General features: G+C 67.0%; 54 protein-coding genes (2 of these 54 running past the window's edge). 18 read left to right on the top strand and 36 right to left on the bottom strand.

The annotated features are described in order from the left end of the window. The 4 genes in view from E4634_RS09360 to E4634_RS09345 are tightly spaced (at most 50 nt apart) and all read left to right on the top strand, a layout consistent with a single transcriptional unit that may run on beyond the window. Positions 1–426 carry the 3' portion of a YaiI/YqxD family protein gene (locus E4634_RS09360; protein ID WP_135443141.1) on the top strand. The gene continues 21 nt to the left of window position 1, outside the view, so 426 of the gene's 447 nt are visible here — the last part of the coding sequence; the start codon falls outside the window, past its left edge; its stop codon occupies positions 424–426. A 50-nt stretch (positions 427–476) separates the two neighbouring features. Continuing rightward, entirely contained in the window at positions 477–1,115 is a 639-nt protein-coding gene (gene tmpT, locus E4634_RS09355; RefSeq protein WP_135443139.1) for a thiopurine S-methyltransferase, read from the top strand. Next, a complete protein-coding gene (locus E4634_RS09350; RefSeq protein WP_135443137.1) occupies positions 1,108–1,695 on the top strand; it encodes a DUF6940 family protein in 588 nt (195 codons plus the stop codon). The genes tmpT and E4634_RS09350 overlap by 8 nt, the downstream gene beginning before the upstream one ends. 36 nt (positions 1,696–1,731) lie before the next feature. Continuing rightward, entirely contained in the window at positions 1,732–2,061 is a 330-nt protein-coding gene (locus E4634_RS09345; protein ID WP_135443135.1) for a hypothetical protein, read from the top strand. A gap of 19 nt (positions 2,062–2,080) precedes the next feature. On the opposite strand, the gene E4634_RS09340 is transcribed toward E4634_RS09345, so the two are convergent. Together E4634_RS09340 and E4634_RS09335 are read right to left on the bottom strand one after the other, a co-directional pair. After that, positions 2,081–2,836 (bottom strand): SDR family NAD(P)-dependent oxidoreductase, encoded by a 756-nt coding sequence (locus E4634_RS09340; RefSeq protein ID WP_135443133.1) that lies wholly within the window; start codon positions 2,834–2,836, stop codon positions 2,081–2,083. A gap of 112 nt (positions 2,837–2,948) precedes the next feature. Beyond that, positions 2,949–5,252, bottom strand: a complete 2,304-nt coding sequence (locus E4634_RS09335) for a TonB-dependent receptor (protein ID WP_135443131.1) — start codon at positions 5,250–5,252, stop codon at positions 2,949–2,951. A 294-nt stretch (positions 5,253–5,546) separates the two neighbouring features. Here E4634_RS09335 and E4634_RS09330 point away from each other — a divergent pair, with 294 nt between their 5' ends. The 4 genes from E4634_RS09330 to E4634_RS09315 all read left to right on the top strand — a co-directional run bounded on the left by E4634_RS09330 (position 5,547) and on the right by E4634_RS09315 (position 9,610). Then, the gene (locus E4634_RS09330) at positions 5,547–6,614 is read left to right on the top strand and encodes an AraC family transcriptional regulator (RefSeq protein WP_135443129.1); all 1,068 of its coding nucleotides are present in this window, start codon (positions 5,547–5,549) and stop codon (positions 6,612–6,614) included. Positions 6,615–6,724: 110 nt separating this feature from the next. Then, complete coding sequence (locus E4634_RS09325; RefSeq protein WP_135443127.1) at positions 6,725–7,885, top strand: iron-containing alcohol dehydrogenase; 1,161 nt, start codon at positions 6,725–6,727, stop codon at positions 7,883–7,885. A gap of 49 nt (positions 7,886–7,934) precedes the next feature. Further along, a complete protein-coding gene (locus E4634_RS09320; RefSeq protein ID WP_135443125.1) occupies positions 7,935–8,384 on the top strand; it encodes an acyl-CoA thioesterase in 450 nt (149 codons plus the stop codon). Positions 8,385–8,434: 50 nt separating this feature from the next. After that, positions 8,435–9,610: a hydroxymethylglutaryl-CoA reductase gene (locus E4634_RS09315; RefSeq protein ID WP_135443123.1), complete on the top strand. Its 1,176-nt coding sequence runs from the start codon at positions 8,435–8,437 to the stop codon at positions 9,608–9,610. Between the two features lie 29 nt (positions 9,611–9,639). Here E4634_RS09315 and E4634_RS09310 read toward each other — a convergent pair whose 3' ends face one another. The 9 genes from E4634_RS09310 to imuA all read right to left on the bottom strand — a co-directional run bounded on the left by E4634_RS09310 (position 9,640) and on the right by imuA (position 19,746). Beyond that, the gene (locus tag E4634_RS09310) at positions 9,640–11,424 is read right to left on the bottom strand and encodes an acyl-CoA dehydrogenase C-terminal domain-containing protein (RefSeq protein WP_135443121.1); all 1,785 of its coding nucleotides are present in this window, start codon (positions 11,422–11,424) and stop codon (positions 9,640–9,642) included. A gap of 15 nt (positions 11,425–11,439) precedes the next feature. After that, positions 11,440–13,563, bottom strand: a complete 2,124-nt coding sequence (locus E4634_RS09305; RefSeq protein WP_135443119.1) for a 3-hydroxyacyl-CoA dehydrogenase NAD-binding domain-containing protein — start codon at positions 13,561–13,563, stop codon at positions 11,440–11,442. Between the two features lie 173 nt (positions 13,564–13,736). Beyond that, positions 13,737–15,032: a protein kinase family protein gene (locus tag E4634_RS09300; protein ID WP_135443117.1), complete on the bottom strand. Its 1,296-nt coding sequence runs from the start codon at positions 15,030–15,032 to the stop codon at positions 13,737–13,739. A gap of 86 nt (positions 15,033–15,118) precedes the next feature. Beyond that, positions 15,119–15,928: a universal stress protein gene (locus E4634_RS09295; RefSeq protein WP_135443115.1), complete on the bottom strand. Its 810-nt coding sequence runs from the start codon at positions 15,926–15,928 to the stop codon at positions 15,119–15,121. 105 nt (positions 15,929–16,033) lie between these two features. Beyond that, a complete protein-coding gene (locus E4634_RS09290) occupies positions 16,034–17,464 on the bottom strand; it encodes a Y-family DNA polymerase (protein ID WP_135443113.1) in 1,431 nt (476 codons plus the stop codon). Positions 17,465–17,747: 283 nt separating this feature from the next. Then, the gene (locus E4634_RS09285) at positions 17,748–18,263 is read right to left on the bottom strand and encodes an O-acetyl-ADP-ribose deacetylase (RefSeq protein WP_135443112.1); all 516 of its coding nucleotides are present in this window, start codon (positions 18,261–18,263) and stop codon (positions 17,748–17,750) included. After that, entirely contained in the window at positions 18,260–18,472 is a 213-nt protein-coding gene (locus tag E4634_RS09280) for a DUF2788 domain-containing protein (protein ID WP_135443110.1), read from the bottom strand. The genes E4634_RS09285 and E4634_RS09280 overlap by 4 nt, the downstream gene beginning before the upstream one ends. Positions 18,473–18,494: 22 nt before the next feature. Further along, positions 18,495–18,932 (bottom strand): OsmC family protein, encoded by a 438-nt coding sequence (locus tag E4634_RS09275; RefSeq protein ID WP_135443108.1) that lies wholly within the window; start codon positions 18,930–18,932, stop codon positions 18,495–18,497. A gap of 91 nt (positions 18,933–19,023) precedes the next feature. Next, positions 19,024–19,746: a translesion DNA synthesis-associated protein ImuA gene (gene imuA, locus E4634_RS09270; RefSeq protein WP_135443106.1), complete on the bottom strand. Its 723-nt coding sequence runs from the start codon at positions 19,744–19,746 to the stop codon at positions 19,024–19,026. 237 nt (positions 19,747–19,983) lie between these two features. Here imuA and E4634_RS09265 point away from each other — a divergent pair, with 237 nt between their 5' ends. Further along, positions 19,984–20,766: a class I SAM-dependent methyltransferase gene (locus E4634_RS09265; protein ID WP_135443104.1), complete on the top strand. Its 783-nt coding sequence runs from the start codon at positions 19,984–19,986 to the stop codon at positions 20,764–20,766. Positions 20,767–20,784: 18 nt separating this feature from the next. Here E4634_RS09265 and holA read toward each other — a convergent pair whose 3' ends face one another. From holA to miaB, 8 genes are all read right to left on the bottom strand, one after another. Next, on the bottom strand, positions 20,785–21,798 hold the full coding sequence (gene holA, locus E4634_RS09260; protein ID WP_135443102.1) for a DNA polymerase III subunit delta: 1,014 nt from the start codon (positions 21,796–21,798) through the stop codon (positions 20,785–20,787). Continuing rightward, positions 21,798–22,316 (bottom strand): LPS-assembly lipoprotein LptE, encoded by a 519-nt coding sequence (locus tag E4634_RS09255; RefSeq protein WP_135443100.1) that lies wholly within the window; start codon positions 22,314–22,316, stop codon positions 21,798–21,800. The genes holA and E4634_RS09255 overlap by 1 nt, the downstream gene beginning before the upstream one ends. 29 nt (positions 22,317–22,345) lie before the next feature. Next, positions 22,346–24,805 (bottom strand): leucine--tRNA ligase, encoded by a 2,460-nt coding sequence (gene leuS, locus E4634_RS09250; protein ID WP_135443098.1) that lies wholly within the window; start codon positions 24,803–24,805, stop codon positions 22,346–22,348. 455 nt (positions 24,806–25,260) lie between these two features. Beyond that, on the bottom strand, positions 25,261–26,769 hold the full coding sequence (lnt, locus tag E4634_RS09245) for an apolipoprotein N-acyltransferase (protein WP_135443095.1): 1,509 nt from the start codon (positions 26,767–26,769) through the stop codon (positions 25,261–25,263). 12 nt (positions 26,770–26,781) lie between these two features. Then, complete coding sequence (locus tag E4634_RS09240) at positions 26,782–27,627, bottom strand: CorC family transporter (protein WP_135443092.1); 846 nt, start codon at positions 27,625–27,627, stop codon at positions 26,782–26,784. Beyond that, positions 27,624–28,103: an rRNA maturation RNase YbeY gene (ybeY, locus tag E4634_RS09235; RefSeq protein ID WP_135443088.1), complete on the bottom strand. Its 480-nt coding sequence runs from the start codon at positions 28,101–28,103 to the stop codon at positions 27,624–27,626. Before ybeY ends, E4634_RS09240 begins: the two co-directional genes overlap by 4 nt. Next, a complete protein-coding gene (locus E4634_RS09230) occupies positions 28,100–29,164 on the bottom strand; it encodes a PhoH family protein (RefSeq protein ID WP_434783502.1) in 1,065 nt (354 codons plus the stop codon). Before E4634_RS09230 ends, ybeY begins: the two co-directional genes overlap by 4 nt. A gap of 54 nt (positions 29,165–29,218) precedes the next feature. Further along, positions 29,219–30,550 (bottom strand): tRNA (N6-isopentenyl adenosine(37)-C2)-methylthiotransferase MiaB, encoded by a 1,332-nt coding sequence (gene miaB / locus E4634_RS09225; protein ID WP_135443086.1) that lies wholly within the window; start codon positions 30,548–30,550, stop codon positions 29,219–29,221. Between the two features lie 190 nt (positions 30,551–30,740). Between miaB and E4634_RS09220 the strand changes: the two genes are divergently transcribed. Continuing rightward, positions 30,741–31,088 carry a DUF1820 family protein gene (locus E4634_RS09220; protein WP_135443084.1) on the top strand — a complete coding sequence of 116 codons (348 nt, stop codon included), beginning with the start codon at positions 30,741–30,743 and terminating at the stop codon, positions 31,086–31,088. Between the two features lie 68 nt (positions 31,089–31,156). Here the strand turns inward: E4634_RS09220 and E4634_RS09215 are convergent, their stop codons facing one another. After that, positions 31,157–32,437 carry an aspartate aminotransferase type Ic gene (locus tag E4634_RS09215; RefSeq protein ID WP_434783500.1) on the bottom strand — a complete coding sequence of 427 codons (1,281 nt, stop codon included), beginning with the start codon at positions 32,435–32,437 and terminating at the stop codon, positions 31,157–31,159. A 154-nt stretch (positions 32,438–32,591) separates the two neighbouring features. Here E4634_RS09215 and lon point away from each other — a divergent pair, with 154 nt between their 5' ends. Further along, positions 32,592–35,015 carry an endopeptidase La gene (gene lon, locus E4634_RS09210; protein WP_135443268.1) on the top strand — a complete coding sequence of 808 codons (2,424 nt, stop codon included), beginning with the start codon at positions 32,592–32,594 and terminating at the stop codon, positions 35,013–35,015. Between the two features lie 181 nt (positions 35,016–35,196). Then, entirely contained in the window at positions 35,197–36,393 is a 1,197-nt protein-coding gene (locus tag E4634_RS09205; protein WP_135443081.1) for a PilT/PilU family type 4a pilus ATPase, read from the top strand. A gap of 1 nt (position 36,394) precedes the next feature. Here E4634_RS09205 and E4634_RS09200 read toward each other — a convergent pair whose 3' ends face one another. From E4634_RS09200 to moaA, 5 genes are all read right to left on the bottom strand, one after another. Beyond that, complete coding sequence (locus E4634_RS09200; RefSeq protein WP_276606621.1) at positions 36,395–36,754, bottom strand: PilZ domain-containing protein; 360 nt, start codon at positions 36,752–36,754, stop codon at positions 36,395–36,397. 58 nt (positions 36,755–36,812) lie between these two features. Further along, on the bottom strand, positions 36,813–38,663 hold the full coding sequence (locus E4634_RS21680; RefSeq protein ID WP_135443075.1) for a DUF1631 family protein: 1,851 nt from the start codon (positions 38,661–38,663) through the stop codon (positions 36,813–36,815). Between the two features lie 214 nt (positions 38,664–38,877). Then, entirely contained in the window at positions 38,878–40,290 is a 1,413-nt protein-coding gene (locus tag E4634_RS09190; RefSeq protein WP_135443073.1) for a VWA domain-containing protein, read from the bottom strand. Between the two features lie 3 nt (positions 40,291–40,293). After that, positions 40,294–41,235, bottom strand: a complete 942-nt coding sequence (locus E4634_RS09185; protein WP_135443071.1) for an AAA family ATPase — start codon at positions 41,233–41,235, stop codon at positions 40,294–40,296. Positions 41,236–41,279: 44 nt separating this feature from the next. Then, a complete protein-coding gene (gene moaA / locus E4634_RS09180) occupies positions 41,280–42,278 on the bottom strand; it encodes a GTP 3',8-cyclase MoaA (RefSeq protein ID WP_135443069.1) in 999 nt (332 codons plus the stop codon). 162 nt (positions 42,279–42,440) lie between these two features. On the opposite strand from moaA, the gene E4634_RS09175 reads away from it, so the two are divergent. Then, the gene (locus tag E4634_RS09175) at positions 42,441–43,811 is read left to right on the top strand and encodes an SLC13 family permease (protein ID WP_135443067.1); all 1,371 of its coding nucleotides are present in this window, start codon (positions 42,441–42,443) and stop codon (positions 43,809–43,811) included. 19 nt (positions 43,812–43,830) lie between these two features. Here the strand turns inward: E4634_RS09175 and E4634_RS09170 are convergent, their stop codons facing one another. Then, positions 43,831–44,310, bottom strand: coding sequence for a peroxiredoxin (locus E4634_RS09170; RefSeq protein ID WP_135443066.1), 480 nt, complete (start codon positions 44,308–44,310; stop codon positions 43,831–43,833). A 50-nt stretch (positions 44,311–44,360) separates the two neighbouring features. Here E4634_RS09170 and E4634_RS09165 point away from each other — a divergent pair, with 50 nt between their 5' ends. Next, positions 44,361–45,005 carry a class I SAM-dependent methyltransferase gene (locus E4634_RS09165; protein ID WP_135443064.1) on the top strand — a complete coding sequence of 215 codons (645 nt, stop codon included), beginning with the start codon at positions 44,361–44,363 and terminating at the stop codon, positions 45,003–45,005. Here E4634_RS09165 and E4634_RS09160 read toward each other — a convergent pair whose 3' ends face one another. From E4634_RS09160 to hslO, 5 genes are all read right to left on the bottom strand, one after another. Next, positions 45,006–45,662 carry a TetR/AcrR family transcriptional regulator gene (locus E4634_RS09160; protein ID WP_135443062.1) on the bottom strand — a complete coding sequence of 219 codons (657 nt, stop codon included), beginning with the start codon at positions 45,660–45,662 and terminating at the stop codon, positions 45,006–45,008. Between the two features lie 10 nt (positions 45,663–45,672). Next, on the bottom strand, positions 45,673–46,146 hold the full coding sequence (locus E4634_RS09155; RefSeq protein WP_135443060.1) for a phasin family protein: 474 nt from the start codon (positions 46,144–46,146) through the stop codon (positions 45,673–45,675). A gap of 118 nt (positions 46,147–46,264) precedes the next feature. Further along, complete coding sequence (locus E4634_RS09150; protein WP_135443058.1) at positions 46,265–46,777, bottom strand: hypothetical protein; 513 nt, start codon at positions 46,775–46,777, stop codon at positions 46,265–46,267. Positions 46,778–46,958: 181 nt separating this feature from the next. After that, a complete protein-coding gene (locus E4634_RS09145) occupies positions 46,959–48,518 on the bottom strand; it encodes a phosphoenolpyruvate carboxykinase (protein WP_135443056.1) in 1,560 nt (519 codons plus the stop codon). 140 nt (positions 48,519–48,658) lie between these two features. Continuing rightward, positions 48,659–49,552, bottom strand: a complete 894-nt coding sequence (hslO, locus tag E4634_RS09140; RefSeq protein ID WP_135443054.1) for an Hsp33 family molecular chaperone HslO — start codon at positions 49,550–49,552, stop codon at positions 48,659–48,661. A gap of 135 nt (positions 49,553–49,687) precedes the next feature. Here hslO and E4634_RS09135 point away from each other — a divergent pair, with 135 nt between their 5' ends. Beyond that, positions 49,688–49,963: a polyhydroxyalkanoic acid system family protein gene (locus tag E4634_RS09135; protein ID WP_135443052.1), complete on the top strand. Its 276-nt coding sequence runs from the start codon at positions 49,688–49,690 to the stop codon at positions 49,961–49,963. 81 nt (positions 49,964–50,044) lie between these two features. Here E4634_RS09135 and rpsT read toward each other — a convergent pair whose 3' ends face one another. Continuing rightward, positions 50,045–50,311: a 30S ribosomal protein S20 gene (rpsT, locus tag E4634_RS09130; RefSeq protein ID WP_135443050.1), complete on the bottom strand. Its 267-nt coding sequence runs from the start codon at positions 50,309–50,311 to the stop codon at positions 50,045–50,047. Between the two features lie 82 nt (positions 50,312–50,393). Beyond that, positions 50,394–50,813: a diacylglycerol kinase gene (locus tag E4634_RS09125; RefSeq protein ID WP_240725129.1), complete on the bottom strand. Its 420-nt coding sequence runs from the start codon at positions 50,811–50,813 to the stop codon at positions 50,394–50,396. A gap of 176 nt (positions 50,814–50,989) precedes the next feature. On the opposite strand from E4634_RS09125, the gene E4634_RS09120 reads away from it, so the two are divergent. Continuing rightward, positions 50,990–51,994, top strand: a complete 1,005-nt coding sequence (locus E4634_RS09120; protein ID WP_135443048.1) for a tyrosine-protein phosphatase — start codon at positions 50,990–50,992, stop codon at positions 51,992–51,994. Between the two features lie 87 nt (positions 51,995–52,081). Here the strand turns inward: E4634_RS09120 and E4634_RS09115 are convergent, their stop codons facing one another. The 3 genes from E4634_RS09115 to E4634_RS09105 form a co-directional block, all read right to left on the bottom strand. After that, on the bottom strand, positions 52,082–52,354 hold the full coding sequence (locus tag E4634_RS09115; protein ID WP_135443046.1) for a hypothetical protein: 273 nt from the start codon (positions 52,352–52,354) through the stop codon (positions 52,082–52,084). A 253-nt stretch (positions 52,355–52,607) separates the two neighbouring features. Beyond that, on the bottom strand, positions 52,608–52,874 hold the full coding sequence (locus E4634_RS09110) for a hypothetical protein (protein ID WP_135443044.1): 267 nt from the start codon (positions 52,872–52,874) through the stop codon (positions 52,608–52,610). Positions 52,875–53,125: 251 nt separating this feature from the next. After that, the gene (locus tag E4634_RS09105; protein ID WP_135443042.1) at positions 53,126–53,350 is read right to left on the bottom strand and encodes a hypothetical protein; all 225 of its coding nucleotides are present in this window, start codon (positions 53,348–53,350) and stop codon (positions 53,126–53,128) included. Between the two features lie 154 nt (positions 53,351–53,504). On the opposite strand from E4634_RS09105, the gene E4634_RS09100 reads away from it, so the two are divergent. Together E4634_RS09100 and dinG are read left to right on the top strand one after the other, a co-directional pair. Continuing rightward, positions 53,505–54,662, top strand: coding sequence for a 1-acyl-sn-glycerol-3-phosphate acyltransferase (locus E4634_RS09100; protein ID WP_135443040.1), 1,158 nt, complete (start codon positions 53,505–53,507; stop codon positions 54,660–54,662). Next, positions 54,656–55,910 carry the 5' portion of an ATP-dependent DNA helicase DinG gene (gene dinG / locus E4634_RS09095; protein ID WP_135443038.1) on the top strand. It continues 875 nt past the right edge of the window, so 1,255 of the gene's 2,130 nt are visible here — the first part of the coding sequence; its start codon is at positions 54,656–54,658; the stop codon falls past the right edge of the window. The genes E4634_RS09100 and dinG overlap by 7 nt, the downstream gene beginning before the upstream one ends.

The following is a 55,910-nucleotide window of genomic DNA, read 5'->3' as shown; positions in this document are numbered from 1 at the left end:
GATGCCTGCCCGGTAGTCATCAAGGAAATACTCTTTCGCGCGGCACAGCGCACGCAGGTGCCGGTAACCCTGGTGGCCAACCACACCCTGCGCGTGCCGCCCACGCCGCTGGTGCGCTTTGTACAGGTGGCGGCGGGCTTCGACAGCGCCGATGACGAGATCGTGGCGCGGGTCGCCGCCGGCGACCTGGTGATTACCGCGGACATCCCCCTGGCCTCCGATGTCATCGCCAAGGGGGCCATGGCGCTCAGCCCGCGCGGCGAGCGCTTTACCGCGGACAACATCCGCGGCCGGCTCAACATGCGCGATTTTCTCGATACCATGCGCGCCAGCGGTATCGAGTCCGGTGGGCCGCCGGCGCTGGGCCCCGCGGACCGGCAGAACTTCGCCAATCACCTCGACCGTATTCTGGCGCAGCGCAAGTGACACGCGGCCGCGCAACTTCACACACAGGCAGACACTGACGGGAACTCGATATGCAGGCGGAATTCTGGAAGACCAAGTGGCACACTGGCGAGATCGGCTTTCACCTGGATGACGTCAACCCGATGCTGGCGCGTCATATCGACGCGCTCGGCCTGGCCGCCGGCGCGCGCCTTCTGCTGCCGCTGTGCGGCAAGACCCGCGACATCGCCTGGCTGTTGTCGCGCGGCTTCAGCGTGATCGGCGTGGAACTGGTGGAGGACGCGGTGCGCCAGTTGTTCGCGGAACTGGGTGTCGAGCCGCAGGTTAGCGAGGAGGGCGGTCTGAAACGCTACAGTGTCGAGGGTCTCGATATCCTGGTTGGCGATTTCTTTGCCACCAGCGCCAGCGCCGTGGGTCCGGTGGATGCGGTGTACGACCGCGCCGCCCTGGTAGCGCTGCCGGCGCCGATGCGCGAGCGCTATACCGCGCACCTGCGCGCGGTCAGCGGCGGGGTGCGGCAGTTGCTCATCGCCTACGTGTACGACCAGTCGCTGGCGGACGGCCCGCCGTTCTCGGTCACCGATGCCGAGGTGGAGCGCCACTACGCCGCGCACTACCGCCTCACCCGCCTGGTGGCCGAGCCGGTGCCCGGCGGACTCAAGGGCAAGTACCCGGCACAGGAGCACGTCTGGCTGCTGGCTGATGTATGACATCACCCGCGAAACCCTCGATGCGCGCTGCCACCGCTACCGGGTCACCCGGGACGGTGCGCCGCTGGGTTTCGCCGCGGCCCTGGCCGCCTGGCAGGAGGATGAGTCCTTTCGCGGCGCGTTCATCGACAGCCTGGAGGCATCGCCCTTTGCCGCCTTTCGCTGGGAGACACCGGCGCTGAGCCGCTCGCTGGCCGCGCGCGAGTTCGAGTACGTGTTGCTCGACTCACCGTGGCTGGACGTCGCCCCGGACCGGGCGACCTTTGCCGCTTACTTCGAGGCCGGGGAGGACACCCCGGGCATCGTGCAGTTCGCCAACCTCGGCGGCGATGCGCAACTCGTGGTGCCCAGCCCGCGCGGCCCGGCGCATTGCTACCCCCACCTCGCCGCCTTCGTGCGCGGCGCGCCGGCCCGCCAGGTGCACGCCCTGTGGGCGGCGGTGGGGCGCGTCGTGGCCGCCGAACTGGACGCGCGGCCGCGCTGGCTGAGCACCGCCGGCGGCGGCGTGGCCTGGGTGCACGTGCGCCTCGACGACACGCCCAAGTACTATGGTCACGCCGCCTACCGCAGCGCGCACTGAGTCCTGCGCGGGCGTCACCGATCTTCGGAGGTTTGCATGTTGCGTCGCTACCTGGTTGTTCTCGCCCTCTGGGCACCCCTGGCCCAGGCCGCCGACTGGTCCGGCCGGGTCACTGCGATCGAGGCCATGACCGTGTCGCGGGCGGTGCTGTTCTCGCTTTCCGGCGAATTGAAGGGCGCGAGCCGCTGTAACGAATACGGCATGTACGCCATCGATCTCTCCGCCCCCGGCGGCGAGGCGCTGTTCGACCTGCTCATGCACGCCTATATCCACGACCTCGAGGTGGAGGCCGAGAGCCTCAACACCTGCGCGGTGTACTGGAAGGCGGAGGGCCTCAAGCGCCTGAGGCTGCGCAAAACGCCCTAGACCGCGGCCGGCGCGACGTTCAGGCCGAGGCGCCACCATCCACGGCGATGGCCTGGCCGGTGAGGTAGCTGTTCTCCGGTGCGATCAGCATGAGCATGGCCTGCACCATCTCCTCCGGTTCCCCCAGGCGTTTCATCGGTGAGCGTTTCGCCAGCTGTGCGAGCAGGGCCTCGTCGGTGCCCGTGGTGAGCAGCGGCGTGGGGCTGAAGTAGGGGCAGATCGCATTGACGCGGATATTGTGCCTGGCGTATTCCAGCGCCGCGGTGCGGGTGAGCCCGACCACCGCATGCTTGGCCGCGCAATAGGCGGCGAGGTTGGGGGCGCCGCCGATGCCCGCCTTCGAGGCGACGTTGAGAATAGTGCCCCCTTCCTGCGTCAGCATCTGGCGAATCTGGTACTTCATGCCAAAGAACACGCCCTTGGCATTCACCGCGTAATTCCTGTCGAGGTCCGCTTCGGTGGTTTCGATGAAGGGCTTCATCGGCGCCGACATGCCGGCGTTGTTCACCGCGATGTCCAGTGCGCCAAACGCTTCCACCGCCGCGCTGACCAGCTCCGCCATGGACTGCTCGCTGCACACGTCGGCGGGCACCGCCACTACCTGCGCGCCGCGCTGGCGCAGGTCCTGCGCCAGGGCCTCCAGCGGCTGCGGGGCGAGGTCGCTGAGCAGCAGCCTGGCGCCGGCGTCGGCGAGGTGGCCGGCGAGCAGGGTGCCGAAGCCGCCGGCAGCGCCGGTGAGCAGCACTGTGCGATCCCGGAAATTGTCACTGGGCATGGGGGTACCTCGGGGTGGTTGGTTCAATCAGCAAAGGAAAAAAGGTGCGGACCCGATCCCACATCCGGCCCGCACGAAACGCGGCCGCTGGCACGGCGCGCGGTCACAGCACTCAGAGGTTCCAGGTCACCTGCACACCATAGTAGCGGCCTTTGGCCAGCGGTGCGAAGGTGCCGCCGGCGGGTACACCGGAGATGGTGTCCGGCAGTTGGGTGTCGCCGCCGTGCTTGACGTCGTCGAGCAGGTTGTTGCCGTAGATGCCGACGGTCCAGTTGCCGTTCGCGGAATGGAAGTCGATGCCCGCGTCGAGGATCTCCTGGTCCAGCAGGTAGCCGAGGTTGTCGTCGGTGTAGGCGGAGTCGTCGCGGTAGGCGTAGCTCAGCCGCGAGGCAAGGTAGCCCCAGTCGCCCAGCGCCAGCTCGTGGTTGAGGCCGATGCTGTACGTCCACTCCGCGGCGCGCGGCAGGTCCAGGGCCTTGTCGGCGCCGTCGATCACGCCGTCGCGGTTGAGGTCGGCGCTCACGTCGCTGTAGCTGGCGTCGATCCAGCCCACGGAACCGGTGAGCAGCAGGGTGTCGGTGATGGAGAACGCGCCGTCGACTTCCACGCCGAGGATCTCGGCGTCGGCGGTGTTGCGCACCAGCTGGATGACGCCGATCGGACCGGCGAAGTTCAGCTCGCGCTGCATATCCTCGACCTCGTTGTAGAACAGCGCCAGGTTCAGGCGGCCGCGGTCCCACTCGGACTTGTAGCCCAGCTCGAAGTTGTCCACGGTTTCCTCGTCGAAGGGTCCGGGCACATCCGCCGGGTCGAAGGAGGTGTTGCGCAGGTTGTAACCGCCGGAGCGGAAGCCGCGGGTCCAGTGGCCGTAGACGCGCGAGTTGTCGGACAGCTCGTAGGTCATGCCCACCTTGGGCGACCAGCTCGACCAGTCCTCGTCGTCGATGAAGTCGGGCGTACAGGTGGCCTCGCCGGGCGCCGGGCTCACCAGGTTGCAGGTGGGTGCACCGCCCTGGGAGATGTTCTGGCTGAGGGAGGCGACCTCCGCCTCTTTCTCCTCGTAGGTGTAGCGCAGGCCGAGGTTGAGAATCAGTGAATCGGTGAGGTTGTAGTCCAGGGCGCCGAAGGCGGCATAGGTGTCGACGCTGTAGTAGCCGCCGCCGTCAAAGATTGCCGCCGGGGCAATGCCGCCGGTGGCGATGCCCAGCAGTTCGCGGCGCTCGTGGTAGTCGATGTCGTTGGTGAAATAGTACAGGCCGGTGGTCACCGCGGCGCGGTCGGCGAAGGTGCCGGAGTAGCGCAGTTCGTTGCTGAACTGCTCGGCTTCGGTCCAGGTGCCGGAGTGGAACAGCCACACCGGTTGCGAGTCGATATCGCCGCGGCTCTCGGCCTCGTAGTTGCGCCAGCCGAAGATGTTGGTGATGGTGCCGTCGCCGAAGGCGACATCCTGGTTGAATTCCAGGGTGACGAAATCGGTTTCGGTGTTGTAGTAGCCCTCTTCGTCGATGGACAGGTCGTGGCTGTCGCGGTCGAAGGTGGCGAAGGCGCCGGGCACGCCGGAGCCGTTGACGTGGTTCTGGCTGGCGGGGCCGTCGCTGTCGTTCTCCGCGTGCTCCCAGCGCAGGATCAATTCGGTGCGCTCGCCCGGCGACCACACGCCGACGCCGCGGAACATGGTCTGCTCCACCGCGCCGAAGTCGTCGCCGGTGAACTCGTTCTCGAACCAGCCGTCGTCATCGTTGTAGTAGGCGGTGAACTTGCCGCCCAGGGTGTCGGTGATGGGACCGCCGATGGTGCCCATCAGGTACTTGTTCAGCCCGCCCTGGTCGCCGCCGTCGATCGCAGCGCGCACGCTCGCCTCCAGTTCCTCGCCGGGCTTGCGCGTGCTGATCAGTACCGCGCCGCCGGTCACGTTGCGGCCGAACAGGGTGCCCTGGGGGCCGCGCAGCACTTCGATGCGCTCCAGGTCGAACACGTCGAACACGGTGCCCGCGGGCAGGCCGAGGTAGACGCCGTCGACGAAGACGCCGACGGTCGGGTCGATGGAGACGATCGAGCTATTGATACCCAGGCCGCGAATGGCGAAGTTGGCGTAGCCGCGCGCGGTGGCGGCGTCATCCAGGGCGACGTTGGGCATGCCCACCGACAGGCTCTGCAGGTCGCGGACCTTGAGCGCGTCGAGCTGGTCGCCGCTGTAGGCGGAGACCGACAGGGGCACCGCCTGCACGCTTTCCTCGCGCTTGCGCGCAGTGACAATGACTTCTTCGAGGAGGACCTGGTTGACCCCCGGCCGGGCGCCCTGGGCCACTGCGACCCCCGCGTGCCCGGCGGCCAGGCTCACCGCCAGTGCCAGCGCAAGGCGCCCGTGGAATGCCCGCGCCGGGCCTGATACCGCTTGCTGCTTGATCGGTCGCATCGCTGCTTCCCCCTATTATTATTCGCCGGGAATGACATGATTTTGTTGGTGCAGTCACGGGCAGTTACACGCATTGCGGTGCATCTGGAACCCGAGCTGGCTGGCAGCGTAGCCCAAAGGTAAAAGGCGTAAAATAACAATTCCCGCCATACTGACTTACCAAAAGCGCCGTGTTTTTACGCCATGTACTTCGGCGCGCGGGCGGTGCATCATTCCCCCTCAGGGTCGCGCTGAGCTTGCAATTGGTTGCGCGCGGCAACAATAAAAACAGGGCCAGTCGGAAGCACACGGCGGATGACCAGCGAAGAAATCACCATACCCACCAGTTATCTTTCCACCCTGCTGGCAATGGTCGCCGAGCGCGGCTACGACACCGGGCGGCTGCTGCGCGATGCCGGCATCGACCGCGACGAGATCGACGGGCAGCGCTATTTTTCCGCCTCGCGCTACGGCGAGCTGTACCGCCACGCCATGGCCGTGATGTCCGACGAGTGGTTCGGCATGCTCAGCGGCGGGCGCATCCCGCCGGGTTCGTTCCGCCTGCTGTCCCTGCTCATGGTGCACTCGCGGGACCTGCGCCAGGCGCTGCAGCGGGCCTGGGATTTCGGCCGGGTGTGCCGCGGCTTCCAGATCAGCGTGCTGCTGCAGGAGGAGGGTGACACCGCCCGGGTACAGCTCGCACCGCTCAAGCGCGATCGCGAGAGCGAATTCGAGGCCGCCGTGCGCAGCGCCTCGCCGGCGGTGATCCGCACCACGCTGGCCGCCTGGCAGCGCCACTGGAGCTGGCTGATCGGCAGCGAGCTGAAAACCAACCGCAGCGTGTTCACCTTTCCGCGCCCGGAACAGCACTGGGAGATGGCCCAGTTCACCTGCGGCGAACTGGTCTTCGACGCGCCCTTCAACGGCCTCGAGTTTCCCGCCAGCTACCTGGACTTCCCGGTGGTGCAGAACGAGGAGAGCATGGAGGAGTTCCTGCGCACGGCGCCCTATGGCCTGGTCATCAACGTCGAGCGCAGCCAGTCCACCCAGGCGCGGGTCAAGGCGCTGCTCAACCAGAACCTCGGCGATACCACGCTGTGCGCGGACCAGATCGCGCAGCGGCTCAACATGTCCGTGACCACCCTGCGCCGCCATTTGCAGATGGAGGGCAGCTCCTTCCAGCGTCTCAAGGACGAGTGCCGCATGGAGGCGGCGCTGCACTACCTGGCCTGCTCCGGCATCAGCAACCGCGAGATCGCCGAGCGCCTGGGCTTCGATGAGGTCAGCGTATTCTTCCGCGCCTTCAAGAAGTGGACGGGCATCACCCCGGGCCAGTATCGCGCCGCGGACCAGGGCGCGCGCACACCGCTGCAACTGCCCTAGGCAGGACTGGCGGGAGCTTAATCGTCAGTGTGATTGGCGGGAATCGCCATTGTGCCGGACGCATGCTGGTCTAGAATCCGGTGGGATAACAGGCGCGGGTCCACCGGCGAATGCAGAATTTCACTTTCACTACCAGCAAATCCATTGTCTGCGAGAGCGGCGGGCTGCAGCGTATTGCGGAAATCTGTGCAAGCGCGGGAATCCGCCGCCCGCTGCTGGTCAGCGACCGCGGCATTGCCGATCTCGGCCTGCTGGATCGCGTGGCCGGGTTGTTGCGCGAGGCCGGCATGCACGCGGCAGTTTTCGCCGGGGTCGTCGCCGACCCACCCGAGGCCACGGTGCTTGCGGCGCTGGAGAGCGCTACGGCGGCGCAGGTCGATGGCGTGGTCGGGGTCGGCGGCGGCAGTTCGCTGGACACCGCCAAGCTGGTCGCCCTGCTGGCCGGCTCCGGCCAGGCGCTCGCCGAGGTGTACGGGGTGGAGGTCGCCAGCGGTCCGCGCCTGCCGCTGGTGCTGGTGCCGACCACGGCGGGCACCGGCTCGGAAGTCACCGCCGTGGCCATCGTCACCACCGGCGAGACGACCAAGACCGGCGTGGTCTCCAGCCACCTGTACCCGGACGTCGCCCTGCTCGACGCCGAACTCACCCTCGGCCTGCCGCCGGCGATCACTGCGATGACCGGTGTCGACGCCATGGTGCACGCGGTGGAGGCCTACACCAGCGCGCTGCGCAAGAATCCCTACAGCGACCTGCTGGCGCGCGAGGCCCTGCGCCTGCTCGGCGGCAGTATCCGCACCGCGGTGGCGAACGGCGCCGACCTCGCCGCGCGCCAGGCCATGCTGCTCGGCGCCTGCCTCGCCGGGCAGGCCTTCGCCAATGCGCCGGTGGCGGCGGTGCACGCGCTGGCCTATCCCCTGGGCGGCCAGTACCATATTCCGCACGGGCTGAGTAATTCGCTGGTGCTGCCCGAGGTGTTGCGCTTCAACAGCGCCGCGGCACAAACAGACTACGCCGAGCTCGCGGCAATACTGGTGCCTGAACAGGACCTCGCCGCGACGGAACAGGGCCGCGCCGCGCAACTCGAGGCCTACTTCCGCGCGCTGATCGCCGACCTCGGCCTGCCGGCCACGCTGTCCGCCGCCGGGGTGCCGGCGGCGGACCTGCCGCTGCTGGCGGCCGAGGCGATGCAGCAGCAGCGCCTGCTGGTCAACAACCCGCGCACGGTAGCCGAGTCCGACGCCCTCGCCATCTACCGCGCCGCGTACCACTAGGGTGAAGCCCGCCGCCACGTCATCCACCGCGCGAGGGAGCCGTTCCGCCATGACCGAAAATTCACTGCCCGATCCGGGCCTGCGCGAAAACTACCGCTGGTACCTGGCGCTGAACACGCGCTGGATGGACAACGATGTCTACGGGCATATCAACAACGTCACCTACTACTCCTACTTCGACACCGTCGCCAACACCTTCCTCATCCGCGAGTGCGGGCTGGATATCCACGGTGGCGGCAGCGTCGGCTACGTGGTGCATTCCGAGTGCCACTACAAGAGCGCGCTGGCCTTTCCGCAGCACCTGGAAGGGGGCTTGCGCGTCAACCGTATCGGCACTTCGTCGGTGCAGTACGGCATTGCGATCTTTCACGCGGGCAGCCAGCAGGCCAGCGCGCATGGCACCTTCACCCACGTGTTCGTCGACCGCGACAACGAGCGGCCCACGCCCATCGAGGGCCGCCTGCGCGAGGGCCTGGAACGGCTGCGGGTGGGTGACTGACAGACGGCCGTCCGGCGGCCAGGACATAACGATAACCAGGGGGCACGACTGTGAGTGGTAAAAAAATCCCGCGTTCCGCGGACAACGACTATACCCGGGAGGCAGCGGCAGAGCGTCGCCGCTTCGTCGAGGAGTTCACCGGCGCCAGCCTGGAGCACACCGGGCAGTACTCCTTCGACCCGGGCATCCTGCCCGGCAATATCGAGAACTTCACCGGCGTGGTGCAGATGCCGGTCGGTTTCGCCGGCCCGCTGCTGGTCAACGGCGAACACGCCCAGGGCGATTTCTACGTGCCCATGGCGACCACCGAGGGCACCCTGGTGGCCAGCTACAGCCGCGGCATGAGCATCACCCGCGCCGCCGGCGGCATCACCACCACGGTGGTGGACGACGCCATGCAGCGCTCCCCGGTGTTCATCTTCGCCAACGCCCGCGATGCGCGGGACTTCGGCACCTGGGTGGCGGACAACCTCGAGGGTATCCGCGCCGCGGCGCAGACCACCACGCGTAGCGGACGCCTGCGCAACATCGAGCAGTACCACGCCAGCCGCATGCTCTACCTGCGCTTCAACTACACCACCGGCGACGCCGCCGGGCAGAACATGGCGGGCAAGGCCACCTACGCCGCCTGCCAGTGGATACTGCAGAACTACACGGGCAATCTCGTGCGCTACCTGCTCTCGGGCAATATCGACACGGACAAGAAGCACTCACAGATGAACACCCTGCACAGCCGCGGCAAGCGGGTGATCGCCGAGGTCACCCTGCCGCGCGCGCTGGTCGAGGAGCGCCTGCGCGCGACCCCGGAGCAGATGTTCGCCGCGCGCCAGACCTCGCAACTGGGCGGCCTGATGGCCGGCGCCGTGCACAACGGCGTGCACCCGGCCAACGGCATTGCCGCGGTGTTCATCGCCACCGGGCAGGACGAGGCCAATGTGGCGGAGTCCCACGCCAGCCTCAACTACGTCGAGGTGACGCCCGACGGCGATTATTACTACTCGGTGACCCTGCCCTCGCTGATCGTCGCCACCTACGGCGGCGGGACTGGCCTCGCCACGCAGAAGGAATGCCTGCAGGCGCTGGGCTGCTACGGCGACGGCAAGGCGAGGAAGCTGGCGGAGATCATCGCCGCCACGGTGCTGTGCGGCGAGATCTCGTTGGGCGCGGCGGTGGTGTCCGAGGAGTGGGTAAGCAGCCACGACCGCCTGGGCCGCAACCGGCCCTGAGGTGGACTGCCCGGTTCAGCCGAGCCAGTTCAGCCTAGAAACGCTTCTTCCACGTCCATGAGGTTGCCCGCCCCACTGCGGATGGTCTGCGCCAGGCAGTGGTTGCGCGGCAGCATGCGCTCGAAGTAGAAGCGCGCGGTGGCCAGCTTGGCGCGGTAGAAACCCTCGTCGCTACCCGCTTCCAGGGCACGAGCCGCGGCCGCGGCGCTCGCCGCCCAGAAGTAGGCGAGGGTGGTGTAGCCCGCCAGCATCAGGTAGTCGTAGGCGGCGGCGCCCACGGAATCCGGGTCCGCCGCTGCGCCGGCGCGCAGTTCGTCGGTCAGTGCCAGCCACAGGTCCAGTTGTTCGCCGAGGCTCGCCGCCAGCGGTGCGGCCGCCGCCGGCAGCTCGCCGGCGCAGAAGGCGCGCACGCGCTCCGCGAAGGGCAGCATCACGCCCGGGTCCGGCAGGATTTTGCGCCCAAGCAGGTCCAGCGCCTGGATGCCGTTGGTGCCCTCGTAGATCGCGGTGATGCGCGTGTCGCGGTACTCCTGCTCCATCCCCCACTCGCTGATGAATCCGTGGCCGCCGAGCACCTGGATGCCGTTGGAGGTGGCCTCCAGCGAGAACTCGGTGAGACAGCCCTTGGCGATGGGGGTGAGCAGGGCCAGTTCCACTTCCGCGCGGTGGCGCGCGCCGGTATCCGGGCTGTGGTGGGCGATATCCACCAGCTTGGCGCAGTGGTAGTTGAGCAGGCGGCCGCCCTCGGCCAGCGCTTTCTGCGTGAGCAGCATGCGGCGCACGTCGGGGTGGGCGATGATCGGGTCCGCCGGCTGCTCGGGCAGCACGCGTTTCGGCGCGCGCATCTGCAGGCGCTCGCGGGCGTAGCGCAGGGCGCCCTGGAAAGACGCCTCGGTGTGACCCTGGCCCTGTTGCGCCACGCCCAGGCGGGACTCGTTGATGAAGGTGAACATGGCGCTCATGCCCTTGTGCGGCGGGCTGATCAGGTAGCCGCGGGCGGCGTCGAAGTTGAGCACCGCGGTGGCGTTGCCGTGGATGCCCATCTTGTGCTCGATGGAGCCGCAGCTCACGCCGTTGGCGGCGCCGACGCTGCCGTCGTCCTCCACCCAGAACTTGGGCACGATGAACAGCGAGATGCCCTTGACCCCCTCGGGGGCGTCCGGCAGCCGCGCCAGCACGATGTGCACGATGTTGTCGGTGAGGTCGTGGTCGCCGGCGGAGATGAACATCTTGCTGCCGGAGATCGCCCAGGTGCCGTCGCCGTTGTCCTGCGCGCGGGTGCGCAACAGGCCGAGGTCGGAGCCGCAATGGGGCTCGGTCAGGCACATGGTGCCGGACCACTCGCCGGACACCATCGGCGGCAGGAAGCGCTCCTGCAGTTCGCGCGGGGCGTGGGCGCTGACGGTCTTGATCGCGCCCCAGGTCAGGGTCGGGTACATGCTCCAGGCGTGGTTGGCGCTGCCCAGCATCTCGTAGAACACCGCGCCCAGCGACGCCGGAAGGCCCTGGCCGCCCCATTCGGCGGGCTGCGACAGGCCGGCCCATCCGTTGTCGACGAACTGCCGGTAGGCGTCCTTGAATACCGGCGGCACGCTCACCCTGCCGTCCTCCCAGGTGCAGCCGACGCGGTCGCCCTCGGCGTTGATCGGGCTCAGCACCTGCTCGGCGAACTTGGCGGATTCCTCGAGGATCGCCTGCACCGTGTCCTCGGTGGCGTCCTCGGCGCCGGGCAGTTGCGCGTAGTGGCTGCCGAAGTCGAGGACTTCGTACATGGCGAAGCGCATGTCGCGCAGCGGGGCTTTGTATTCGGGCATGGTCGACTCCAGGGGTCAGGCGTTGCGCGCGTCGAAATCAGCGAAGCGCTCGCCGGCTTGCGCCAGGCGTTGCAGAAGCGGGGCGGGGCGGAACCAGGTCTCGCCGTACTCGCCCAGTTGTTCACGGTACCGTTGCATCCCGGCCAGCACCTTGTCCAGCCCGATCTCGTCGGCCCACTGCATGGGGCCGCCGCGCCAGGCGGGAAAGCCGTAGCCGTTGACGTAGACCAGGTCGCAGTCGCTGGCGCGGGCGGCGATGCCCTCGTCGAGGATCTGCGCACCCTCGTTGATCAGCGGGTACAGGCAGCGCTCGAGGATTTCCTCGTCGGAAATTTCCCGGCGTGCGATACCCAGGGCTGTCGCCGCGGCCACGGCGATGTTCTCGACCTCGGGATTCTCCGAGCGCTCGCGGCCTTCGTAGCGATAAAAGCCGCAGCCGGTTTTCTGGCCGTAGTGGCCGGCCTGGTACAGGCGGTCGGCGACGATGGCGTAACCGGGATCGTGGGCGATGGCGGCGCGGTTGCCCTCGCGGGTCAGGTAGCCGACGTCGATGCCGGCCAGGTCGCTCATCGCGCACAGGCCCATGGCCAGGCCGAACCCGGTGAGCACACCGTCCACCTGTGCCGGGCTGGCGCCCTCCAGCACCAGGCGCATGGCCTCGCGACCATAGGGTTCGAGCATGCGGTTGCCGACGAAGCCGAAGCACACGCCGACCACCACTGGCAGCTTGCCGATACGCCGGGCGATCTTCTGTGCGGTGACGATGGCGTCGGCGGCGCTGTCGCGGCCGCGCACCACTTCCAGCAGGCGCATCACGTTGGCCGGGCTGAAGAAGTGCATGCCGATAACATCTCCCGGGCGCGCGGTGGCCGCGGCGATGGCGTCCACGTCCAGGGTGGAGGTGTTGCTGGCGAGGATCGCGCCGGGCTTGCACACGGCGTCCAGTTGCCTGAACACGGCCTGCTTGATGTCCATGCGCTCGAACACCGCCTCGATCACCAGGTCCGCATCGGCGAGGTCGGCGTAGTCGGTAGTCGGCTGCAGCAGTGCCAGCCGCGCACGCACATCCACATCGCTGATGCGCCCCTTGCTGGCGCTGATCGCGTAGTTCTTGCCGATGATCTCCACGCCGCGCTGCAGCGACTCTTCCCCCAGGTCCAGCAGCACGGTGGGAATACCGCCATTGAGGAAGTTCATGGCGATACCGCCGCCCATGGTGCCGGCGCCGATCACCGCAACCTTGCGCACCTCGCGCGCGGCGGTGTCGCGCGGCACACCGGGCACCCGCGCCGCGGCGCGCTCGGCGAAGAACAGGTGTTGCTGGGCGCGGGCCTGGGGGCTGGCCAGGCACCGGGCGAACAGCTCGCGCTCGCGCGCCAGGCCCTGGTCCAGGGGCAGGGTACAGGCGGCTTCCACTGCATCCACGCAGGCCAGCGGGGCGAGGAAGCCGCGCTGGCGGGCGGCGATGCGGCTGCGCGTCGCGGCGAAGAAATCTTCCGGCAGTGACTGCATGTCCACCGACATTTGTGCGCAGGAGCGCAGCGGCGCCTGGTGACGGTGCAGGTCGCGCGCGTAGGCGATGGCAGCGTCCAGCAGGGGCTCCTCGGCGCCGCACAGGCGGTCGACGCAGCCCAGGGCCAGTCCGCGCTCGGCATCGATGGGTTTGCCGGAGGTGATCATGTCCAGCGCAGCCTCGGCACCGGTCAGGCGCGGCAGGCGCTGGGTGCCGCCGGCGCCGGGGATCAGCCCCAGTTGCACCTCGGGCAGGCCGACCCGCGCGCCGGGGGCGGCGATGCGGTAGTCCGCGGCCAGTGCCAGCTCCAGGCCGCCGCCCAGGGCGACGCCGTCGATGGCGGCCACCACCAGTTTGTCGCTCTCCTCGATCTCGGTGAGCAGGCCCGGCAGCTCCGGCTCGGCGTCGAAACCGCCGCTGGCGAACTCGGTGATGTCGGCGCCGGCGCTGAAACTGCCGGTGGCGGAGGCGAGTACGATGGTTTCCACCGCCGGGTCGGCGGCGGCCTGGCGGAAGGCCGCCTGCAGGCCGGCGCGCACCGCCTGGCCCAGGCCGTTGACCGGCGGGTTGTCGATGCGAATCAGCGCGGTGTTCTCGCGCAGCGTGTAGTGCACATGGGTTGCCATGCTCGGACCCCCGGCGGCCTGGCCGCAGTGATACTTATGCCGGGTGAATGCTAGCCCATTTGCGCGGGCGGACAATTGCCAATCCCGCCGATGTCGCTGACCAAACGGGCCAGCGCCGGTGAGCCGCGAGTCTCCCTACCCGGTTGTGCCCGCTGCGAGTCGCCCCTCGGCGCCTACTGCGGCGTATCCAGCAGGCGCCGCGCCAGCGCACCGATATCCCGGCGCTGCCACTGGTTGAGGAACATGGTGAGCATGTGCAGCGGCACGCGGGCGTCCTCGTCGTCGCGGATGCGCGGGTCGCGGTAGTCGGGCACATCCGCCAGGTCCGGCACCCGCCGCTCGAGCAGGGTGGGGTAGTCGAGCAGGAAGGCGACGCCCATCCAGCCGGTGACCAGCAGCATGTGGTCGCGCAGTTTTTCCGTGTCCAGCTGCGGCCCGCCACAGCGCGCGAACTCGTCCGCGAAGGTGGCGACGATGTCGTCCAGGTGCGCGTCCCACAGTTCCGGCTCGGCGCCGCTGAAGGCGCCGTAGATGGATTGCGCCACGCTCATCTGGCCGACCTGGCCCCAGTCGAGCAGGCCGCACTCCAGCTGTCCGTCGGCGCCGCTCCAGAACCAGGCGTTGTCGATGTTGCCGTTCCAGTGACACAGGGCGATGAAGTCGTCCTCGCTGAAGTACAGGCGGCGGATATCCTGCTCGCGGGCGTAGAAACCGGGCACATCCGCGGCGAAGCGCCCGGCAAAGGCCGGGTCGCGCAGGTTTTCCGGGAACAGCTGCGGGTAGCGGGCGAGGAACTCGCAGGTGCGCCCGACCCGGCGCATCACCTGGTCGGCGTCGTAGCGCATCTGTTCGCTGGCGATGCTTTTTTCCAGATCGTAGGGGAAGCGCTGGTAGAAACTCGGGTGCAGTTGTCCGGCCTTGTGCGTGCCGGACAGCCGCGCCAGGGCGCGCATGATGGCCCGGTAGTGCTCCAGCGGCTGCGGCAGTTCGTAGTCCAGGCACTTCAGGTAGTGCGGCTCGTTGCCCTGCGCACCGTAGGTCACGCGCTCGGTGATCAGCAGGCCGCTGCCGGTCTCCGCGTTGAAGTCCGCAAACAGGCACTGGGCCACGCGGATGGGAAAGCCCGGGGTGCGGGTCAGCGCGGCGAAGCGGATCTCCGAGCGCATCATGTGCCGGGAGCGATCGCGCAGGGGGTCGTCGAAGTTGCGCGAGAACTTCACGAACAGCTGTTCCGGCAGGTCCGCCTGCGGTTTTTCATACTGCACGGCGAGCAGCAGCTTGCTGCCGGTGCCGCCGCCGAAGCAGTCCTCGGCCTGGGTGATGGCGGCAACGCGGTTGTCTGCCGGCAGCGCACCGCTGGCGCGAAAGGCGCGGTCGAGAAAGGCGACGCCGCCCTCGCGCAGGGCCTGTGCGGTGGCCGGGATATCCAGTCCCGAGTCGTCGCCGCGGACCCAGTGTTGCTGTGTCATGGAGTGTTCCTGTTATCGGTATACCGGCCGCGGCGGGTCGTTCATTCGAGCACGGGGGAGGGGGCCGGGCAACGGTGATTGCCCGGTCAGGGTATGGCGAGTACGTTGCAGGTCAACTTGTCGAGAATTTTCTCCGCGGTATTGCCGTGCAGCAGGGCGGCCAGGCCGGAGCGGTGCGAGTTGCCCACCACCACCAGGCCGGCGTCGATTTTCTTGGCGATGTCGACGATCACTTTTTCCGGCGCGCCGGACATGATGTGCACGTGATCGCTGTTTACCCCGGCCAGTTCCACGATCTGCTGGCGGTCGGGGACGAAGCGGAAATCCTGGAAGGCGTTGACCACGTGGACCTCGGCCTGGGCGCTCTCCACCGCGCGGCGGCTGAAGCCGATCACATGCTGGTTGAGCTTTTCGTAGGGTGGCGCCTTGGCCTGGATGTCGATGGCGGCGAGGATCTTCGGCTGCGCCGGGCGCTCGCCGTTCTTGATCAGCAGCACCGGGCACAGGCACTCGCGCAGCAGGATGGAGTCACCGGTGGATTTCAGCACGCGCCGCTCGGGGCGCTTGAAGGAGGCCTTGAATACCATGTCGGCGAGGTCGCGGGCGGCGGCGCGCACGATGGCGTGGTGCCAGTCGTTGTCCCAGTCGACCTCGGAACTGGTGCTGATGCCGCGTTCGGCCAGCGGGGCCAGCAGGGCGTCCAGTTTTGCCTTGTGCTCGCCGAGCAGTTGCTTGACCGCGTCGGTCTCGTAGTCGGCGCCGGAGACATCTTCGTGGATGCAGCCGAACAGGTGCAGGCTGGCGCCGGTGTCGACGCTGATACCGGCGGCCAGCTCCAGGGCCGGCTGCTCTTCACGGGTGGGGTCGTGCACCACCAGCAGTTTTTTCAATTCCATCGCCGTACCATCCGGCCTGTGCGTACAGGGCAAATTATCGCGTATCGCGTTAGAAAGGGCATTCTAACTGTCTGGTGATATGCCCGGTCCCTGCCGCTTGCGGGTTCAGGCAAAGATACCATGGATGAACCAGCGGCGGGCGCGGCGGTCGCGGAACACCCAGTAATACTGGCCGGCCTGGCCGCGCGCGATGTAGTAGTCGCGGCAGGCCGGTTCGCGCCACCAGTTGTCCTCGATACGCTCCGGGCCGTAAACCAGATCGAGCCGGCCCTGCCACCGCAGCTGCCCGTTGCGCTCGCCCAGCGGCTGCGGCTCGGGCATCAGCCAGAACGGGCGCTGGGCTTCGCCCGCCACGGCGCCGGCAGGGCTGCCGGCGGGGCGGTCGTAACCGGTGTACAGGGCCAGCTCCGGCAGGTGTTCGTCGCGGCAGCCGATGGCCAGTACCGCCTGCAGGCCGAGGCGGTTGCGCAGGCGGTCGAGCAGGCCGGCCAGGGGTTCGCGCTGCTTGCGCGGGGCGAACAGGTCGATGTTCTCCAACTCGCCGCTGACCAGTTCGCGGCAGGCCAGGGCGACGCCCTCTACCGAACTGGCCAGCGCCAGGCGCTCGAAGCGCACGCGGGTCAGCTGGTACCAGTTCTGCCAGTCGCTGTGGCGGCTGGAGCTGCGCACGGTCACCTCGCGCAGGCTGTGGTCCATGCCCACCAGTTGCCAGTGGATCTCCCCGGTCTGCAACTGCGTGTTGCGCAGGAAGCCGCACAGTGACTGCAGCAGCATCTGCAGCGCCGGGTACAGCTCCTCGTTGGCGCGCACCTCGTAGCCGAACCAGTACTCGTCGCTGAAGGTCGGCGGCGGCTGGAAATCCGCAGAGGGCTCCTCGTGCCGGCCCAGGGCGCGCTGCAGGAAGTCGCGGAAGGCGGCCCCGCAGCGCCGCGCCAGGGCGGTCGGCGGCAGCGCCAGGATGTCGCCGAAGCAATGCAGCCCGGCCCGCCGCAGGGCGTCCACCGTGTCGCTGAAATCCGCCAGCAGGGCCAGTGGCAGGGGAGCCAGGCGCTCCTCCAGGGCGGCGCCGCAGTCCAGTGCCGCCCCGCTGTCGGCGTGGGACAGCAGCCAGGCGGCGGCGGGGGTGGGGGCGAGCCCCATACGCGCCTCGAAGCCGCGCCCGGTGAGGCCGCTGGCGACCTCCCTCAGCAGCGGGTCCAGCCCGCGGAACAGGGCCAGGCAGCCGCCGACTTCCAGTTGCAGGCAGTCCTCGCGGTAGCTGAACAGGGTCGGCGTAACGCCGTAGGCCCAGCAGCACAGGCGCTGCAGCGTGCGCGCCTCGGCCTCGCGGTCCCGCTCCAGCAACTGGCAGGGTTCCTCCGCGGCCAGGGCGCGCACCGTCGCCACGCCCATACCGGGGCGGATACCCAGCTCGGCGGCGCGGTCGTTGGCGCACAGCACCCGCTGTCGCTCGAGCACCACGACCAGCCCGGTCCCGGCGCGGTCCAGGCTCTCCAGCGGCAGGCGCTCGAAGCGCAGGCACAGCCACAGTTTCACGCGGCGGCCTGCGCCGGGTGCGGATTCGCGGGGGATATCTGGCCCATTATACTGTACATATATACAGTATCAGGGCGGAGGCGATAGCTTGTCCAGTGCGACGGGTGTCTGCAGGCGTCGGGGTAGGGGTTGGGGCAGGGACACCGGTGCAGCAACGAGCGGCATCGTCCCGGCCGGTGTCAGTGTGGCAACACTCTGGGCCGGGTATCGGGCCTTCTCGACAGTGGTGTTGGCGCGTGGACGCCCGCGCCGCTGTTGCGTGCGCAGGCGACCGGTGACGGCCTCAGGCGCGCAGCTGGAACACCGCGTCCCAGGTGTCGAACACCTGTTGGTCGAACAGGTAGAAGGTGAGGTCCAGGTCCTCGAATTCCGCCGCCATGCAGGTGTCCCGCGCGATGCGCGCGGCCTCGTCCAGCGGGTACCCGTAGACCCCGCAGGACACCGCCGGCGCGGCGACCGAGTGGCAGCCGTGCTGCTGGGCCAGGCGCAGGCTGTTGCGGTAGGCGGCGGCGAGCAGGGAGGCCGGGGCGGTGTCCTGGCGGTAGCGCGGCCCCACGGTGTGGATCACGTAGCGCGCCGGCAGCCGGCCCGCGGGGGTGATACGTGCCTCGCCGGTGGGACAGCGCACGCCGCCCACCTCGGGTACCGAGCGGCAGGCGGCGAGCAGTTCCGGACCCGCGGCGCGGTGGATGGCACCGTCCACGCCGCCACCGCCGAGCATGACCTCGTTGGCGGCGTTGATAATGGCGTCTACCGGGGCTCCGGTAATATCGCCGACGACCAGTCTTATTGTTGTCATTGGATACCTCCAGCGTGTTCCAGCAGGTAGGTGATCACCAGCTTGATGAGAAAGCCGAATATACCCATCGCCAGGGCGATGAACAGGATCATGGTACCGAATTTTCCGGCTTTGCTCGAATGGGCGAGATCCCAGACGATAAACACCATGAACAGGATCAGGGCGCCGACGCCGAGGGTGACGCCGTATTCTGTGAGCCATTCGTCCATTGCCGTAGCCGCCGGGAGCGTTTCAGTCGGCGGTGGTGATCTCGGCCTCCAGGTGGCAGGGCGCCTTCATGGAGTTGGTCACCAGGCAGTTGGCCTCGGATTTCTCGAGCATTTTCCGCGCCTTGTCGACATCCCCGCCCGCCGGCAGCGCCAGGCTGGCGCGCACGGTGAAAGCGGTGAATTCCATGCCGCGCCCGACCTTGTCGAGCACGCCCTCGGCACTGGCCTCCAGCGAGGTCCACTCCAGCCGGGAAGCCCGGGCTATGGCGCGGAAGGTGAGGATAAAGCAGTCGGCGACCGAGGCCACCAGCAGGTGCTCCGGGGACCACTGGTCGCCGGGGCCGCCGAATTCGGCCGGGCCCGCGGAGATCAGCTGCGGCAGGTTCTCGCCCTTCAGGCAGATGTTGCCTTCGCTTTCCGCCTCGGCGCTGACGCTGTAGTGATGGGGAAGATCCTGCATGTGTGTGCTCCCGTGTCCGCTCGATGAATGGCCGACGGCATTCTAGCAGAGCGCGCGACACGGGGGCACGGGCAGTCCCTTTGTTCCCGCCTCAGGCGAAGGAGAATGCCGGCTGCACCTGCGGGCTCCGGGCCGGGCCGGCGGGCAGTTCCCACAGTTGCGGCTGGTCCGGGATGTCCTCATCGGCGGGCAGGCTCACGTCCAGGTGCTGGTTGCCGCCGCGCTGCTTGAGGATGTGCACCTGGCGATAGGCGCGCATCTGCAGGCGCAGGCCGGCGGGGGCGTGGTTGGCGGCGGCATCGCTGGCGCGGAACAGCACGCCCAGGCTGTCGCCGCTGGCGGCGGCCAGTTGCAGCTTGCGCAGTTCGGCGTAGCGGTAGTCGCCGGCCCCCAGCCAGCTGAATACGGCGCTGCAGGTGCTGCTGCGCAGGGCCTGTTCGGTGGCCCAGAGCAGGTCCTCGCGGTTCTTCGGGTGCACCAGCAGGACCTGCCCGGTGTCGATGCCGCGGGCGCGCAGCAGGGGAGCGTAGGGGGTGAACGGCGGGGCGATGAATACCTGCCAGCGGCCCTCGGCGCTGAGTTTTTCCATGGCCGGCAGGAACAGGCCCATGGAGCCCAGGCCGCAGCCATCGCTGAGCAGCTCGATAGAGCTGCCCAGGGGCCAGCCGCCGTGCTGTAACTGGGCATCCAGGGTGCTGTAGCCGGTGGGCAGGGTGTCCTCGTGCCAGTGGCGCTCGCCGTTGGCGGCGAGGCCGGGGAGGTCGCCGCGCCAGGTGTCACGGCGGTTGATGATCTGTTGCAGTGCCTCGTTCATGGCTCACCTCGTCTGTGTTCGCTGTGTTTCGATCTGTATATCTGAACAGTGTATGGATATACAGTAGTCCGGAAGCGAGCGCAAGGCAAGAGGGGCGCCGGACGTGTGGTCGCGACCCGCCTGATAAGGCGACAGGTGGTATCCGGGCTCCTGCCTTGCGCACAGCCCTACGCTGATCCAGACTCGATTGCAGCGGGCGGCGAGGAGAAACCCATGCTGAGAACTCAAGTGACTGATATGGCGAGAAGACCGACAACCCACCTGACAAAAAGCCTGGCAGCAACCGCCCTGGCGCTGGCGGCCCTGGCGCCGGCCCTGCCCTGTGCGGCGGGCACCGCGGAGGAGGCCATCCACAGCCCCGGGCGGCTGCAGCAGGACCTGGAGCGCGACGCGCGCGAGCAACCGGCGGTGATCATCGACCTGCTCGACATCGGCCCCGGCGACCGGGTGGCGGACATCTTCGGCGGCGCCGGCTATTACAGCGAGTTGCTGGGGCGGGTCGTCGCTCCCGGCGGCGAAGTCCTGCTGCACAACAACCAGGCCTACCTGCAATACGCCGCCGCGGGCCTGCAGCGGCGCTTTGACGGGCGCGAGGTGCCGAACGTGGTGCGCCACGACCGCGAGCCGGCGGACCTCGGCCTGGGCGAGAACCGCCTGGATGCGGCGCTGATCATCATGTCCTACCACGACCTGTACTTCTCGGAGGAGAACTGGCCGGCCATCGATCGGGCGGACTTCATGGGGCAGATCGTGCGCGCGCTCAAGCCCGGCGGCCGCTTCCTGATCGTCGATCACCAGGCGGCGGCGGGAGCCGGGGCCACGGTCGCCCACTCCCTGCACCGTATCGAGGCGGCGACGGCGCGGCGCGATATCGAGGCGACGGGGCTGGTTTACGTGGGGGGGACGGAAGTGTTGCGCAACCCCGGGGACGACCACAGCCTGAACGTGTTCGACCCCGCGATTCGCGGTCGAACGGACCGCTTCGTGCAGGTGTACGCCAAACCGGAAGCGCCGAAATAGCGCCCGCCGGGGGCGGACTCAGCCGCGGCCGGCCAGTGCCAGGACCAGGCGGTCGAGATTGTCCCAGGGGTTACCGGCGGCGAAGCCCTTGATGCTGCCGTCCACTGTCGCGGCGCTCTCCAGCAAGCGGCCCAGCGAGGCGCGGCTGTGGCGCCCCAGCGCACCCTGCATCAAACCCATGCGGTTGTTCCACACGCGCAGGGCGGTGAGCGCCTGCTGCGGGCGCTGGCCGGCATCGACGGCGGTGCTGGCCTGCTGCAGGGTGCGGATCTCGCGCAGCAGCGCCCACAGGGCGACGCTGGGCTCGGTGCCCTCGCCGCGCAGGCCGTGCAGCATTTTCAGGCTGTCGGCGGCGTTGCCGGCGAGGGCCTGGTCGGCCATGTCGAACAGGTTGTAGCGCGCGTTGTGCGCCACCGAGGCGGCCACTGTCGCCGCGGAAATACGCCCCTCGCCGGCCAGCAGCTTGAGTTTCTCCACTTCCTGAACCGCCGCCAGCAGATTGCCCTCGACCCGGTCGCAGAGCATCTCCAGGGCGTCGCGGTCGATCTCCAGGCCCGCGGCGGCCAGGCGCTGCTGCATCCAGCGCGGCATTTCCGCCGGTTTCACCGGCCATACCTGTACGGTGGCCCCGGCGGTATCCAGGGCTTTGTACCACTTGCTGTTGGTGGACTGCTTGTCGATCTTGCCGGCGACCACCAGCAGGATGTCCCCGCTGTCGGCGCCCAGCGCCAGGTACTCGAGCAGCGCCTTGCTGCCTTCGGCGCCGGGCTTGCCGCTGGGGATGCGCAACTCGACCAGCTTGCGCTCGCCGAACAGGGACATGCTGGCGGCGCTGCCGACCAGGGCGTCCCAGCTGAAGCCCGGGGCGTCGGCCTCGATCAGTTCGCGCTCGCTGCAGCCATCGGCGCGGGCGGCGGCGCGCACCGCGTCGCAGCACTCCTGGACCAGCAGGGGCTCGTCGCCGCTGACCAGGTAGACGGGCAGGAGTTGCTGTTTGAGTTGCCCGGGGAGTTTCTCCGGGTAGAGGCGCATCAGCCGTCCCGGCTGGCGGCGGCGAAGAAGGCGATGCGGCGCATGATCTGCTGGGCCAGTTCGGCGCGCATCTCGGACTTGAGGATGCGGATCTCCTCCGCCTTGCCGACCACGTTGCGCGGGTCGTTTTCCATCTGCTTGAGCACGTTGGCGGTGGTGTCCGGCATGACCAGCTTGTTCTGCTTGTCGCGCACCGAGAACGTCGCCGACATGGTCAGCTCGAATTCGGCGGCGCGGGCCTCGGAGTTGAGCGACAGGTTGCGCTGGTTGAAGTGCTCCGGCCCCAGCACCACCTGGTAGTTGGCGTCCTCTTCCTGCTCCGCCCACTGGATGCCGTTGGCGGCGAAACGCGCCCTGATCTCGCGGCTGAATTCACTGTTCGGGTTGCTGGTGACCAGGTACATCGAACGCCACTCCTCGGAGACCGCCACGCCGCCGGTGCCGCGCAGTTGGAAGCCGCAGCTGGCGAGCAGGGCGATACAGGTCAATAGCGAGAAGCGGGCGATAAGCCGTGGCATGGTGGGGGTCCCGGGGTTCAGTGGCGGCGCTAGTTCGCGACTATGTTAACCAATTTGCCCGGCACGACAATCACCTTGCGCACCGTGACATCCTCGAGGAAACGTTGCACGTTGTCCTGGGCCAGCGCTGCGGCCTCGACGGTCGCCTTGTCGGCGTCGGCGGCCACTTCCATCTTCGCCCGCAGCTTGCCGTTGACCTGGACCACGATCTCGATGCTGTCGCGCACCAGGGCGGCCTCGTCCACCGCCGGCCACGGCGCGCCGAGCACATCGCCCTCACCGCCGAGCAGCGGCCACAGCGCGTGGCACACGTGGGGCGTGATCGGGCCGAGCATCAGCACCACCGCGCGCAGCCCTTCGGCGAGTACCGCACGGCCCTGGGCGCTGTCGTCCAGGCGGCCGAGTTCGTTGCACAGTTCCATCACTGCCGCCACCGCGGTATTGAAGGTCTGGCGCCGGCCGTAGTCGTCGCTGACCTTGGCGATGGTCTCGTGGATCTTGCGCCGGGCGTCCTGTTGCCGGCTGTCCAGCGCGCCGGTATCCAGGGCCGGAACCGGGCCGCCCTCGAGCAGGCCGGCGGCCATCTTCCACAGGCGCTTGAGGAAGCGGTTGGCGCCTTCCACGCCGGAATCAGACCACTCCAGGGACTGCTCCGGCGGCGCCGCGAACATCGAGAACAGGCGCACGGTGTCGGCGCCGTAGCGGTCGATCAGCTCCTGCGGGTCCACCGTGTTGCCCTTGGACTTGGACATCTTGGCGCCGTCCTTGAGCACCATGCCCTGGGTGAGCAGGCGGGTGAACGGCTCGTCGGAGCTGACCAGGCCCTCGTCGCGCAGCAGCTTGTGGTAGAAGCGCGCGTAGAGCAGGTGCAGGATGGCGTGCTCGATGCCGCCCACGTACTGGTCCACCGGGGTCCAGTAGTCGGCTTCCGCGTCGAGCATGACTTCCTCGTTGCGCGCGCAGGCGTAGCGCGCGTAGTACCAGGAGGACTCCATGAAGGTGTCGAAGGTGTCGGTTTCGCGTCGGGCCTCGCGGCCGCAGGTCGGGCAGTCCACCTCGTAGAAGGCCGGCATATGCTTGATCGGTGAACCCACGCCCTCGAAGGCGATCTCGGTGGGCAGTACCACCGGCAGGTCTTCGGCGGGTACCGGGACCGGGCCGCAGTGGTGGCAGTTGATGATAGGAATCGGCGCGCCCCAGTAGCGCTGGCGCGAGACGCCCCAGTCGCGCAGGCGGAAGTTGACCGTGCGCTTGCCCTTGCCCTGGGATTCCAGCTTGTCGGCGATGGCGTCGAAGGCGCCGCGGAAGTCCAGGCCGTCGAATTCGCCGGAGTTGACCGTGATCACGCCCTGCTTGTCGGCGTACCAGTCCTGCCAGTTGTGGCTGGAGAACACGAAGTCGTCATCGTCGCGGTCCAGCACCTGCACGATGGGCAGGCCGTACTTGCTGGCGAAGGCGTGGTCGCGCTCGTCGTGGCCGGGCACCGACATCACCGCGCCGGAGCCATAGCTCATCAGCACGAAGTTGGCGACCCACACCGGGATCATCTCGCCGGTCAGCGGGTGACGGGCGGAGAAGCCCGTGGCCATACCGAGTTTTTCCATGGTCGCCATGTCCGCCTCGGCGACCTTGACCCGCGACTGCGTCTCGATGAACTCGGCGAGCTCGGCATTGTTCTGCGCCGCCCGCTTCGCCAGCGGGTGCTGCGGGGCGATGGCCACATAGGTGGCGCCCATCAGGGTGTCCGGGCGCGTCGTGTAGACCGTGAGCGCCTCGCCCTCGCATTCGAAGTCCAGCTCCACGCCCTCCGAGCGGCCGATCCAGTTGCGCTGCATCGTGCGCACCTGCTCCGGCCACTGCTCGAGCTGGTCCAGGTCGTCCAGCAACTGCTGGGCGTAGTCCGTGATCTTGATGAACCACTGGTCGATCTCGCGGCGCTGTACCGGGGTGTCGCAGCGCCAGCAGCAACCGTCCACCACCTGCTCGTTGGCCAGCACTGTCTGGTCGTTCTCGCACCAGTTGACCTCGGCCTTCTTCTTGTAGGCCAGGCCCTTCTCGAACAGGCGGGTGAAGAACCACTGCTCCCAGCGATAGTAGTCCGGGTCGCAGGTGGCGATCTCGCGGTCCCAGTCGTAGGCGAAACCCAGCTGGCGCAACTGCGCGCGCATGTCGTCGATGTTCTGCGCCGTCCACTGCGCCGGCGGCACCTTGTTCTTGATCGCCGCATTCTCCGCCGGCAGGCCGAACGCATCCCAGCCCATCGGCTGCAGCACATTCTTGCCCAGCATGCGCTGGTAGCGCGCGATCACGTCCGCGATCGTGTAGTTGCGCACATGGCCCATGTGCAGCTTGCCGCTGGGGTAGGGGAACATGGCCAGGCAGTAGAACTTCTCGCGGCTGTCGTCGTGCGCCACCGCGAAACTGTTGTGCGCCAGCCAGTGCTGCTGGGCGGCGGCCTCCAGGGCCTGCGGGTCGTAGTGCTGGTCCATCGCGCTCTCGGGCGTCCTGTATGCGGCAAAAAAGGAAGCGCGAATTCTACCAGCTATTGCCCGACCCCGTAACACGCGTCCCGGGCGTTCCCGGTCGGCGGATCGAGGTTAGCAAAGGGTTCTCTCCAGCAGTCCGGAGTTGAGCGGGGCTCCCCCACGAGCCGGGATCAGCCGCAAGTACACCGGAGACAAGCCGGCGGGCGACCAGACATGACTTTGCGCAGCCTTCAGGGCCGCGCCGAGGGAGTGGCGGGAGACAGCGAAGCGCTTTCAGGCTCACGACCGACTGAGGGCACCCCGGAGGGGCGTGGACCGCGGAGCAAAGTCATGTCTGGTTGACCGTCGGCGTTTGGCGCGCCCCGTTGGTTCTATACATCCAGTAGCTGGGGCCGGAGCAGGGAGGCCGGGAAATCTATCGGAGAAAATCGGTACAAGGTGGAGAGGAGGCGGGGGGCTCAGTCGGTATCCCGCCACAGCCCCACATAGATGACGTACATCAGCACCAACCCCAGGAAACACCCCAGAATCACCGGCTTGCAACCAAACGTACCGAACGGCGTCTTGCCCAGCATCGGCTCCACCTCACCCGTGAGGCTCGTCTCGACAAAGCGCTCACTGCGCGCCAGGATCTGCCCCCGGTGGTCGACAATCGCCGAGACCCCATTGTTGGTGCCGCGAATCAGGTAGCGGCCGTTTTCCAGGGCACGCATCTGCGCCATCTGCAGGTGTTGCAGCGGGCCGATACTGTCGCCGAACCAGCTGTCGTTGCTGATCGTGATCATCAGGTCCGCGCGCCGCGCACCCCAGGCCACCAGTTCCGGGTAGACAATTTCGTAGCAGATGAAGGGCGCCACGCGGAACGCGCCCGCCTGCAATGGCAGCTGCTTGTTCGGGCCCGAAGTGAAGTCTGACATCGGCAGGTCGAAGAACGCGATCAGCCCGCGCAGCATCTGTTCCAGCGGCACGTACTCGCCGAAGGGCACCAGGCGCTGCTTGTGGTAGACGCCGCTGCCGCTGCCAGTGGCGATGATGCTGTTGTAGTAGGCGCGGCCGTCCGCCGTGCGATAGGGGATGCCGGTGACCAGCGTGGTGTCCAGCACCCGCGCCTGCTCCGCCACGCCGTCGATGAAACCCTCGGCGTTCTGGTAGTAGTTGGGGACCGCCGCCTCCGGCCAGACCAGGATGTCGTTGCCCAGCAGCGGCAGCGAGGCGCGCTTGAGCTGACCGATGATCTCCGGGTAGTAGCGCCGGTTCCACTTGATCTCCTGCGGCACATTGGGCTGGTAGATCGCCACCGTGAGCGGTCGCTCGCTGGCGCGCACCACCCACTCGATCGGCCGCAGTACCGCGCCGCCCACCCACAGGGTAGCCAGGATCACCGCGTAGGTGGTGATCGAGACCAGCTGCCGGCTGCGCCAGGCCAGGAACAGGCAGGCGCCGGAGATGGCGACGATGAAGGACAGCGCGAACACGCCGCCGATCGGCGCCCAGCCGGCGATCCAGGTATCGACGTGGGCGTAGCCCAGGTACAGCCAGGGGAAGCCTGTCAGCAGCCAGCTGCGCAGCCACTCGAACAGTACCCAGAGCAGCGGGAAGCCGAGCAGCATGCCCCCCGGCAGTGGGCGGATGAAGCGCGCGTAGGTCCAGCCGAACAGGGCGAGCAGCAGGGCCAGGCCGGCGCAGAACGCCGCGGTCAGGCCGCCGGCGAGGGCCGGCGAGGCATAGCCGTAGGTGTGGATGCTGACGTAGACCCAGGACACGCCGCTGCCGAACATGCCCAGGCCAAAGCCCCAGCCGCGCAGCGCCGCCTGGCCCGCGCTGCAGGTGCACAGCAGCCACGCGAGTACGGCACAGCCGGCGATGCCCGCCGGCCACAGGTTGAAAGGTGCGAGGGAGAGGGTGACCCCGGCGCCGGCCAGCGGCGCCGCCACCAGGGCGAGCAGCGCGTTGCGCGAGGCGGACACGGGCGCCGGCCGCTAGTCGCGCAGGGGCCGCATGCGCAGGCTGTGGATCTTGCGCTGGTCGGCGTTGATGACCTTGAACTCGAAGTCGTCGATGACCGCCACCTCGTTGCGCGCGGGCATGTGGCCCAGCGCCTGGATGACCAGTCCGCCGATGGTGTCGAATTCGTCGTCGCTGAAATCGGCCTTGAAGTACTCGTTGAAGTCGTCGATCGGCGTCAGCGCCTTGACGAAAAAATCGTCGTCGGAAATGCGGCGGATGAAGCGGTCTTCCTCGACGTCGGTCTCGTCCTCGATATCACCGACGATCTCCTCCAGCACGTCCTCGATGGTGACCAGCCCGGCCACGCCGCCGTATTCGTCGATGACGATGGCCATGTGGTTGCGGTTCTCGCGGAACTCGCGCAGCAGCACGTTGAGGCGCTTGCTCTCCGGCACCACCACGGTGGGCCGCAGCAGGTCCTCGATGCGCACCTCGTCGCTGTCCCGGGTCAGGATCTGCGGCAGCAGGTCCTTGGCCAGCAGGATGCCCATCACGTCGTCCGGGTTCTCGCCGATCACCGGGTAGCGCGAGTGCGCCGAGCGGATGATCTGCGGCAGGAAGGTTTCCAGCGGGGTATCGGCCTTGATCACTTCCATCTGCGCGCGCGGGATCATGATGTCGCGCACCTGCATGTCGCTGACCTGCATGGCGCCCTCCATGATGCTGCGGGCGTCCTGGTCGATGACCTCGTTCTCGGCGGCGACGGCGAGCACGTCCTCCAGGTCGCGCCGCGTGCGCGGCTCGCTGGAGAACAGCTGGCCGATCTTGTCCAGCCAGGAACGCTCGCCCTGATCGTTCCCTGAATTGTCGTCGCTCATGCGCGCGCGTGCTCCGTGAAAGACTCGTCCGCATAGGGACAGGGGATGCCGAGGGCGGACAGGACCCGGGTTTCCAGGTGCTCCATGGCCAGCGCCTCGTCCTCTTCGATGTGATCGTAACCCAGCAGGTGCAGGGTGCCGTGCACTGCCATGTGCGCCCAGTGGTGGGCGAGGGGTTTGCCCTGCTGCTCCGCTTCCGCGCGCACCACCGGCGCACAGATGGCGATGTCGCCGAGCAGTGGCAGGTCCAGTTCCGGCGGCAGGTCGGCGGGGAAGGACAGTACGTTGGTGGGGCCGGACTTGCCGCGGTAGTCGGCGTTGAGCCGGGTCATTTCCGCGGCGTCGACCAGGCGCAGGCTGATCTCCGTGTGTGCGCGGCCGCTATCGGCCAGTGCCGCCTCGATCCAGCCCCGTATGTCCTCCTCGTCGGGAACGGGTTCGGCGCTGGCGTTCTGGATGTCGACCTGCAGGTTCACGGCTTGCGCTTGTCCATGGGCGAGTCCAGCGGCGTGGCCTTGTCCTCGTGGGCGTCGTAGGCCTCCACGATGCGCTGTACCAGCGGGTGGCGCACCACGTCCTTGTTGGCGAACCAGGTGAAGCTGATACCGTCCACGCCGTGCAGGATGTTGCCGGCGTGGGTGAGGCCGGACTGGGCGCCGCGCGGCAGGTCGATCTGCGTGGCGTCGCCGGTGATCACCGCGGTGGAGCCGAAGCCGATGCGGGTGAGGAACATCTTCATCTGCTCGCGAGTGGTGTTCTGCGCCTCGTCGAGGATGATAAACGCGTTGTTCAGGGTGCGCCCGCGCATGAAGGCCAGCGGCGCGACCTCGATGATGTTGCGCTCGATGTACTTGTTGACCGTCTCGAAGCCGAGCATCTCGTAGAGGGCGTCGTACAGCGGGCGCAGGTAGGGGTCGATCTTCTGCGCCAGGTCGCCGGGCAGGAAACCGAGCTTCTCGCCGGCCTCCACCGCCGGGCGCACCAGCAGGATGCGCCGCACCCGCTCTTCCAGCAGCGCCTCCACGGCGCAGGCCACCGCCAGGTAGGTCTTGCCGGTGCCCGCCGGGCCGATACCGAAATTGATGTCGCACTGCTTGATGGCGCGCACATAGCCCTGCTGGTTCTTGCCGCGGGGCTTGACCGAGGCGCGCCGGGTGCGGATGACCTGCAGGGCCTCCACCGGCGCGTCGGTGCCGGACGCGGCGCGCTCGGCCAGGTGCTCCAGGCCCGCCTCCTGCAGGTGCAGGTGCAGCGATTCCGGCGACAGGCCGACGCCCTGGCAGACTTCGGCATAGAGGTAGATGAGCAGGTGCTGCGCCGCAGCCACATTGACCGACGGACCGCTGATCTGGAACTGGTTGCCGCGGTTGCTGATGGTCACGCCCAGGCGCTCCTCGATCTGCCGCAGGTGGCCGTCCAGCTGGCCGCAGAGCATGGCCAGATGACGCGGGTCATTGGGTTCAAGGGTCAGGTGCTGCTGGGTAGCCGGCTGCGATGCCGTGCTTTGTGCGGGAGGTTCTTCAGTCAAACTGGTCAGGGGGCCGCGTGGGCTGTCTCGATAGGCTCAAGGATATACCGGAATGCGCGTGCGTCAACCGGCCAGAAGGGTGCCGCGCAGGGAGTTCGGCAGGGCCTCGAGAATCTCCACGGTGACAAAGTCGCCGATCAGGCCGTGGTCGGTGGCATGGAAGTTCACCACGCGGTTGTTCTCGGTGCGCCCCTGCAGCTGCCCGGGGTCTTTTTTGGCCACGCCGGTGACCAGCACACGCTGCTCGCTGCCCACCATGCGCCGGCTGATCGCCTGCGCCTGCTGGTTGATGCGCGTCTGCAGTATCTGCAGGCGCTGTTTCTTGGTCTGCTCCGGGGTGTCGTCGGGCAGTTCCGCCGCCGGCGTGCCCGGCCGCGCGCTGTAGACGAAGCTGAAGGAGACGTCGAAGCCGATCTCCTCGATCAGTTTCATGGTGGCGGCAAAATCCGCCTCGCTCTCGCCGGGGAAGCCGATGATGAAGTCCGAGGAGATGCTGATATCCGGGCGGATCTGGCGCAGGCGGCGGATCTTGGACTTGTACTCCAGGGCGGTGTGGCCGCGCTTCATGGCCGCCAGGATCTTGTCCGAGCCGCTCTGCACCGGCAGGTGCAGGTGGTCCACCAGCTGCGGGATCTCCGCGTAGGCGGCGATCAGCGCGTCGGAGAACTCCACCGGGTGCGAGGTGGTGTAGCGGATGCGCTCGATGCCCGGCACTTTCGCGACGAAATGCAGGAGTTCGGCGAAATCGGCGATCTCGCCCTCGTGGGTCGCGCCGCGGTAGGCGTTGACGTTCTGGCCCAGCAGGTTCACTTCCCGCACGCCGCCGGCGGCCAGGTGGGCGACTTCGGCGATGACGTCATCCACCGGGCGCGAGACCTCCTCGCCGCGGGTGTAGGGCACCACGCAGAACGTGCAGTACTTGGAGCAGCCTTCCATTACCGAGACGAAGGCGGTGGGGCCTTCAACCTTGGGTTCCGGCAGGCGGTCGAATTTCTCGATCTCGGGGAAGCTGACGTCCACCACCAGGGTGCCGCCCGGCCCGCGCTGCTCCAGCATGTCGGGCAGGCGGTGCAGGGTCTGCGGGCCGAACACGATGTCCACGTAGGGTGCGCGGCGGGCGATGGCCTCGCCCTCCTGGCTGGCGACGCAGCCGCCGACGCCGATCACCAGGTCCGGCTTCTTCTGCTTGAGGTGCTTCCAGCGGCCCAGCTGGTGGAAGACCTTCTCCTGGGCCTTTTCCCTTATGGAACAGGTGTTTAGCAGGAGTACGTCGGCCTCTTCCGGGTTCTCGGTGGGCTCCAGGCCATGGGACTCGCCCAGCAGGTCACGCATACGCGCTGAGTCGTATTCGTTCATCTGGCAACCGTGGGTCTGGATGTAGAGTTTCCTGCTCACTGTGTTTGCTGTCCGGCCCCGGCCGGCGTAGTCTGGGAAAAGGGCAGCGGATTATACAGAGTCGCCCCGGCGAAACCTAGGGGTGGCGCGGGGGGTGTGCTGGTAATTCGCCGCGAGGGTGGTAAGATTGCCGCCCCCTGAAATCCGGCGGCCAGCGGGGGATTTTCCGGCGCCGCCCACCGAGGAGAGCATGCCAGCCCAACCCGTCTATAAAGTCATCTTCCAGAACGGCAGCCAGGTGTTCGAGGTATTCGCCCGGCAGATCTACCAAAGTGACATGTGGGGCTTCATCGAGATCGAGGAATTCATCTTCGGTGAGCGCTCGCAGATCCTGGTCGATCCCAGCGAAGAGAAGCTGAAGAACGAGTTCGGCGGCGTCATCCGCAGCTATATTCCGCTGCAGTCCATCATCCGTATCGACGAGGTCGACAAGGAAGGCGCGGCCCGCGTCTCCGACGTCAAGCCCGCCCCCGGCAGTAATATCGCCAGCTTCCCGCTGCCCGGCGGCATCCCGCCGCAGTCCGGCTCGGAAGAGTAGGGCTCCTTACAGGTAGAGTCTTTTTGCTGGCAGGCGCCGCCGATAGCAGGCGCCCGCCAGCCTGTCGCTCAGTTACCAGCCAGTCGCTGGCGCACGCTCGCCAGCTTCACGCACAGCGCGAATACTTCCGCCGTCGCCTGCACGTCCTCCAGCGAGGGGAAGCTCGGCGCCAGGCGGATGTTGCTGTCCTCGGGGTCGTTGCCGTAGGGAAAGGTCGCGCCGGCGGGGGTCAGCGCCACGCCGACGTCAGCGGCCAGTTTCACCACGGTTTTCGCCAGCCCCGGGCGGGTGTTGAAGGAAATGAAGTAGCCGCCGCGCGGCGACAGCCACTCGCCCATGCCGGTGCCCGCCAGTTCCGCCTCGAGGATCTCCAGCACCGCCTCGAAACGCGGGCGCAGCAGCTCGGCGTGCTTGCCCATGAGCGCGGCAAGGCCCTCGGCGTCGCCGAGGAAGCGCACGTGGCGCAGCTGGTTGACCTTGTCCGGGCCGATCGACTGGAAGCCCAGGTGTTGCTTGAAGGCCGCCAGGTTGGCCGGGCTGCTGCCCATGAAGGCGACTCCGGCGCCGGCGAAGGTAATCTTGGAGGTCGAGCCGAATTGGAACACCGAGTCGAGGGTGCCATGGCGCTCGCAGGCGGCGTACAGGCTGGCCAGGGGCTCGGCGTCCGGGTACAGGGTGTGCACGGCGTAGGCGTTGTCGTACATGAGCACGAAGTCATCGCCGGCGATGTTGCCGAGCTGGGCCAGGCGCTCCACCGTGGCGCGGCTATAGACGCAACCGGTGGGGTTGGAAAAGCGCGGCACGCACCACATGCCCTTGATTGCGGGGTCCGCCGCCACCAGCTTCTCGACGGCGTCCATGTCCGGCCCGGTAGCCAGCATGGGCACCGGGACCATCTCGATGCCCAGGTGCTCGCAGATGGCAAAGTGGCGGTCGTAACCCGGCACCGGGCACAGGAACTTCACTTCGTCGCTGTTGCCCCAGGCGGATTCCGGGCCGCGCAGGCCGAAGGACAGGGCGAAATCGATCACCGCGTACATCAGGGTCAGGCTGGAGTTGCCGCCGATCAGGATGGCGTCCGCGGGCATCTCGAGCATGCCGGCGAACAGCTGCTTGGCCTCGGGCAGGCCGTCGAGTCCGCCGTAGTTGCGCACATCGGTGCCGTCCGCGGCGCGGTAGTTGCCGCCGAGAATGCCGTCCAGCGCATCGGAGAGCGCCACCTGGGCCGCGCTGGGCTTGCCGCGGGTGAGGTCCAGCTTGAGCTGGCGGGCGGCCAGTTCCGTGTAGCGTGATTCCAGGGCCTGGAGCTCGGCCTGCAACTGTTCACCTGACATCTGGTCGATGTGCACGTTGGGGTCCTCTTGGGGTTGGCAATGTGGGTTGGAGCGGGTTGCCCAGTATAACCCCTGCCCCGGGAGGCGGCATCACCGCAGGGAATTTTGCGCTTGAATTGGGTACAAACAGCCGCATATACCGGTGATGGACATGCACGAAGAGCACGAAATGGATCAGCGCGACGACGTGGTTGAAGCGGAAGTACTCGACCCGGAGGAGGGCGGCAGCGCCCCGGCGATAGCGGACGATGTACTGCCCGATACGCTGTACCTGGTCCCCATTCCCAACCGGCCGTTCTTTCCCGGCCAGGTGCAGCCGCTGGGTATCGACCCGCGGGCCTGGGCCGACACCCTGCGCGGCGTCAGCGAGGCTGGCCACGGCCTGATCGGCCTGTCCTGGGTGGACGGCGTGGAGCCCGGCGAGCTGGACCGCCGCAAGGTGCCGGACGTCGGCTGCGTGGTGCGCCTGTACCGACCGCCCATGGTGGCGGACAAGGAGGGCCAGTTCCTCGCCCAGGGCGTGCGCCGCTTCCGCATCGTGCGCTGGCTCAGCGACAAGCCGCCCTACCTGGTGCAGGTGGAGTACCCGCGCAGCCAGGGCGACCGCGACGCCGACGAGGTCAAGGCCTACGCCATGGCGCTGATCCGCGAGATCAAGGAACTGCTGCCGCTGAACCCCCTGTACAGCGAGGAACTCAAGCAGTACCTGGCCAACTTCAGCCCCAACCAGCCGAGCATGCTGGCGGACTTCGCCGCCGCCCTGACTACCGCCAACGGCGAGCAGCTGCAGGAGGTCCTCGAGACCCTGCCGCTGGTCTCGCGCATGGAAAAAGTGCTCACCCTGCTGCGCAAGGAGCGCGAGGTGGCCGAACTGCAGGGGCAGATCACCAGCCAGGTCAACGAGAAGGTCTCGGACAACCAGCGCGAGTTTTTCCTGCGCGAGCAGATGAAGATCATCCAGAAGGAACTGGGCATCTCCAAGGACGACCGCACGTCCGATGCCGAGATGTTCGAGGCGCGTATCGCCGACAAGCAACTGCCGCCGGCCGCGGCGCGGCGCATCGCCGACGAACTGCACAAGCTCTCAGTGCTGGAGACCGGTTCCCCGGAATACGGCGTGACCCGCAACTACCTCGACTGGGCCACCTCGGTGCCCTGGGGCGTGCACTCCGAGGACAACCTCGATCTCGGCCACGCGCGCAAGGTGCTCAACGCCGAGCACGAGGGCCTGGAGGATGTGAAAAAGCGCATCCTCGAATTCCTCGCCGTGGGTGCCTTCAAGGGCGAGATATCCGGTTCGATTCTGCTGCTGGTCGGCCCGCCCGGGGTGGGCAAGACCAGCATCGGGCGTTCGGTGGCGCACTCGCTGGGGCGCAAGTTCTACCGCTTCAGTCTCGGCGGCATGCGCGACGAGGCGGAGATCAAGGGTCATCGGCGCACCTACATCGGCGCCATGCCCGGCAAGTTCGTGCAGGCGCTGAAGGAAGTGGAGGTCGCCAACCCGGTGATCATGCTCGACGAGATCGACAAGATCGGCTCGTCCTTCCAGGGCGACCCGGCCTCGGCCCTGCTCGAGGTGCTCGACCCGGAACAGAACAGCGATTTCCTCGACCACTACCTGGACCTGCGCGTGGACCTGTCCAAGGTCCTGTTCGTGTGCACCGCCAACCAGCTCGACACCATTCCCGGCCCGCTGCTGGACCGCATGGAAGTCCTGCGCCTGTCCGGCTACGTGGCCGAGGAAAAGTTATCCATTGCCCGCCGCCACCTGTGGCCGAAGCAACTGGAGCGCCACGGCCTGTCCGACGAGCAGCTGAAGATCAACGAGGCCGGCCTCAAGTACGTGATCGAGTCCTATTGCCGCGAGGCGGGGGTGCGCAACCTCGAGAAGCAGCTGGCGCGCATCATGCGCAAATCCATCGTGCAGTTGCTCGAGGGCGACGATGAAAAGCTGCGGGTCGGAAAAAAGGATATAGAGGACCTGCTGGGCAAGCCGCCGTTCCACAACGACAAGCCCCTGCGCGGCCTGGGGGTGGCCACTGGCCTGGCCTGGACCGCCATGGGTGGGGCCACCCTGCCGATCGAGTCCTCGCAGATCCACACCCTGAACCGGGGCTTCAAGCTCACCGGACGCCTCGGCGAGGTGATGCGCGAGTCCGCCGACATCGCCTACAGCTACGTGATCGCCCACCTCAAGGACTACGGCTGCGACCCGGACTTCTTCGACATGAGCATGGTGCACCTGCACGTGCCCGAGGGCGCCACACCCAAGGACGGTCCCAGCGCGGGCATCACCATGGCCACGGCGCTGGTGTCGCTGGCGCGCAAGGAGCGCATCAAGCGCCCGCTGGCGATGACCGGCGAGCTGACCCTGACCGGCCAGGTACTGCCGGTGGGGGGGATTCGCGAGAAGATCATCGCCGCGCGCCGCTCGAAGATCATGGAGATCATCCTGCCCCACGGCAACCGGCGGGACTTCGACGAACTGCCGGACTACCTGCGCGAGGGCATCAACGTGCACTTTGCGCGCAACTACCGGGAAGTCTTCGAGTTCGTGTTCCACGAGCACCGCCGCGAGAAATCGCTGCACTGATTGTTGCACCGCGGGCGCTTCCGGGAGCGCCCCGGAATCGCGCAAAGTGTGGCCAAGCTCGAGATTTTGACCTTCTCCGGTGGGAGCCGCCGGGACGACCTGCTAGAGTGTTTTTTCGGTAGTGGTCGCCAGCATTTGCGACGGCCCATGACACTGGCACGCGCAGCGGGAGGACGGAGCGGTGAGAATAACGGAATGGCTGAAAATCCTGTCGAGCCGCAATGGCTCGGACCTGTATCTCAGCACCGGTGCACCACCCTGCGCCAAGTTCGAGGGCAAGTTACGGCCCGTCGCCAGTGAAATCCTCAAGCCCGGTGAAATCCGCGAGATCGCCTACGAGGTGATGGACGAGACCCAGCGCGCCGAGTTCGAGCAGGAACTCGAAATGAACCTGGCGATTTCCATTTCGGGTTTCGGGCGCTTCCGCATCAATATTTTCTTCCAGCGCAACGAAGTGGCCATGGTCTGCCGTAACATCGTCGCCAATATCCCGCGCTGGCAGGACCTGCGCCTGCCGCCGATCCTACCGGAAGTGATCATGCGCAAGCGCGGGCTGGTGCTGTTTGTCGGCGCCACCGGCTCCGGCAAGTCCACCTCGCTGGCGGCGCTCATCGACTATCGTAACGCCAACAGCAGCGGACACATCGTGACCATCGAAGACCCGGTGGAATACGTGCACACGCACAAGAAGAGCATCGTCAACCAGCGCGAGGTCGGCGTGGATACGCGCAACTGGCACAACGCGTTGAAGAACACCCTGCGCCAGGCGCCGGACGTGATCCTGATCGGCGAGATCCGCGATCGCGAGACCATGGAACACGCCATCGCTTTCGCCGAGACCGGTCACCTGTGTATCTCCACCCTGCACGCCAATAACGCCAACCAGGCGCTGGACCGGATCATCAACTTCTTCCCGGAGGAGCGCCGTCACCAGTTGCTGATGGACCTGTCGCTGAACCTGCAGGCGTTCGTCTCACAGCGCCTGATACCGACCACCGATGGCAAGCGCTGCGCGGCGATCGAAGTGCTGCTGGGTACGCCGCTGGTCTCCGACCTGATTCAGCGCGGCCAGATCGAGGGGATCAAGGAAGTCATGCAGAAGTCCGAGGACAGCGGCATGAAGACCTTCGATACCGCGCTGTTCGAGCTGTTCATGGAGGGGCTGATCTCCGAGGAAGAGGCGCTGCGCAATGCGGACTCGCCGAACAATGTGCGCCTCAAGATCAAGTTTGCCCGCGAGGACCGGGGCGCTCCCCAGGCGGCACCGACGCCGGCACCCGAGCCTGAGTCCGAGCCTGCGGCCAGGCCTGCGTCCGGTTTCGGTGCCGGGCTGAGCCTGGAAGTGGTCGAGGACGATGACGAGGGGCGCGTGATCTGACTCAGGAGGCGACGCGCCGCACCAGTTGTTCCCACAGCTGGTAGTCCGACTCCACCGCCGGTTGCAGTTCCAGACCCGCCAGCCAGGGGCCGTCCTCGTTTTCGCGCGGCTGGCACCAGCGCACCACAGCCACCAGGAACAGCGGCCCGTCGCGCTCCGTGGAGCCCGAGGGCTCTACCCCCAGGTGCAGGAAAGCCCCCACCGGCAACTCGTGATCCAGCACCAGTTGCATGCCACTGACCGAGACATCGAGGGTGCTGCAGACGGTGATCGGTGTGTCATCGCTCAGGCCCTCGGTATCAGACTCGACGAACACCCGGTGCTCCGCGGGGAGCCTTAGATGCCTGCGGTCCAGTTCCAATGTACACCTCCCTGCAGTGATTGCCGTCTTTCGTTGTTATGCATAGGCCGGGCCAGTCCTATTGCCCGTGTTTCTCGAGACGCCGCCGCGCCCGTTCCACTTCCTCGCGGAAATTGCGTCGTGCCTCGAGAATATCCACCTGGCCTTCCTGGACCAGTTGTTGGTAGTCGTCCTCTTCCAGGCGCCGCTGCTCTATCCCCTTGCGATTGACGAAGATCAGCAGGTGGCGGACCGCATCGTACATGGCCAGCTTGGCCAGCAGTGGGGGATCGACGTCGTGGAAGCCCAGCCAGGTGCCCAGCGGCGGTAGCGGATATTCTTCGTCCACAGTGCGCGACGCCGGAGACCTGGTCGCGGCGGGTGTACTGGCCGGTGCGGCCGCGGACTGCGCGGGTGCCGGCTTCGCGGGTGTGGGCTTCGCCGGTGCCGGCGGTGACGGAGCAGGCGGTGACGGAGCAGGCTGTGAGGCTTCGGGCTGCGCCGGTGCGGGCGGCGCAGACGGTCCTGGCGGCGCAGGAGTTGGCGCTGGCGCCGCTGCCCTGGCCGGGGCAGGCGCCGCTGCGGGACGTGCCGTGGCGGCACCCAGGTTGTCGAGGTCGGCCGCGGCATCCACGCCGGCGGCCGCGGCCAGTGCGCGGCTGAAACTGGCGCCGGATGGCAGCGGCACGATATCGCCGCGCTGCAGGCCGCGGGCGAATTCAGCGAAATCCATGCTGCGCACCTGTTGCCCCGAGGGGCCGCTGAACAGCAGGGAGTGCTGCTGGTCCTGGCGCAGGGCGATCTGCAGGCGCTGGTAGCTGCCGCGACCGGTCCTGAGCCGGAACCAGTCGTTCGCCTGCGCCCCGGCCAGTTCGGCGGGGACCGGCGCTTCGCTGTCGGTGTGCTCGGCGATTTCGATGGGTGTGATGGGGCTCTTCTGCAGTGTCTCGCCGCGCAGGGCGCGCAGCAGGGTGTACTCGATCTCTCCGACCATCTCCGCGGCGGCGGCGCTGTCGTGCTGCATGCTGAACAGCCACTGGCGCAACTCGCGGCAGACACGTCCGGCGGATTCCGGCTCCACGGCCCGGGCGCCCTCGTCGCCCTGCGCCGGACCCTCGGCGAGGCTGCGTACCAGTGACCAGGTGGCGCGCTCCATGGCCTGCCACTGCTCCGCATCGGTGCCGAACTTCAGCAGTACCAGTTGCGCGCTGTCGAACCAGGGCTCGACCAGGAAATGTCCCACCGCAGGGGGCAGCGGCGTACTCGCCAGCGCGGCGTTGATCATCTGCGCCGCCGATACCTTGGCCCGGCTGGCACGCAGGCGGGCACGCTCGACATCGGCGGCGCGCTGCACCATGCGCGCACTGCGCGCCAGCAGCCGCTGCCCCGATTCGGTCGCGGCTGCGGCGAGGCGGCTGAGGGTGTCGGCGTCCTCGCCGCACTCGGCGGTGAGGTCAGCGACGGTCTGCTCGACCAGTCGGGTGATAGGCTCGCCGACACGACCGAGGTCAGGCTGCCAGCCGATAGCCACGTCGTGCAGGGTGTCGAGCAAGGTGTGCAAGGGGTGCGCGCCGGGGGTGGCGAAGCTGTTGTCGAGGACTGCCAGACGCGCAGCCACCAGTTTCAGCTGACGCAGTTGCGCCTGTAATTGGGGTTCCAGCGCGAACCGGGATTCCCACAACGCAAAGGCGTCGCCGACCCAGCGCAGCAGCGCGCCATCTTCAGAGGAGGGCGCCACCGGGTCGCCTATCTGTTCGGCGCGCGCCAGCACCGCATCCAGCGGCGAGAGCTCGCAGTCTTCCAGTTGTTCCAGGTATTCGCGCAGCTCCCGCTCGCGCATGATCGCCGAGCCCTGTGGCGGCGCCGCCAGGCGCTGCACCACCCGCTCGCGCAGCGACAACGGCAGGGGAAGCGACTCGGGAGGCAGCATTACTCGACCAGCTTGAGAACGATCATGACCAACAGGGTCCCCCAGGTAACAACGAGTGCGATGCGGTGCCACAGCGGCGTGGCTGCTCGCTGGTCTTCATCCCCGGGTCGCAGGCTGCCGAAGTGGGCAGAACCGCAGGCGGGACACTTCCCTCCGGGGCCGCTTTTGTCGCCTTTGTAGCTGCAGTCCCTGCAGTGAAATGTCATCTATTCAATCACCGGGCGTTTTTCAGAACTTGTTCGATGACCCGTTCGAGCTGCCGTAGATTATTGCATTCGGCACTAAAATGACAGGCGCTGAGGTAGCGCAACATCTCGGAATCTCCAGTTTTCCACGAATTTCTGGATTCCGGATTGAGCCAGATAACGCGATTCGCCCTGCGGTAGATTTTTTGCAACAGATCCAGCCGCGGTTCACCGTGATTGTTACGCGCGTCACCCAGGATGATGACTGTCGCGCTGCTGCGCACATCGTCCAGGGCGAGGTTGGCGAAGTCCTGGAATGCCGCGCCGTAATCGGTGGCGCCACCGTAGGTGTGATTGGCCAGTTCGATGGCCTGCTCCACCGGATACTCCCGGAACAGGTTGGTCACCTCGCCCAGCCGGTTGGCGAACACGAAGCTGCGCACGCGGGGCAAAACTTCCTGCAGGCAGTAGAGGAACAGCAGCAGGAACTTCGCATAGGGTGCGACCGAGCCGCTGACGTCGCAGATGGCGAACACCTGCGGACGTTCGCGGCGCACGCGGCGCCAGCGCAGGTCGAACATCAGGCCGTCGTGGGCGGCGCCGCGGCTGAGCGTCTTGCGCATATCCAGTTGGCCGCGGCGGTGATCGCGCCGGCGCGGCGCATAGCGAGCGGCCAGTTTTTTCGCCATGCGCCGCACCAGCTCCTGGGCGCGTTCGACGTAGGCGGCCTCGATGTTGCTCAGTCGGGTGCGACTGAGCATGTCCTCGATCAGCTGCTGGTTGCGGCCATGGGCGTGCACCAGGTACTGGCCGTCGATGAAGTCGCGCACCTGCTCGCGCAGGATGTCGCGGTAGCGGCGCAAATCGTCCAGCGCCGGGCTTTCGCTGCGCTCGAGCGCGACGATGCCGGCGCGCAGCTGTTCCTCGCCCAGCGCCGCGAGTATGCGCCTGCTGTACTGGCCTTTCTGGGTGAAGATGCGAATCTGCTGCAGGCCGGCGCGTTCGCTGGCCTGGCTGATGTTGAGGCTGAGCAGGTTGCGGTCGTTGCGCAGCAGCGCCTGCATCAGCGAACTTTGCAAAAGCTGGTCGATCCGTGGGTCCTGCCTGGCGGCCTGTGCGAGCGCTTCGGGTACGTCCGCCCCGCTGCCCGCGGACAGCCCGCCGGGCGCGCCGCCTGCATTCGGCGGCTGCTGTTCGCGCTCGTCGCTGGTCTGGGAAAAATCCCCCAGTTCACGGCGGAAGTACTGGTCGAAGCAGCGCAGGAAGGTTGTGCGCTCGTCCGCGGTTTTGGCCAGCGTCGTACACAGGCCGTCGCGCAGGCGCTCGCGGTTGGCATAGCCCAACAGTTCGGCGGCGCGCACCGCGTCCAGCGATTCCGCCGGCGAGATGCGCAGGTGGTGGGTGCGCAGGATATCGATGAACCCGAGAAGCCCGGCGGCCATGGCTCAGTCGCCGCCGGTCCCGTGCAGCAACCTGCCGACTTCGGCATCGGTCATCTGGATGTCGTCCTCGAACTTGAGCAGCAGGTTCAGGGTGGCGCGCACCAGGGCCTCGTCGAGCTGCTCCGCGTGCAACAGCAGCAGGCTGCGCGCCCAGTCGATGGTCTCGGAAATCGCCGGGTGTTTTTTCAGGTCCAGCTCGCGCAGGCCGTGCACGAAGGCGACCAGTTGCCGGCGCAGGCGCTCGTCGATCTCCGGCACCCGGCTGCGCACGATGCGCTCTTCCAGTTCGACGCTGGGAAACGGGATGTACAGGTGCAGGCAGCGACGCTTGAGGGCGTCGGACAGGTCGCGGGTATTGTTCGAAGTGAGGAACACCATGGGCGTGGACTGCGCACTCACCGTGCCGATCTCCGGTATCGACACCTGGTAGTCGGAAAGTATTTCCAGCAGCAATGCCTCGAACTCGTAGTCGGACTTATCCACCTCGTCGATCAGCAATACAGCGCCGCGCTCCTGGCGCATGGCGCGCAGCAGCGGGCGCGGCTCGAGGAATTCCTCCGAGTAGAAGATGTCGCCGAACTGGTGCAGCCGCTCGACGGACTCGGCGAGGTCGTAGGCGCCGTGTAGCAGGTCGCCGAGTTTTTCCTTCAGCACCTGCGTGTACAGCAGCTGCTTGCTGTATTTCCACTCGTAGAGCGCCTTGCCCTCGTCCAGCCCCTCGTAGCACTGCAGGCGGATGAGCGGCGCCTGCAGCAGTTCGGCGGTGGTCTTGGCCAACTCGGTCTTGCCCACCCCGGGCGGGCCCTCGACGAGAATCGGCTTGCGCAACTGGAAGGCGAGAAACACCGCGGTGGCGATACTCTCGGAACAGATGTAGCCGATCTCCTCGAAGCCGGCGGCGATGCGCTCGACATCGCCGAGCTGGGGGTAGTCCTCTATTCGCACTGCTGGGGTTTCCTTGTTATTCGCGCGGAACTTTTGGGGGTGGGTCAGCCGCCGGTGGCATTCATGAAGCGCAGGATCTGCGGCTCCTCGCGGTTATCGAAGTAGTGGCGCTCGGGCTTGATCGCCATGGCCGCGGCGATGGCGTGCTTGAGGTGTTCCAACTGGTAGTCCGGCGCGCGCAGCACCGCGCGCAGGTCCACGGAATGCTCGTTGCCCAGGCACAGCAGCAGGCGGCCCTCCACGGTGAGGCGCACGCGGTTGCACAGGTGGCAGAAGTTCTCGCTGTGCGGCGAGATGAAACCGACCCGGGTGGGGCTGTCGGGCATGGCGAAGTAGCGGGTCGGGCCGCCGCTGCCCTGGGGGTCGCCGAGGGCCTGCAGTTCGAATACCGGGTCGAGTTGCTGGCGCAACTCGGCGCTGCTGCAGAAGGTCAGTGCGCGGTCGTGTTCGTCGATCAGGCCCAGCGGCATCTCCTCGATGAAGGAGATATCGATGGCGCGCTCGCGGGCGAAGCGCACCAGGTCGACCACTTCGTCCTCGTTGCGCCCGCGCAGGATGACCGCGTTGATCTTCACCTGCTCGAAGCCGGCGGCGACCGCGGCGTCGATGCCGGCGATCACCTGGTCGAGGTTGCCGTGCCGCGTGAGGTGGCGGAATTTGCGCGGGTTGAGGCTGTCCAGGCTGATGTTCACCCGCCGCACGCCGCGCTCGCGCAACTGGGGCGCCAGGCGCTGCAGCTGGGAGCCGTTGGTGGTCAGGGCCAGCTGCCGCAAACCGGGGAGGCTGCCGAGCCGGCCGACCAGGGACATGATGTTGTTGCGGATCAGCGGCTCGCCGCCGGTCAGGCGGATCTTCTCCACACCCAGTTCGGTGAAGGCGCGCGCGACCTGGTACAACTCCTCCAGGCTGAGTACCTCGGCCTTGGGGGCGAAGGTCATGTCCTCTGCCATGCAGTAAACGCAGCGAAAATCGCAGCGGTCGGTCACCGACAGGCGCAGGTAGTTGACCCGGCGGCCGAAGTTGTCGACCAGGCTGGTGGGCATCTCGGTATGCATCCGGCCAGTGTATGCCCTGCGCGATGTACGCGCCAGTGTGCGGGCGTCTGCTGCCTTGCGGTTCTGCTGTGGTCTTTACAGGGCCAGCCGGCTGCGACAGGATGCGGGCAGGGAAGTGCAAAGACCGCGCGCACAGGGGGGAATAACAACATGCGTCACTGGTCGATCGCCGCCGGTCCGCTGCTGGCTGTGGCGACTGCCGCCGCGCTGCTCGGCGCCGGGCAGGCGCAGGACGTGGCCGTGGTGGCCGCGGTCACCGTGCTGTGCGTGATCTGGTGGGTGTTCGAGCCGCTGCCGATTCCCGCCACCTCGATGCTGCCGCCGGCCCTGTTGCCCCTGCTCGGCGTGCTGACGCCGGGGCAGGTAGGCGAGGCCTACGGTTCACCGATTATCCTGCTGCTGCTCGGCGGCTTTATGTTATCCAAGGCGATGGAGGAAAGCGGGGCGCACCGGCGCATCGCGCTGGGGATGGTGGGCCTGTTCGGCACGCGCAGCGGCCTGCGCCTGGTGCTGGGTTTCATGGCCGCCTCGGCCGTACTCAGCATGTGGATTTCCAACACGGCGACCACGCTGATGCTGCTGCCGGTGGTGCTGGCGGTACTCGACGCCTCGCCGCATCGCCAGCACCTCACCGTGCCGCTGTTGCTGGGCGTGGCCTACGCCGCCAGTGTCGGCGGCATCGGTACCCCCATTGGCACGCCGCCCAACCTGATCTTCATGCAGGTCTACGAACAGAATACCGGCGCCGATATCAGCTTCACCCGCTGGATGACCTGGGGTGTGCCGGTGGTGGTGATCATGGTGCCGCTGATGGCGCTGTGGCTGGCCCGCAGCCTGCGACACCCGGTGGAGGTGGCGCTGCCCGAGGTCGGCCCCTGGCGCACCGAGGAAAAGCGCGTGATGTTGGTGTTCGGCCTGACTGCGCTGGCCTGGATCACCCGCAGCGAGCCCTTCGGCGGCTGGCGCGACTGGCTGGACCTGCCGCAGGCCAACGATGCGTCGGTGGCGTTGCTGGCCGTGGTAGTGCTGTGCCTGTTTCCCAATGGGCGCGGTGGCCGACTGCTCACCTGGGAGCGCGCGGTGGAGATTCCCTGGGGCGTGTTGCTGCTGTTCAGCGGCGGCATGTGCCTGGCGGCGGGCTTCGTCAACTCGGGGCTGTCCGCGTTGATCGGCGGCCTGTTCACCGACCTCGCCGCGATCCCGGTCTACCTGTTGATCCTGGCGATAGCCCTGGTGGTGACTTTCCTCACAGAGACCACGTCGAACACCGCGAGCACGACGCTATTGATGCCGATCCTGGCTGCGGTGGCGCTGGGTGCGGGAATGGAGCCGGCACTGCTGATGGTGCCGGCGGCGATGAGTGCGAGCTGTGCGTTCATGCTGCCGGTGGCGACCGCGCCGAACTCTGTCGTGTTCGGCAGCGGCATGCTGAGCACCGCGCGCATGGCCCGGGAGGGCCTGCTGCTCAACTTCCTCGGCGCGGCGGTGATCAGCGTGGTGTGTTGCATTGCCCTGGCGTGACGCCTGGCAGCAGCGGGTGTCAGAGCAGCGCCATCATTTTTTCGGCGGCGCTGACGTCGATGCCCGGGCCTTCCTCGACACACAGCTCGGTGACCTTGCCATCCTCGGCGATCAGCGCGTAGCGCTGGCTGCGGGTACCGAGGCCGAAGGCGCTGCCGTCCAGTTCCAGGCCCAGGGCCGCGGTGAACGCGCCCATGCCGTCCGCCAGCATGAGGATTTCCTCGGCGTTCTGCGCCTTGCCCCAGGCGTCCATCACGAACACGTCGTTGACCGCCACGCAGGCGATGGTGTCGACGCCGGCGGCCTTGATCTTGTCCGCATTGACCACGTAGCCGGGCAGGTGGGTGAGCGAACAGCCCGGGGTGAAGGCGCCGGGCACGGCGAACAGCAGTACCTTCTTGCCGCTGAAGATCTCATCGGTGCTGATATCCGTGGGGCCTTCCGCGCCCATGGTTTTCAGTGTCGCCGCGGGAATGTTGTCGCCGGCCTTGATCGTCATGAGGAACTCCTGTTATCAGTGAAAGGATTGAGGAGTCCGGACTATAGCAGATGAGCGACACTTTGCGATGTCCCCTGTGTGACGGCCAGGCACTGTTGCCGTTCCACCGCGATCGCCGCCGGGAATACCTGCGCTGCGGGCGCTGTGCGCTGGTCTGCGTGCCGCCGCGCTACCACCTCGACGCCGCGCGTGAGAAGGCGGAATACGACCTGCACCGCAATGCGCCGGACGACGCCGGCTACCGCCGTTTCCTCGGCCGCCTGGCGCAGCCGCTGCTGGCTCATCTGCCGCCCGCCGCCCGCGGGCTGGACTTCGGCTGCGGCCCCGGGCCGGCGCTGGCGGCCATGCTGGAAGAGGCGGGGCACAGCGTGGCGCTTTACGATCCTTTTTATTTTCCAGAAAGCGCTGCGCTCGAGCGTCGCTACCAGTTCATCACTGCTACGGAAGTGGTCGAACACCTGCGCGCCCCGGGCCAGGAACTGGCGCGGCTGTGGGGACTGCTGGAGCCGGGCGGTGTGTTCGGCATCATGACCAAGCTGGTACTCGACGCCGACGCCTTCGCCAACTGGCACTACAAGAACGATCCCACGCATATCTGCTTTTTCAGCGAGCAGACCTGGCAGTGGTGGGCGGGGGAGTACGGCGCGCGATTGCAGCGCCACGGCGCCGACGTGATGCTGTTGTGGCGGGACTGATCAGCCGCCGCTCGCCAGCATGCTCGCGTAGATGGCCTCGCAGTCGCGGTAGAAGGCGCGCTGGTCGTCGCCCAGGTAGGGCGCAATCATCGCCAGCAACTGCAGTACGCCCTGGTGGATAGTCAGTGCCGGGTCGCGGTGACCGTGCAGCAGTTGGTCGTAGCTCAGCCAGAAGGTCAGGCTCAGGGTCATGTTCTCGACCAGCCCGGGCAGCTGTTGCTCACCGGTCTCCAGGATCGACTGCTGCAGCAGGGTCTGGCAGATGGCATCCAGCGAGGCGCGCTTGAGCTGCACCAGGCGGCGGAACTGGCCACGGATGTCGGGGTAGCGCTGCAGGATGTTGTCCAGGTTGTGGTAGAGGAAGCGGTACTGGTACATCTCCTCGAGCACTACATACAGGTAGTACCAGTTGCGCTCGACGTTACCCGGCCCGGCGCTCAGCGGCTGTTCCACCGGCGCGCGCAGGGTGGTCGCCAGTGCGGTGTGGTACTGGTGATACAGCTCGGCGATGATTTCGTCCTTGCCGCGGAAGTGGTAGTAGAGGTTGCCCGGGCTGATGCCCATCTCGTTGGCGATATCGAGGGTGGTGGTCTGCTCCTCGCCCTCCTCGTTGAACAGCGCAAGACTGGTGTGGAGGACGCGATCACGGGTTTTCATCGTCCGTGGGTCAGCCTTTGCCCGTCCTGCCGCTGCGCGGCTTGGCCCTGGTAGCGGATTTGGTCCTGGCCTTGGCTGGGGACTTGGCGGCGGCGCGTTTGCGCGGCGCCGGCGCGGCCTCCTGTTGCTCCTTGACCAGCCGGGTCAATGCGTCGATCTTGCGCGTCAGCTTGTCGAGTTTGTCGTGCAGGTCCTGCAGGTCTTCGATGCGCGCCGAGCGCTGCAGGTGAAAGTTCTCGCGCACCTGGGAGATGCGCTCCTCCACCGAATTCACCGCCGCGGCGCGCGCCTCGCTGGCCTCTTCCTCCAGTGCGGCGCCGGCTTTTACCAGGTCGCGAAACAGCTTGGGGGGTTGGGGTGTCGCTTTTTTCAGGCTGGACTGTGCCTCATCCACCGCGCGCCCGTAGGCGCCGACGCCGGCGAGCCAGATGTTGCGGGCTATTTCTCCGGCCTTGTCCGTGACCTTGTTCTTTTCATCGTTCATCGTCCTGATCTCCCGCCGCTGTGCCCAGGGGCTTCGATTAAAACAAAAAAAGGGGCTACGAAGTAGCCCCTGGAAAGCCCTGTGTGACAGGGATAAGTGTCGGGTGAAGAACCCGCGATCAGGCCGCGAAGCGGGCGGTCGCGGTGCTCTTGAGTTCTTCCAGGCGCGCCTTGGCTTTTTCCAGGCTGGCCTCGTAGGTCTTGAGGTCGGTGTACTTCTCGAGGTCCAGCTTGGGCATCTCGAAGTCGTCCATCACCTTCATGGCGTCCTTTTCGACCTTGGTGCCGCGCTTGACCAGTTCCTTGTACAGCTTGTCGACCTTCTTCTTGCGCGCTTCAACGCGCGCTTCGATGGTCTTCTTCTGTTCCAGCATCTGGTCGTAGGCCATGCCGTAGCAGCCCAGGCTCGCCAGCAGCACGTTGTGGCCGGTTTCCTTGGCCATGCTGGTGAACTCGCCAGTGGCCTTCTCGACCTTGGCGGCGGTTTTCTCGACCTTGGCAGTGGCCTTCTTCGCGGCCGGCTTGGCGCGCGCGGTCACTTTGCGCTTGGCGACGGGCTTGCGCTTGGCGGGCGCCTTGCGCTTGGCTGCTGCTTTCTTCGCGGGGGCCTTGGTTGCGGTTGCTTCTGCCATGTCTTCACTCCTCGAATCGGTTGGCCGGCGGTTATGTCCGCCGTATGGGAGGAATACTAGGGAGAAAAATTAGAATAAACATACTAGGGGGCGTGGGAAGTTTTGCGGATTCCCAGGCCGGGCATGCAGCACAAAAAAGGGGCCGTGCGGCCCCTTTCGGTATCGGCTGTAGCGCGCGACCTCAGTCGAGCTTCGGTCCCGCAGCCACAATCGCGTCGGACACGTCGAACTTCTTGATGTTCTCGCTGAACAGCTGGGCCAGCTTGCGCGCCTGCGTATCGTAGGCCGCGTCGTCGCCCCAGCTGGCGCGCGGGTCCACATACTTGGCATCGACGCCGGGAATGGCCGCCGGGAAGTCCAGGTTGAGCACGTCCAGGTGCTGGGTCGGCGCGCCGAGCAGTGCGCCGCTCTGGCAGGCGTGGACCACCGCGCGGGTCACCGGGATGGGGAAACGCGCACCGGTGCCGCCGGGGGCGCCGGAGCCGCCGGTCCAGCCGGTGTTGACCAGGTAGACCTGGCTGCCGAAGTCGTCGATGCGCTTCATCAGCAGCTCGGCGTAGTCGCTGGCCGGGCGCGGCATGAAGGGCGCGCCGAAGCAGGTGGAGAAGGTCGGGTTGATGCCGGCTTCGGCGCCCACCTCGGTGGAGCCGACGCGGGCGGTGTAGCCGCTCAGGAAGTGGTAGGCGGCGGCCTCCTTGGACAGGATGGATACCGGCGGCAGTACGCCGGAAACGTCGCAGGTGAGGAAGATCACGCAGCGCGGCTCGCCGGCGGCGTTCTTCAGCACGCGCTTCTCCACGTGCTCCAGCGGATAGCAGCAGCGGCCGTTCTCGGTCAGGCTGGTGTCGTCGTAGTCGGCGTGGCGCTCGGCGTCCAGCACCACGTTCTCGATGATCGCGCCGAAGCTGATCGCGTCCCAGATGATCGGTTCGTTCTCCTGGGACAGGTTTATGGTCTTGGCGTAGCAGCCGCCTTCCAGGTTGAATACGGAGCCCTTGGCCCAGCCGTGCTCGTCGTCGCCGATCAGGTACATGGCGGGGTCGGCGGACAGGGTGGTCTTGCCGGTGCCGGACAGGCCGAAGAACAGGGTGGTGTTGCCCTCTTCATCGACGTTGGCGGAGCAGTGCATGGGCATCACGTCCTTTTCCGGCAGCAGGAAGTTCTGCACCGCGAACATGGCCTTTTTCATCTCGCCGGCGTAGCGCATGCCCGCCAGCAGGACCTTGCGCTGGGCAAAATTGACGATGACCACGCCGTCCGAGTTGGTGCCGTCGCGCTCCGGGTCGCAGACGAAGCTGGCCACGTTGAGGATGTTCCACTCCTCCTTGCGCGCCGGGTTGTAGTTGGCCGGGCGGATGAACATGTTGCGGCCGAACAGGTTCTGCCACGCGGTTTCGGTGGCGACTTTAACCGGCAGGTAGTGCTCCGGGTGCTCGCCGACGTGCAGGTGCGAGACAAAGCGGTCGCGCTCCTCGAGGTAGGATTCGACGCGCTCCCACAGGGCGTCGAACTTGTCCTGCTCGAAGGGGCGGTTGACGCTGCCCCAGTCGATGCTGTCCTCGGTGCTGGGCTCGCGCACGGTAAAGCGGTCGGCGGGCGAGCGGCCGGTGCGCTTGCCGGTGGTGACCAGCAGGGCCCCGGTATCGGCCAGGGTGGCTTCGCCGCGCCGCAGGGCTTCCTCTATCAGCTGGGCTGGCGTCAGGTCGGTATATTCCTGCGTGGCTTGTGCGGTAGAAGTCATTGTTGGTCCTGTCTAGCAGCCTGGCCCGCTTGCGCCGGCCGGCGGTGGGGGAATTTTCGGGGCGCTAATTATGTCAGACTGCGGCGAATTTGCGAACTATACCGGGAATAGCCCGGGCGAATCCCTGCCGGCGCCTGGATTCAGTGGACAGTGGCCCCGTCGCCGCGCTCGGGGCCCAGCAGCAGGGTCAGGTCCTCGCGCGAAAAATGATACTGTGCGTTGCAGAATTCGCAGTCCATCTCCACCATCCCGCGCTCCTCGAGAATCTCTTCCAGCTCCCCGGTAGCCAGGGCCGAGAGGGCATTCAGGGAGCGCTCGCGGGAGCAACTGCACTGGAAGGCGACCGGGCGCGGCTCGAACAGGGTCAGCGGGTCGGCGTGGTAGAGCCGGTGGATGACCTCGCGGGATTCCAGCGCCAGCAACTCCGTGGATTCGAGGGTGGCCGCCAGGGTGCAGGCGTGCTCCCAGTGCTGCGCGCGCAATTCCGGGTCCTGCGCCAGCTGGGCGGGCAGTTGCTGCAGCAGCAGGCCGCCGGCGCGCTGTCCGTCGCAGGCCAGCCACAGGCGCGTGCCGAGTTGCTCCGACTGGCGAAAGTAGGCGTCCAGGCTGTGGGCCAGGGAGTCCTCCCCCAGCGGCACCACGCCCTGGTAGCGGCGGCCCTTGAGCGGGTCGACGGTGATCGCCAGTTGGCCGCCGCCGAGCAGCAGGTCGAACTGTTCCGCGGTGGCCTCCTGGGCGCCGCGGGCAATGCCGCGGATCTGCAACTCGCTGTCGCACTCGGCCATGATCAGCGGCACCTGGCCTTCGGAACGGGCCTGCAGGGTCAGTCGGCCCTGGAACTTCAGCGTGGTCGAAAGCAGCACCGCGGCGGCGAGGAACTCGCCCAGCAGCCGCCCGACCCCGGGGGCGTACTGGTGCAGGCCCAGTATCTCGCGCAGCGCGCCCTCCAGTTGCACCGTCTCACCGCGGATGTCGGCGCCCTCGAAGAGGAAACGCTGGCTCTGGTCGGCGCGCTTGTCGCTGTGGTCGTTCATGGCTGGGGGAGTGGGTCCTCGTGTGTCGTTGCCTGCATCCTACCGTGGCGCAGCGGCGCTTGCATCCGCGCCCGCCGGGGGTGTCCGGCCTGCCCGCTTGCTCTATACTGCGCCGAAAAATCCAGGGGAACCGCCATGGCCGGATTTCGTATCACCAGGCCCTACACCATGCCCAAGGAGGAGGTGCGCGCCGCCGCCGAGGGGTTTGCCGAGGATCTCGCCCGGGAATACGGGGTGAAGTCCCGCTGGCAGGGCGACAGTGTGAAGATCTCCGGTGCCGGGGTCGATGGCCAGCTGGCCTTCCACGACGGCCTCATCGATGTCTCCGTGAAGCTCGGGCTGCTCACTTCCATGTTCGAGGGCAAGCTGCGCCGCGAGGTGGAGCGCTACCTGGACGAGCACATCAGCTGAAGCGGCGGCTTGCTCAGTCTTTCACCGGTACAAAAAGCAAAAAGCCGGCGCAGGGCCGGCTTCTCGCGGATGGGGCTGTGCTCAGGCGGACAGTGCCTTGACCTGGGAGCTCAGGCGGCTCTTGTGACGCGCTGCTTTGTTCTTGTGAATAATGCCCTTGTCGGCCATGCGGTCGATCACCGGCTCGGCCGCAGCGTAGGCTGCCTTGGCCTGCTCGGCGTCGCCACTGCCGATGGCGGCAATAACCTGCTTGATACGGGTACGCACCAGCGAACGCAGGCTGGCGTTTTGCGAGCGGCGCTTCTCCGCCTGGCGGGCGCGCTTGCGGGCTTGTGGTGAGTTGGCCACGTCAATTACCTCTGGGGGTCTAAATTCAGGAGGCGGGATTTTCCACATTCCCCCCGGCCTTGTCAACAGGCGCGGGCGCGGTTCAGGGCATCCGGAAATAGTGCCAGAAGCTGGGCAGCCACACGACGAGGAACAGGCTCAGGCATACGAACACCCCGGCGGAGCCCAGGTCCTTGGCCTGGCCGGACAGCGGGTCGTACTCCGGGCCGATGCGATCGACGATGGACTCGATGGCGGTATTGATGACTTCCGCCAGGATCACCAGCCCGCAGGTGATGACCAGCGCCACCTGGTGGGCGAGGCCGTCGCCGACCAGGAACGCCAGGGGCACGAAGCAGATTGCCAGGGAGGCCTCGATGCGAAAGGCCTCCTCGTTCATCCAGGCGGCCTTGAATCCCTTCCAGGAGTAGCGGGTGGCGTCGATGATGCGCGCGACGCCGCGGCGGCCGGGCTTGGACATCAACTCCCCGGTGTCGCGAATTTCTCGTTGGTGACGGTTCATGCCTGCGGCTGGCTCCTCGGCCCGGCCCCGCCGTGGGGCGCACTGCACACGCGGGCCGAGTCTAGCGGCTGAATATGACACCGCGATTGCAGTTACCCTGCGATCTCTGGCTGCCGCAAAGCGCGGCGTCACAATCCCGGGGTAGAATAAGAAGGCTGAGCGAAGGAGCGGATACCATGCTGATTACCGATAAAGTCGTTATCTGGCGCGATGCCGAAGGCGACTACCACCTCGAGTGGGACCAGAGCCACCCGGAGACCCGGGTCGATATCCAGGCGCTGGCCGATGCCGAGGCCGGCATGGACCGCGACGCGGCGGCTTACCGGGCGCGTATCTCCGGCCTGCCCGCCGGCAGCCGGCACTTTTTCCGCCTGTGCGACGAGCACGGCAACGAGATCCTCGCCAGCGAGCGGCGCCTGGGCCTGCACGGCACGCCCAACTTCCGTGATTTCGGCGGCTATCGCACGGCGGACGGCCGCGAGGTGAAATGGGGCTACCTGTTCCGCTCCGGCCAGCTGGCCCATCTCAACGACGCTGACCTGGCGCTGCTGGAGCAACTCGGCCTGGAGATGGTCTGCGATTTCCGCCAGTCCATGGAGAAGCAGACCCACCCCTCGCGCCTGCCGGACGCGCGGGCCCCGCGCATCCTCGACCTGCCCATCGTGCCCGGCAACAGCAGCAGCCTGTTCGCCGAGGCCGAGCAGGAGCGGGCGGCGCCGCGCGATATCAGCCCGGAGGAGATGTTCGAGTTCATGCGCCACATCAACCGGGACTTCGTCGAGGGCCAGCGCGAGGCCTTCGCCCGCATGTTCAGCGAAATCCTCGCCCTGGACGAGGGGCGTTTCCTCATCCACTGCTCCGCCGGCAAGGACCGCACGGGCTTCGCCGCGGCGCTGATCCTCTCCGCACTCGGCGTGCCCTGGCAACGCGTGCTCGAGGACTACCTGCTCACCGCGCGCTACTTCGACCCCGAGGTCGAGTTGCGCCGCATCCGCCGCAAGTACCAGCTGGACCACCTGCCCGCAGAGGCGATCATGCCGATTCTCGAGGTGCACGAGGCCTACCTGGCAGCGGCGCTGGCGAGCATCGAATCGAATTACGGGAGTGTTGAAAATTACCTGGCCGAGGGCCTGGGGGTCGGGCCCGCCGAGGTGGCGGAACTCAGGGCGCGCTACCTGTAAGCGGTAGCTGGTCGGGAAAGGGGCAAGTCGGGGGGAGAGACGCCGACCGCGACAGGAGCCGCGGCCGGGGTCGGGAAAACGCCGGGATCAGTCAGCCTTACAGGCTTTCTTGGCAGCCTTGATCTGCTTTTTCTCGCAGACTTCGCTGGTGGTGTCGCCGACACACCACTTCTTGCGGTTGTCCCATACGGTCAGGTTGCGGTCTTCACCATCGGAGCACTTGACGATGTAGGTAGCGTAGGGAACGCCCTCGGCGGTCTCGTGGTTGGCGTCGAACACGATGCTGCGCGGCTTGGCGGCGAAGGTGCTGGCGGAGGCCACGGCCAGGGCGGCGATTGCGGCGACTTTGATCAGTTTCATTGGGTAAACCTCTGTATTCACTCGTATGGACTCTGGAAATTCAGTCTTTTGTGGACTGTCTGGTACCGATTATACCCCTGTCACCACCGCTTTAACGTTACCGTTTTTTAACTATCTGGGAATTTATGTAACAAAATTCACAGTTGCAGCCCTTTGCGCTGCAAAAAAGTCGGATTGGGGGTGATTCCGGACGCCAGGTGCTGGCAAAACCGGCGGCCGGGGCGGTTTGCCGCGGCCACCGGGGGAAGGTCGATCAGGCCTTGCAGGCTTTCTGGGCGGCCTTGATCTGCTTTTTCTCGCACAGCTCGGCGCTGTTGTCGCCGACGCACCACTTGCTGCGGCTGTAGCTGGTCAGCGTGTTCTCGGTGCCATCTGAGCACTTCACCGTGTAGGTGGCGTAGGACGAGCCATCCGCCGCCTCGTGGCTGGCGCTGAACTCGATGCTGCGCGGCTTGGCGGCGAAGCTGCTGACGGAAACCGCGGCCAGGGCCGCGAAAGTTACGATCTTGATTGCCTTCATGACATACACCTCTGGCTCACGTTGCGATTCACGATGATTGTGGGTTGCCAGTCCGGGGACTGAGTGAGGCCAGTATAGGGTGGGTCAACAGGCTTAAACGTTACTTTCCTGTAACGTGGTGGGAATGTGAGTAACGGTTCACAAAATGCGCCGGCGCGGTGTGAAACAGCGCCCATTCTGCCGGCGCGTGGCCGGTTTGTGGCTCGCCTCTATTTGCTTGCGGCTCGCGCCTATTTGCATGCGGCTCGCGCCTAGAGCGCGAGCCAGATCAGGATCCAGCCGAAAACCGCCACCAGCAGGGCGTCGCCGGCCTTGTCCAGGCGCGCCAGGCCATACAGGTAGGACAGCGGCGGCAGGAAGACCGAGCACAGGCCCCAGGCGTAGTCCTCTTTCCAGGAGGCAATCAGGAGCAGGATCCAGCTGATCGCCAGGGTGGCGACGCCAAAGGTGAGAAGGGTGGCTGAAGTGGCTTCCATTAGTCCTCCGAAGACTACCGTGTACAAACGCGCGGGCAGATTAGCAGAAAGCGGCGGGCAAGTCAGCGCCCCCGGCACCGCGGGCGGGTCCGGCTGATGACTCCCCAGCTGAATTTGGGTAAGGTTGCCGCTCCCGACCCCCGAGGACGCCCGCTTGACCGACCCGTTTGCAGACATCCGGCCTTATCGCGACGATGAGGTGGACGCGGTTTTGTCGCGCCTGGTCGCGGACAGGGAGCTGCTCGACGCGCTGGCGAAGCTGCGCCTGGGCTGGTTGATGCGCCTGTCCGCCCCCCTGGCGCGATCGCTGGTGCGTGCGGTGCTGCGCCGGGAGTTGCGCGGCGTGCACGATGTGCACGCCCTGCAGATGGTGATCAAGACCTATATGGATGGCATGATCGAGCGCAGCTGTGCCGGCCTCAGCGTCTCCGGCCTGGACCAGCTCGACAAGGGCCGTGCCTACCTGTTTATCAGCAACCACCGCGACATCGCGATGGACCCGGCGTTCACCAATTACGCCCTGCACGCCGCCGGCCACCAGACCGTGCGTATCGCCATCGGCGACAACCTGCTGACCAAGCCCTGGGTGTCGGACCTGATGCGCCTGAACAAGAGCTTTATCGTGCGCCGCTCGGTGACCAGCGGGCGCGAGCTGCTGGCCGCCTCGCGCCACCTCTCCGCCTATATCCGTCACTCACTGCTGGAGGAGAACGCCCCGGTGTGGATCGCCCAGCGCGAGGGGCGCGCCAAGAGCGGGGTGGATCGCACCGAACCGGCGGTGGTCAAGATGCTGGCCATGAGTCGCGACAAGGAAACCCAGAGCTTCGGCGAGCACATTGCCAGCCTCGGCATCGTGCCGGTGTCCATCTCCTACGAGCTCGACCCCTGCGATGGGCTCAAGGCCAACGAGTTACACGCCCGCTCCAGCACCGGGCGCTACGAGAAAGGCGAGCAGGAAGACGTCGCCTCGATCGGCCTGGGCATCTCCGGCGAGAAGGGCCGCGTACACATCTCCTTCGGCACGCCGCTGGGCGACGAGTTCGAGAACGCCGACCAGGTCGCCGAGGCGATAGACCGCCAGGTGATCCGCGACTACTGCCTGCACCCCACCAATCTCTACGCCTACGACCGCCTCTACGGCGAGCACGCGCCGCGCCCCCGCCAGCTGTATATGGAGGACGGCGAGATCTCCCGCAACCAGTTTGACGCACGCATCGACGCCATGCCCCAGGCGCACCGCCCCCACGCCCTGGCGATCTACGCCAACGCGGTGCTGAGCAAGATGGACCTGCTCTCCGACCGACCTTGCTGACCGACGCCCTCAAGGACGGGATTCGCGGCGCCTACAGCGCGCTGATGGAGAGCAAGCAGCTGACCCCGCGCTGGGGCCAGCGGCAGATGATCGCCGAGATCGCCAACACCCTGGCACGCATTCCCGGCCCCGGCCAGGTAGGCGGGACCGAGCCGGCGGTGTGCGTGATCGAGGCGGGCACCGGCACCGGCAAGACCATCGCCTACGCCGTGGCCGCCATCCCCATGGCCCAGGCCCTGGGCAAGCGCCTGGTGGTGGCCACCGCCACCGTGGCCCTGCAGGAGCAGTTCGTCGGCCGCGACCTGCCGGACATCCGTAAGCACACCGGACTCGACTTCGACTTCGCCCTGGCCAAGGGCCGGCGCCGCTATGTGTGCCTGTCGAAGCTGGACCGCTTGGTGATGCCCGAATCCGGCGAGAATGGCATCCTGCCGCTGTACCCGGACGAGGTGAACGCGGCGACGCCGGAGGATGCCGCACCGGTGTACAACGCCATGCTCGAGGCGCTCGGCCGCGGCCAGTGGGACGGCGACCGCGACAACTGGCCGGACAGCCTGGTCGAGGCGGTGTGGTTCCCGCTGACCACCGACCACGCCCAGTGCTCCGGGCGGCGCTGCCCGAACATCGGCCAGTGCAGTTTCTTCCGCGCCCGGGAAACCCTGCAGGGTGCGGATATCGTGGTCACCAACCACGACCTGGTGCTGTCCGACCTCGCCCTCGGCGGCGGCGCCATCCTGCCGCCGCCGGAAGACAGCATCTATATCTTCGACGAGGGCCACCACCTGCCGGACAAGGCTTTGTCGCACTTCTCCAGTTTCTGCCGCCTGCACTCCACCGTGGCCTGGCTGGAGGATGCGCGCAAGGCGATCGGCGCCGCCGGCGCCTTCCTCGGCACCCTGGACCTGCCCGCCAGCCTGCTCACCGGCCTGCCGGACGAGATGGAGGCCACTGCCGCTGAACTGGGGCAGGCCGAGCAGGTGGTCGGCCGCCTGTTCGAGGGGGTGGATATCGAGGGCGACGACCCGCAGCTGCGCTTTGCCCACGGCGTGGTGCCGCCGGAACTGGTGACCGTCGCCGCCGGCCTGGCGGCGCGCTTCTCGCGCCTGGGCGGTTCGCTGGCGCGCATGGAGGCGCGGCTGGAAGACATGCTCGAGGACGATTTCAGCGGCAGCGACAAGGAGGCGGTGGAGACCTGGCACATCAACCTCGGCGGCATGCTGGCGCGGGCGGAATCCGCCCTCGCCCTGT

Source organism: Mangrovimicrobium sediminis, from assembly GCF_004745945.1.
In the GTDB taxonomy this organism is placed as follows: domain Bacteria; phylum Pseudomonadota; class Gammaproteobacteria; order Pseudomonadales; family Halieaceae; genus Mangrovimicrobium; species Mangrovimicrobium sediminis.
Note: the sequence above shows the minus strand (reverse complement) of the source record. Positions and strands in the feature narration are given on the sequence as shown.

Coding starts and splice junctions, on each gene's coding strand:
- tmpT (WP_135443139.1), top strand. CDS start 477: ATGCAGGCGGAATTCTGGAAGACCAAGTGGCACACTGGCGAGATCGGC.
- E4634_RS09350 (WP_135443137.1), top strand. CDS start 1,108: ATGTATGACATCACCCGCGAAACCCTCGATGCGCGCTGCCACCGCTAC.
- E4634_RS09345 (WP_135443135.1), top strand. CDS start 1,732: ATGTTGCGTCGCTACCTGGTTGTTCTCGCCCTCTGGGCACCCCTGGCC.
- E4634_RS09340 (WP_135443133.1), bottom strand. CDS start 2,836: ATGCCCAGTGACAATTTCCGGGATCGCACAGTGCTGCTCACCGGCGCT.
- E4634_RS09335 (WP_135443131.1), bottom strand. CDS start 5,252: ATGCGACCGATCAAGCAGCAAGCGGTATCAGGCCCGGCGCGGGCATTC.
- E4634_RS09330 (WP_135443129.1), top strand. CDS start 5,547: ATGACCAGCGAAGAAATCACCATACCCACCAGTTATCTTTCCACCCTG.
- E4634_RS09325 (WP_135443127.1), top strand. CDS start 6,725: ATGCAGAATTTCACTTTCACTACCAGCAAATCCATTGTCTGCGAGAGC.
- E4634_RS09320 (WP_135443125.1), top strand. CDS start 7,935: ATGACCGAAAATTCACTGCCCGATCCGGGCCTGCGCGAAAACTACCGC.
- E4634_RS09310 (WP_135443121.1), bottom strand. CDS start 11,424: ATGCCCGAATACAAAGCCCCGCTGCGCGACATGCGCTTCGCCATGTAC.
- E4634_RS09305 (WP_135443119.1), bottom strand. CDS start 13,563: ATGGCAACCCATGTGCACTACACGCTGCGCGAGAACACCGCGCTGATT.
- E4634_RS09300 (WP_135443117.1), bottom strand. CDS start 15,032: ATGACACAGCAACACTGGGTCCGCGGCGACGACTCGGGACTGGATATC.
- E4634_RS09295 (WP_135443115.1), bottom strand. CDS start 15,928: ATGGAATTGAAAAAACTGCTGGTGGTGCACGACCCCACCCGTGAAGAG.
- E4634_RS09285 (WP_135443112.1), bottom strand. CDS start 18,263: ATGACAACAATAAGACTGGTCGTCGGCGATATTACCGGAGCCCCGGTA.
- E4634_RS09280 (WP_135443110.1), bottom strand. CDS start 18,472: ATGGACGAATGGCTCACAGAATACGGCGTCACCCTCGGCGTCGGCGCC.
- E4634_RS09275 (WP_135443108.1), bottom strand. CDS start 18,932: ATGCAGGATCTTCCCCATCACTACAGCGTCAGCGCCGAGGCGGAAAGC.
- imuA (WP_135443106.1), bottom strand. CDS start 19,746: ATGAACGAGGCACTGCAACAGATCATCAACCGCCGTGACACCTGGCGC.
- E4634_RS09265 (WP_135443104.1), top strand. CDS start 19,984: ATGGCGAGAAGACCGACAACCCACCTGACAAAAAGCCTGGCAGCAACC.
- holA (WP_135443102.1), bottom strand. CDS start 21,798: ATGCGCCTCTACCCGGAGAAACTCCCCGGGCAACTCAAACAGCAACTC.
- E4634_RS09255 (WP_135443100.1), bottom strand. CDS start 22,316: ATGCCACGGCTTATCGCCCGCTTCTCGCTATTGACCTGTATCGCCCTG.
- leuS (WP_135443098.1), bottom strand. CDS start 24,805: ATGGACCAGCACTACGACCCGCAGGCCCTGGAGGCCGCCGCCCAGCAG.
- E4634_RS09240 (WP_135443092.1), bottom strand. CDS start 27,627: ATGAGCGACGACAATTCAGGGAACGATCAGGGCGAGCGTTCCTGGCTG.
- E4634_RS09220 (WP_135443084.1), top strand. CDS start 30,741: ATGCCAGCCCAACCCGTCTATAAAGTCATCTTCCAGAACGGCAGCCAG.
- lon (WP_135443268.1), top strand. CDS start 32,592: ATGGATCAGCGCGACGACGTGGTTGAAGCGGAAGTACTCGACCCGGAG.
- E4634_RS21680 (WP_135443075.1), bottom strand. CDS start 38,663: ATGCTGCCTCCCGAGTCGCTTCCCCTGCCGTTGTCGCTGCGCGAGCGG.
- E4634_RS09190 (WP_135443073.1), bottom strand. CDS start 40,290: ATGGCCGCCGGGCTTCTCGGGTTCATCGATATCCTGCGCACCCACCAC.
- moaA (WP_135443069.1), bottom strand. CDS start 42,278: ATGCCCACCAGCCTGGTCGACAACTTCGGCCGCCGGGTCAACTACCTG.
- E4634_RS09175 (WP_135443067.1), top strand. CDS start 42,441: ATGCGTCACTGGTCGATCGCCGCCGGTCCGCTGCTGGCTGTGGCGACT.
- E4634_RS09170 (WP_135443066.1), bottom strand. CDS start 44,310: ATGACGATCAAGGCCGGCGACAACATTCCCGCGGCGACACTGAAAACC.
- E4634_RS09165 (WP_135443064.1), top strand. CDS start 44,361: ATGAGCGACACTTTGCGATGTCCCCTGTGTGACGGCCAGGCACTGTTG.
- E4634_RS09160 (WP_135443062.1), bottom strand. CDS start 45,662: ATGAAAACCCGTGATCGCGTCCTCCACACCAGTCTTGCGCTGTTCAAC.
- E4634_RS09155 (WP_135443060.1), bottom strand. CDS start 46,146: ATGAACGATGAAAAGAACAAGGTCACGGACAAGGCCGGAGAAATAGCC.
- E4634_RS09150 (WP_135443058.1), bottom strand. CDS start 46,777: ATGGCAGAAGCAACCGCAACCAAGGCCCCCGCGAAGAAAGCAGCAGCC.
- E4634_RS09145 (WP_135443056.1), bottom strand. CDS start 48,518: ATGACTTCTACCGCACAAGCCACGCAGGAATATACCGACCTGACGCCA.
- hslO (WP_135443054.1), bottom strand. CDS start 49,552: ATGAACGACCACAGCGACAAGCGCGCCGACCAGAGCCAGCGTTTCCTC.
- E4634_RS09135 (WP_135443052.1), top strand. CDS start 49,688: ATGGCCGGATTTCGTATCACCAGGCCCTACACCATGCCCAAGGAGGAG.
- E4634_RS09125 (WP_240725129.1), bottom strand. CDS start 50,813: ATGAACCGTCACCAACGAGAAATTCGCGACACCGGGGAGTTGATGTCC.
- E4634_RS09120 (WP_135443048.1), top strand. CDS start 50,990: ATGCTGATTACCGATAAAGTCGTTATCTGGCGCGATGCCGAAGGCGAC.
- E4634_RS09115 (WP_135443046.1), bottom strand. CDS start 52,354: ATGAAACTGATCAAAGTCGCCGCAATCGCCGCCCTGGCCGTGGCCTCC.
- E4634_RS09110 (WP_135443044.1), bottom strand. CDS start 52,874: ATGAAGGCAATCAAGATCGTAACTTTCGCGGCCCTGGCCGCGGTTTCC.
- E4634_RS09105 (WP_135443042.1), bottom strand. CDS start 53,350: ATGGAAGCCACTTCAGCCACCCTTCTCACCTTTGGCGTCGCCACCCTG.